Source organism: Pradoshia sp. Z3_51, assembly GCF_058215915.1.
Window position 1 is genome coordinate 57,672 of sequence record NZ_JBZAJC010000004.1, and the last position, 57,671, is coordinate 115,342.

Genomic DNA, 57,671 nt, shown 5'->3' on the forward strand with positions numbered 1-57,671 from the left:
TAAATATCATCAGTTGTAGTACCGATAGGAGTATCAATATATTTCAATGTACCTTCGTGATCCTTTTGAACAGCACGAACAATCGATTTATCAGGTTGTACAGACTCATCAACACTCCTTGTGGAGGATTGAGATTTGGATACTTCCCACTCACCTTTTACTTGCTTTAATGTCAAATCAATAATTCCAAGTGCAGCGCCACCATACCCTGCCTGAACAGCAGGCACGCCATTAATGGTTCCTTTAGTATTATCAACACCAGGAAGAGGATTTCCTGCAGAATCTTTGAATAAAGCATCTAATTCAGCATCGGTTTTAGCTGGGAATACTTTATGTGTGTGTGAAAAAGTGAGAGCATCAATACCAGGTACTTTGCTTAAAGCATATACGGTATCCTCCGTATTATCGAGATTCCCATTAAAACCGGAGTGAGCCATAGCAACAATCACATCCGCACCTTTTTTCTCTAGGACAGGAATGTATTTTTTAGCAGTTGCTACAACATCCTTTGTAATGACCTTTCCATCAAGATGGGCCTTGTCCCATTCGTTGATTTGTGGTGGAACAAAACCGATATAGCCAATCTTAATGATTTTGGTTTTTCCGGATTGGTCTTTAACTTTTTTATTGACGATTTTATAGGGCTGGAATTTATGAACATCATTGCGTGGATTGTTATCCTGATCATCAATGTATACGTTTGCATTAATGACAGGAAAATCAGCGTCATTATATACTTCGTTCAGATATTTCAACCCATAGTTAAACTCGTGGTTTCCAAGAGTCGCTATATCATAATCCATGATATTCATAGCCTTTATGGCTGGATGTGTTTCTCTTCTTTCTAACGGATCGATTTTAGCTTTATATGTGCCAAGAGGTGTCCCTTGAATTAAATCGCCATTATCAACTAATACAGAATTTTTTACTTCTGAACGTGCCTTTTTTACGAGAGTAGCTGTTTTAGCTAAACCAATGTTAGGGGCGGAGCTATCTTTATAATAATCATAGCTTAAAAGATTAGTATGAATATCTGTCGTTTCCATAATACGGAGTTCTACTTGTGATTGTCCCTTAGGCTTGTGATGCTTGTGCTTGGTGGCTTCTGCTTCACTTGTCATAAAAGAGGTTGCTACCAAGCTGATTGCCATTGTACTTGTTAAAAAGATCCGACCTTTAATACTACTCCATAGTTTCATACGAGGCACCTATCCTTTGTATTTTTATTGAGAGTTTTAGGCTCCGCTTACAAATATATCAAATTTAAAGTGGTATATGGATAGATATCTAAGATAACAGTTAAATACTACTATTAATTATATTGGTTCAGGTTAAAAAACTAGTTATCATTACTCAGTTCATAATTAAATATAGGTATTATGGATGTCAAAGTAATCGGTTATTTTGGAGAAGACATGAGAAATTGATTTGGTATTTCATAAAATAGAATAGGCAGAGACTATCAAAAGGGATAAGAGGATTATAATGACTAAAAAAGAGGCTGGGACACTAACTTATAAACAATGCTGAAAGACGAAGATATCTAAATTAATTCTAGTAGACTTTGTTGCATGATAAGGAGTTAAGTTGGAGAAAAAAGTCCGTTCCATTGCGCTACAGCCACTCGCTTTCCGCGGGGAGGAAGGCTTAGCCTCCTCGGCTGCGCCTTGCTCAGGTCTCAGCCTTTCCTCTACTTCCCGCAGGAGTCGAGAGGTTTCCGCTCCATTCCACTAGATATGAATAAGGGTATGCAGCATGAACCTATCTATGAAAACAAATAAAACTCACACTAGCCGGCGAATATCCAATTAAAATATCACCTAAATAGTTCGGATTTATCATTAACTGAAATACTTATGTCCCAGCCTCTTTTATTATTTGTAACGTTAGGAACTACACTAAAGTCTATCAGATCTGGCATAGGTTCCTAACGGCACACAAATGAGTGTCAGAGGCCTCCGAGGTGAGGGTTCTAAAGGTCTTTTGAAGGTCTATAAACCGTGGTGTTTTAGTCTTCATTCCTTACTTAGAGGCCCTTCAGCACTCTGGTGTAGTCCTGCTTCAACGGCTAGAAGCTCGGGACATAAGCATGACCTCTGCGGGAGGGAGGGGCGCTTCCCTCCGAGCTCCTGTCTTATGCTCCTAGCGGGCCTACAGGATGTAGGTCATGAAGACGTTGCCACAGGACGTGGCGTTTTTAGTCTTCGTTCCTTTATTCGAGCCGTTTCAGCACTATATATAGTCCGGCTTCAGGGCCTAGGAGCTCGAGTCATAAGCAAATACTCTACGGGAGAAGGACCCTCCCTCCGAGTATTCGTCTTATGCTTTTCGCGGGCCTACAGGATGTAGGTCATGAAGACGTTGCCACAGGAAGTGGCGCCTTTAGTCTTCGTTCCTTAATTAAAGGCCCTTCAGCACTCTTGCAATATTCTCACAGGTTCTTTCTATGTTTTTAGGGCCGTTTTTTAGGGTTTGGTCTAGGGGTGCGAGTTCTGGGATGATTCCGAAGATGGCATCGATTCCTTTGTCGTAAAGTGCTTCAATACCTTCCCCAATGTATCCGGCAACTGCTATTACTTTTTTGTCCAGTTCTTTTGCAGCTTGTGCGACCCCATAAGGTGTTTTGCCAAATTGAGTTTGATAGTCAATGCCGCCCTCGCCTGTGAACACATAGTCAGCGTTCTTAAGTTTTTCTCGTAACCCACTGAATTCGATTACAATGTCAATCCCTTTTTGAAGAGTGGCATTTGTAAACAGGAGTAAGCCAGCACCCAGGCCACCAGCAGCTCCAGCGCCTGGAGTGTTCCGAACCGCTTGTCCTAATTGCTGTTCTACCATGTCAGCATAATGCGCTAGATTCTGATCTAGCTGTTTAACCATTTCAGGTGTGGCGCCTTTTTGAGGCCCGAAAACATGAGATGCTCCAGTTTCGCCGCATAAAGGGTTCGTTACATCACAGGCAACTATCATGGTTACATCAGCTAGACGTGTATCTATTTTAGACGTATCAATTGTATGCAATTGATTTAAGTAGCCACCTCCTCTAGGGATATGGTTTCCTTCTTTATCAAGAAACTGAACACCCAGCGCCTCAGCCATACCTGTTCCTCCGTCATTAGTAGCACTGCCGCCAATTCCAATGATGATTTTCTTAATCCCTTTATCTAAACAGGCGCGAATCAATTCACCTGTACCATATGTAGTAGTAATGAGTGGATTTTTTGTTTCTTGGGTGACATAGTGAATACCGCTGGCTTCTGCCATTTCAATAACTGCGGTTTCATGATCCCCCATAATTCCATATCGAGCAGTTACGGGGTTGCCGAGTGGACCTGTAACGTCTAATGAATAGAGAGTGCCGCCTGTTGCATCAATGAGTGACTGGACAGTACCTTCTCCGCCATCTGCCATCGGAACATGGATAAAATCTGCATCTGGATAGACCTTTTTAATACCTGCTTCCATTGCAATGCATACCTCTTTTGCTGTCATGCTTTCCTTAAAAGAATCTGGTGCAAGTACAAACGTTTTGCTCATTGTAACCCCTCCTGTTATAAAATAAATCCGAATAAAATGGTGGCTACAATCGTCATGGTTGCACCGACAATTGCTTCGTAGCCGACTACGGACATCCTTTGTTTAATGGACATGTTCATGCTTTGCGCTGTAACATGAAAATAATTTCCGTGCGGTAATGAATCAATTACTGTTGCACCTGAGTGAACCATAACTGAAGCGGCAAGTGGTGCAACTCCCATGTCTAAAATAGCTTCGCTGAATGATCCTGTGGCAATAATAACGCCAGTAGATGTAGAGGCAGTGGCTGCTGCCATTAAAATACCTGCTATAGGTGCCAGGAATGTACCAGAGATACCGGTAGCTTCAATTAATGAAACAACCTGTGCGGATAGATTGGATTGAGAAATTAATCCTCCGATGGCACCTGCACCAATTAGAATTAACACAGTTACTGTCATTCTATCCAAGCCTGATGCTGTATATTTCAATAAATTTTTTGATTTCCCCATAGCTATTGTTCCAATGATACCTGCAAGGGGGAGAATGTACATAGCATCTACTTTAAAGCTGGATAAGGCCTCTATATTTAAAATTGAACCGATTGGATTAATCATTAATAAGATAATGGCTACTAATGGAGCTACGATTGCTTTATTCAGTGGAGGATAGTTAGCTGAACCATGATCAAGATCCACAACCTCATTATCTGAAACTTTTTTGCCTTTATTTTTGATTAAAGTGGCGATGAGAACAGTTGCGATTAAGCCGAAAATTGCTGGGATAAGACCTGCAATCATTACATCGCTAAGTTCTAAATCAAACCCTCGGGCTGCTGCAATTGTATTCGGGTTTGGCGAGATGATGTTACCCGCTTTTCCTCCTCCGGATAGTGCTAATAATAGAGCAATTTTTGAAATGCCCATTTTATTACCAATTGATAAAGCGATAGGCGCTACAATCAGGACAGCTACAGGGATAAATACCCCAACCGCTGTAATAATCATGGTGGCAAGAGCTAATGCAATGAGAGCCTTCTTTTCCCCTAATTTAGAAACAATAGATTGGGCGATTGTTTCTGCAGCCCCGGATTCCATCATGACACCAGCCAAAACTCCAGCGGCAAGAACACGAATAACAGTCCCCATAACACTTTGAGTGCCGCCAACAAGTATATTGATTGTTTCCTCAAGGTTAGCTCCACCTATTAAACATCCGAGTATGGCTCCTAAAAATAGAGCATACAGCGGGTTCAGCTTTTTTAAGATTAAGATAATGGCTATTGCCAGACCAGCTAAAGCCCCAATCCAACTAATCATAATCCCGTCCATCTTGTAACCTCCTAAGTAGTGTGGAATACGTCTTATTATAGTTTGGTAGCGGTTACAATTCTATTGATGGATAGATGATTTTCTTTGTGCAAACGCACAAAGAAAGTGATGAGAGGTTTGTTAGTTTATAATGGAAATATAGGAGAAGATTTACGGATCATAAGATAAGGAGGTACAGAAATAAAGAAAGGTTTTGTTCACCATGTATCAGTTAACTAATAAACAGGCGCAACATATTGTCGATAAAATGATGGCGGATATTCCATATAATATCAATATTATGAACGAAAAGGGCATCATTATCGGCAGCGGGAGTAAGGACAGAATCGGAACCTTTCATACTGGAGCAGTCCAAGCCCTACGTTTAGGCAGGATGATTACAATAACAGAGGATAATAGGTACGAAAAAAAGGGTACAAATGAACCGATTGTCATTAATCAAAAGATGGTAGGTGTTATTGGGATTAGTGGCGAGCCGGATGAGGTAATCCCTTTTTGCAAACTAGTCAAAACCACAGTCTCTCTGTTAATTGAACAAGAAATCGCGTTGAAGAGTATGGAGGAGATTAGTAAAAAGAAGTCCGCGTTTCTTAAGTTACTAATAGAAACGAAGTACCCATATTCAGATGAAATAAAAAGGGAAGCTCTGAATTACCAGCTTGATCTGACAAGAAAAACATCTGTCCTGATTGCAAAGCCAAAGCCAAGTCCTATAAGAATCAATTATCCTGTTTTTGAGGAAGATGAGCATTCCATCATCCTGCTACAGGATAATAGCGGAGTCAAACCCTTGGCTGACCTGTTAACTAATGAAAATTCGACTATAAAGATCAGTGTTGGAAGTCATGTAGACACTATTTCTGAGAGCTATCATCAAGCAATCAGTGCTATGCAAATTAGTGAAAAATTAAATCTTCAAAAGAGAGTTATTCATTATATGGATGTATCCTTTTTATCCAGAATCAGCGAGATAGGTATAGATTCGTTTATTAATCACTCCTATATTAAAGGTTCTCTTATCTCTTCGCCGGAATTGCTGGAGACCTTGCAGATCTATATTAATAAGAATGGCAATATGACATTAACATCAAAAGAGTTACATATTCATAGAAATACGCTGCAATATCGTCTGGATAAAATTAAGGAGATAACAAGTAAAGATCCTAAACAAATATTCGAGTTGTTCGAGTTGATCTTTATTATGTTAAAGGATTAAATTCCTCATTCATTTAAACCTAACATTCGGTTAGGTTTTTTTATTGAAAATTGAAGGTCGAATTAATTGGGTGCAGACAGACAAAAGTTTGTGAATAAAATCTAGAAAAAAATTATCAAGATAACAAAACTGTTATAGTCTATATTTTTATAGAGTAATACAGTTTGTGAAATAAATCACATGATTTTGGAAGTGTTTTCATTGCTTTCACAATCATATTTCTCTATGAATACTTGTATACAACTATGTATACCAATAGATTAAACGGTGTGCTTAACAAAATATAAGTGAATAATTTCACAAACTTTTTTTGAAAATTTCACTGGACTGTTATAGTCATTTTGGACTATACTGTATCTGTAAGGTTGAGAAATCAACTTGAAAGATCACTTATTTTTGAAAAGGAGATTGTGAAATTGAAAAGTGTAGTATCAACTTTTGCGCTTAAAGCGGGATCATTATTGTTAGTCTATACAGCAATGCAAATTTTTATGTAATAGGACAATATGTAATTAAAAAGATAGGAGGAGAAGGAATGAAACCATTAGCGATTGTATTTGGATTTAAAGCTGTAACAATGGCGTTAATGTTATTTATGTAATGAACATTGTATGTAGTAATATTTGCTCTTTGTAGGAATGCAAACGTAAAGAAAAAAAGATAGGAGGAAAGGCAGAATGAAAGGATTAGGAATTGTATTTGGACTTAAATTTGTAACAATGGCTCTTGTATTATTTGTTTAATGTAATTAATCATATGCGATATTGGGCTAATATTGAAACAAGGGAGGATCTAATATGAAAGCAATTGTGATAACATTTGTCTCTAAAGTTGCTACTTTAGGAATGGTGTATACTTCATTAAATGCCTTTATCTAAAATGAATAGACAAAGGCAATTAGAGTATGCACCATAAATTTAAATTCCCATCATTAAAACACGCTATTTATAGAATTTTCCTCGAATTATTTTCTTCAAAATGAAAAGAAGGCTCCCGCTATTTAAAGCAAGAGCTCCATAAATAATTTTATAACGATTCTTTTATGATTTTCTTATAATATGAAACAGATAATACTCCAAATATAGAATAGAATACTGTATACAACACCATTACTAGTAACATCGGTGTCCAAATCTCTATTCCAAATAGGAACCAACCTGACTTAACTGCAAAATAGCTATGACAAAGACCTAATATGAGTGGTATTCCAAAATTAAATAATTGTTTTAGCTTAACACCCTTCAAAAGATCCTGTTGGGTAAATCCAAGTTTTCTTAAGATAGAGAAGTTTAACTTTTCGTCCTCACTTTCACCCATTTGTTTAAAGTAAAGAATGCAGCCCGATGTAATAAGGAATGTTAAACCGAGAAATCCGACAATAAACATCGTTAATCCCATTCTTTTTTTGTTATCTTGGATCATGTTAATACGAGATTCATGTGTATCATCCTGAGTAGCTAATTGGTTGAATAGACTATTTGCTTCTGGAAGCTGTTCATTATCTGTGATATCAATCCCAATATAGAGTGAGTCAGCATCCTGTATAGCTGGATCTATATCATCCTTTAATCTTTGAAAAGTAGATTCATCCACAACTACAGCAGGTATACCGCTGATGGTAAAGTTCCAGGAAATCACATAATCCCTATTTAGGCCTGTATATTTTTGGTCAATCGTTATGTTGTTACCTGTTATTTGGATGTTACCTGTGTCTTTAAAATCCAACGTATTTTTCAGCATGTCGCTATACCCGGTGAAATAAGCCTCATGGGCAGATAACTCAACATCGTCAATTGCCTTTTCACTGATAACAGGCATTGGCATAGAATTCAGTCGAAGATCAAGTACATTAAGGCTGGTTTCTATAATTTGCTCAATATTAACTCTCGATTGAATAACGTCAACTTTCTTCTCCTTAAAAGCAATGCCATTTTCACGAAGGACACTTGTAAAATGATCAGCATCTTTTTCATTCATAAAGGAGAAGTTAGCTGGAACATCATTCTTCGCTGTTTTCTCTACTGAATAGAAGGAAATATAGCTTAAGGAGAGTAAACCGATTGCAAGTGCTGAAACAGTTGTGATGATTGTTAATAACATAGCATTCGATTTCAAGCGAAACATGATAGATGAGAGAGAGAGAACCTCATACACATTTAAATAACCATCTTTCTTTTTACGAATACTATTTAAAATAAAGGTCACAGAGCCTTTATAAAACAAATAGGTCCCAACTATCACAGCCCCAAGAATATATAACATTGCTGCTATTAACTCATCGCCAGTAGATAAATCTTCACCGAAAAGTTTAGTTGAAATATAGTATCCAGATCCTATTAAAAAAAGACCAAGTATACCAATTGTGATTTCAAATTTAGATATTTTTTTGACTTTTACTTCAGTGGAAGAAGTTACTCTAAATAATGATAATATAGTTTGTCTTTTAATGAAGAGATAATTTGATAACATGATTAGTAGATAGATCACACTGAACACAATAATAGTTTGGATTAGCGCTTCTCCTGAAAAACGTAGAGCAGCTATATCCTCGACACCAGTTAATTTAATTAGTATAAGCATAATAAGCTTTGAAATGGAGAATCCAATAAAAATACCTACCACCAATGAACCAAAGTAGAGAATCGCATTCTCCATATTTAAAATACGGAATATTTTCGATTTCGTCATACCGATTAACTGGAATAGACCAATTTCTTTGCCCCGCCTTTTAATAAAAATACTATTGGCAAAGAGCAGGAATACAAGTACGATGCTAATGAGCAAAATAGATCCTACTTGAAGTGCAGCCCCTCCTTTTATCGAACCTTTAGCAGCATCCATTGCGGGGTCATACTGCAGAGTAACAAATGAAAAGTAAAGGGCAACGCTGAAAACTAAAGCAAATACATAGAGATAATAGTTGTTTATATTTTTTTTGAGGTTTCTCCATATGAGTGTTTTAACGCTCATCCATAACACCACCCAAGATTCCTTGTGTTTTAATAATTCCTCTGAAAAAGGATTCACGATCTTCTTGGCCCTTAGTTAGCTGTGTATAGATTTGTCCATCCTTAATAAAAATAACGCGATTGCAATAACTGGCTGCTATAGGGTCATGTGTAACCAATACAATCGTTGCATTCCTCTTTTGGTTTAATTCACTTAGTTTATTTAACAGATCGGATGCTGATTTAGAATCAAGGGCACCTGTAGGTTCATCGGCAAAAATAATACTTGGTTCATGGATAAACGCTCTTGCTGCAGATGTTCGCTGCTTTTGACCGCCTGAGAGTTCATTTGGGTATTTATCCTTCAGGTCCAGGATGCTAAGATCCTTAGCTACCTCATCAAACTTCTTTATAGCTTCTTTTTTGGATAAGCCGCTAATAGATAATGGTAAAAGTATATTTTCCTTAACAGTTAAGGTATCTAATAAATTGTACTCCTGAAAGATGAAGCCAAGATGATGCTTGCGGAATTCAGCTAATTGCTTTTCCTTCATTGCTGTCATCTCTGTATTATTAATCATGATGGTCCCTGTGCTGACTTTATCAATCGAAGATAATACATTAAGTAAAGTCGTTTTTCCTGAACCGGAGGCGCCCATTATTCCAACAAATTCTCCTGTTTTAATAGTAATATCAATGCCTTTTAGAACCTCTTGCTGATTAAATTTGCTACCAAATGATTTATGGATTTTATGTGCCTCTAATATATTCATATGGAATCGTCTCCCTTTAATTGATACCTTCATTATATAGAGGACGTTCTATTCAAATCCTTCTATTCTCCGAACAAAATAGAAAAGCATGTGACATTCCTGTCACATGCTAATGACCTCAACAAAATCATTCTTCTTTGGAAAGGTAAGCGTAAATCGGGTGCCTTCGTCTAGTTTTGAATCTACTCCAATATCAATCATAAGAGGATTTGCTGCTTTTTTAGCTAGATATAAGCCCATACCTGTCGCAGCATTATCGGTATGTTCCACAGCAGAAGTGTAGCCTTTATCAAAGATACGCGGCAAATCCCTCTGATCAATGCCGCGGCCAAAATCCTGTATGGTTAAAATGATATGTTCATTTGGCAGGGGGCGGCTTGAAATAATAATATCTGAGTCATGACTATATTTGACTGCATTCGTTAATAATTGTCTAATAATAAAGCTCAACCACTTGGCATCACTTACAACCTCGGTAATATCCAGCTGGAGGTCAAAGCCGATTCTTTTCTGGATACACCAACTCTGCAATTCTCTTATTTCTTTATAGACAATTTTACGTAAATCTAAATTCTCTATTAAAAGGTCGTTTTCAATAAATTGAAGTCGCTTTTGGAAAAGTTGAGAATCAAGAAGATGTTGAATTCTCATCCATTCATAGGTTAGCTCAGATTTTGTTCGTTCATCCTCAAGGCGATCAATGATTAAATTCATGGCTGTTAGCGGAGTTTTAACCTCGTGAATCCAGGAGAGTAAGTCATCTTTTTCTTGTTCAATTAAGGTTTGGCTATGTGCAGTTGCATGTTTCAGCTGCTCTGTTTGATTCAGGATACTATTTAGAACAATTCGTTCAATAGGGCTCCTTGCATCCGGCAAAGTGGAGATGTCTAAATCAGTTTCCCGCTTATCTAAACTTCTATAAAATTGCGTTTCAGTTTTATAGCGTATGATAATGAAGATGGTAAATAAAATTACAGATAAAAAGACGATATAAGCAATTGATTGAAAAGGGATAGACTGGTCAATATAAGCCACAAAGAGTATAAATAGATGAATTGATAGGAATAAGATAATCCAGCTTCGTCTTTCAATTAAATAGCTCTTTATCATAAAGAATCAGCCGTCTCTTTTGCCATGTAACCTTGACCTACTTTTGTTTCTATAAAATGTCCGAGTCCAAGTTCATCCAGCCTTTTTCGCAACCGATTCACATTGACCGTTAATGTATTATCGCTGACAAACCGCTCATCATCCCATAAACTGCGAATTAAAGTATCTCTGCTGATAATCTTATTCTTATGATCGATTAACTGCTTTAAAATGTAAATTTCATTCCTTGAAAGCTCTATTGATCCAAGTTCATTTTCAACCGTATTTTTTTCGTAATTAATGGTCGCTCCGCACCAGATTTTCAGCTGTGTTTGATCAGCATTATAATTATAAACTCTTCGTAAAATGGCTTGAATCTTTGCAACTAAAACATCAAAGTTAAAGGGCTTCTGTATAAAATCATCAGCACCAAGTTGCATAGACATCACCATGTCAGTAGGGTGGTCTCTCGATGATAAAAATAAAATGGGTACATTGGAGTGCGTCCGTATCAGCCGGCACCAATGGAAACCGTCAAATTTAGGCAACTGAATATCAATAAGGACTAAGTCAGGCTGAATATCCGTAAATTCATTAAGTACCTCTCCGAAATCTTGAACGCCATATACTTCATAAGACCATTGGGTTAACCTCTCTTTAATTTCTTTAAAAAGGCTGGTGTCATCTTCAATTAATAAAATTTTAAACATAACCATCACCCGTTCTTTATTTATTAGGATTACGAATAGTGGTAAAGTAGCTCGAACTATTTTAGGGTATTAGTTGTTTTGTCATGTAAAGCTCAAAATGTATAGTATATATAAATATAGTGTACTATAAAAACGACTCGCAAATATAAAAAGGAGAACAAGCACCAATGCTTGTTCTCCTTTTTATAAGTTAACCGAAGATAATAACGAGGATTCCTACGATAAAACAGTAAATAGAAAAATAACCTAATTTCCCTTTTTTCATAATATCCATAAACCAACGCAGTGAAAAATAGGAGGCGATGAGGGAAGCTATAAATGCCAATGCATACGGAATCAGCAGTCTTCCTAAATCAGGATCGTTCACCATATCGGATACTGAAAATACCATGCCGCCAAGACTGATTGGGATATATAGAAAAAACGAGAATTTCAACGCAGTTTCACGGTTCATTCCCATAGCCATAGAGGATACGATCGTTGCACCGGAACGGCTGATTCCAGGTATTAAAGCAACAGCCTGTGATAATCCCACAATAATGGCATCCTTAAATGTTAGTTCTCCCTCAGCTTTCCTGCCCTCTAAATTACGGATAAGCCATAAAGCAATACCTGTGATAATCAGCGCAAAGCCAATGACACGTACACCCTTAAAAATAGATGCGATTTGATCCTCAAAGAAAAGACCGATAAATGCAGCTGGAATTGTAGCAACAATTAAGTAAAGAATAAAATAAAAATCCTTTTTCGTGGCGGTAGATTTATCAGAACCTGTTAAATAGGAAAATCCATTTTTAATCAACTTCATTAAATCTGCTCGATAAATAAAGATAACGGCCAGTAGGGACGCAAAGTTTACAAACAACTCAAAGCTTAATCCCGGAATGTTAAGTCCGAAAAAATGCTGAAAGATGACCAAGTGGCCACTTGAAGATACAGGGATAGGTTCAGTAAGACCTTGCAGTAATCCTAAAAAAACAAATTGTATTATTTCAATAAAGCTAATTGAATCCATTTTAACACTCCTATTTTATAGCTTTTACTTTTATTTATTATACTAAAATAATAATATCATTTGGAGAGAACGGTTCGAAACTGGAAAATTCAGAAAGTAAGGGAACTGGATTAATACTAAAGCTTATTTTGCGCGTAATAAAGGTTTTTATGAAAATATTGGAGTGTTTGCATGAAGGGTTGCATGTAACCAGGAAATAGAAGTTTATATCAGAGTAAAGGCAGGATTCATATATATCAGGCCTTTTAGTAACTGCATATATGGATAGTCATTACATCAGCAAGAAGGAGGTTATCAAAATAGAAATACTAAAGGGCACAGTGCTTAAGCACTGTGCCCTAACTTATCCTTATAAAACTTTATCAAGAAAATCCTTAGTTCGTTCATTTTGCGGATTGGAGAAGATTTCTTCAGGTGTTCCTCTTTCCACAACATAACCGCCATCCATAAAGATGACCTGATCAGCTACTTCACGGGCAAAGCCCATTTCATGAGTCACAATTACCATGGTCATACCCTCTTGTGCAAGCTGTTTAATAACATTCAGAACCTCACCGACCATTTCGGGATCAAGTGCACTCGTAGGCTCATCAAACAACATAATGTCAGGGTTCATGGCAAGAGCTCGTGCAATCGCCACACGTTGTTTTTGTCCGCCGGACAGTTGAGCTGGCATGGCATTGGCCTTATCTTCAAGACCCACACGAGCCAATAGCTTTAAGCCGATTTTTTTTGCTTCTTCTTTTGTAGCTTTATTCAGCTCAACAGGAGCCAAAGTAATATTATCTAGTACTGTCATATGCGGGAAGAGATTGAAATGCTGGAATACCATTCCGATATTTTCCCTAACTTTATTAATGTCTGTGTTTTTATCAGTTAAATGTTTATCATCAACTGTTACGTCACCTTCATTTACTTCTTCAAGTAAATTGAGGCAGCGCAGAAGTGTACTTTTACCGGATCCAGAAGGGCCGATTAAGCAGACAACTTCGCCTTCTTTAACCTCAAGACTGATATCCTTTAGTACTTCCAGCTTCCCGTATGATTTTTTTAATCCTTTTACTTTAAGCTTTCCCATTTTGGATCTTCCTTTCCATACGGTTTGATACCTTAGTTAAAATCATAATAATGATAAAGTATATAAACCCTACAATCAGCCACATTTGGAAGGACTCAAGGTTTCTGGCAATAATGATTTTTCCGCTTTGAGTCAATTCATTAATACCAATGATGGATAGGATAGAGGTATCTTTTAATGTAATGATAAATTGGTTAATGATAGATGGAATCATCAGACGGATTGCCTGTGGAAGGATAACCTTTGCCATTGCCTTTTTATATGGAAGACCAAGGCTTCGGGCAGCTTCCATTTGTCCCTTATCAACGGATTCGATACCACCGCGTACAATTTCAGCCATATATGCACCAGCATTTAAGCTTAATGTTATGATACCGGCAGCAACTGCAGATATACGGAAGTCAAGTGCTGCTGGAATACCGAAATAGATAAAGAAAGCTTGAACAATCAGTGGAGTTCCTCTAAAGATATCTACGTAAATGACGCCGATTGCCCTTAAGATTTTGAGATGGGACACACGCATCAGACCAAATATAATACCTAGGATACATGCTATAACGAGAGATACGACAGTCAATATCAGGGTCATTTGAAGACCTTTTAACAGACTTGGCATACTTGATTCTAATAAGCCGAAGAAACCGTTATTAGTATCGGTGCTTTTTTCTGCCTTCAAGTACTTATCCATAATATCCTGATATTCACCGGATTCTTTTAGATTGGCTAGACCTGTATTGAACTGCTCAATCAATTCCGCATTTTGCCCTTTAGCGACAGCAAATCCATAGGAGCCGCCTTTTTCTTTTTCAGTAACGATTTCTAATCCGTTGCCTTGCGTAATCCCATATGCCAGAACTGGGTAATCATCAAAAACAGCTGCAGAGTTACCTGTTTTAACATCGTCATACATATTGGCGGAATCATCAAAGGTTACCGTTTTAAAGCCATATTTATCTTTTATGCTTTCTGCAAAGCTGGCACCTTCTGTACCTGTTTTAATGGCTACCTTTTTTCCTTTTAAATCTTCATAGGATTTAATCTCTTCATTTCCCTCGGCAACCGCCATTACGACACCAGATTCAAAATAGGGATCGGAGAAATCAAATTTCAGTTGTCTTTCATCTGTTATACTCATTCCGGCAATAACGCCGTCTACTTGATTGGACTCTAGTGCTTGTACGGCTGCATTAAATCCAAGCGGCTTAATTTCTACTTCAAACCCTTGATTTTCAGCTATAGCATTGAGTAAATCGATATCTATACCTACAAATTCGCCATTCGTTTCCTGGAATTCAAATGGGGCAAATGTAATATCTGTTGCAATCTCATATTTTTTTCCTTCTGCTTTCGTGTTTAAAGCCGGGAATATAAATGAAGCAATCATGACAATAGCCATTGCTATTAGGAATGTGAATTTTGAAAATTTCTTCATTGTGAACCTCCTTCATATAAGTAACGTTTAAAAACCCTCTATATCCAATTGGGGCGGGTTAAAAGGGATGTTTTAATCTTATAACAGAATGTATGTATCTCTATGAGTATATATAAAGATACGGTTTTTTGGCAATCAATACTTACCAAATAATATTAGATTACTATAAGATTTCCATTTATTTGTTGTGAAGAAAAAGATGTAATAAAGGGTGGAGAAATAAAAAAAGAGCAGTATTATACGTATTTAATCTAATAAAATATATAGAGATTTGTAAATGGAAAGTACTTCCTAAATGTTATGTGAAAATAATCTAACTCACATATTAATACTGATTATGTATGGAAAACAGCTGAGAATGCTTTAACCATGTAAGTGTATCTTAAGCAAATTTTAGTTCTGAAGAATGAATTCTAAAGTATATTTCCATTTGTGCTCTAATTCTTTTGGAACTACATCCAGTATGGGTATTGATCTATAGAATTTAACTCCAAAGCCCTCCTCTTAATAATGTAAACACTACCTATTATGAGTATTTATGACTAATTTTATTTACCCTATTCAACACGATTCTAACTATATATTTAACAATAATTTAAATATGGGTAATAAAATTAGTCCAGTTGTTAAAAAATAGATCAATCCTCGAGTGAGGATGATCTATTTTCTTCAGTATATATTATTGTAAATTCTTAATTGTAATACCGTTAACAGGTAAAAAGTTTTCCCCGGTATCCAGGTACGTTACAGATACCTCATCGTTTTCCTGCAGATATATGATCAAAGGATCCTTTTCAGAGGACATATTGTAGCTTTGTCCATTATCCAGAAGGAACGAAACGACGGTATATTCACCTGATTTTTCTTTATAGACTCTGATAACTTTCCCATCGATTTTCTTCTCAACACTTGTGGAGGTGCCGTTAACCGTTCCGCCGCCTTTTTGAAGTGCTGTTTTGTATAGCTTTAAGGCTTCATTTGGCGTTGACCCATATGCTGTTATTTCAGGATTGGCAGCAGATACAATGAAATAATTTTGTAGGAATCCATTTGAATCCAGGACTCCTGTTAACCAACTGGCTTCACCGTAAAAATTATAGATGATGGGCATTTCTCCTTCCCATTTCTTTTCTATAAACTTCTTCTCGATAATTTGCAGGGCACCCTGTGAATCCATGTAGGATTCCTCCATATTACCTGTATAATAGACAGCTTTACCTGTCCTGGAATTTGTGAGCGCATAGCCGAGCATAGAATCGACGCCTTCTTTAGGACTCGTGAAATCAGTGAAATAATACATATCTCCATTTTCATCAAAGATCGGACTTACATTCGCTTCGGTACCCTCATCAGAAGGCAGTTTAACATCTGATTTTCCAAATAGGCTGTTCCAATAGCCATGAATATAATTTCCGAAGTAGCTGTTTTGTGTACTGACGACTTCTGGTGCAACGGCACCATCAATAAATTCGGGCGCTTCAGAAAGGGAATAAGAGTTGGACTTCCCAGTTTTGGCATCCATCACCACAACACCTTTTACCTTAAAGCCATTTCTGGCAGAGACAAAATCACCATAAGAGCGAATATAAAATGGCGTGCCATTATCATCTACTTCAAGCTGTGAATCCCCATAGAATATGTAGGATGGATACTGTAGACGAATACGGCGCTCTGTTTCTTTATTGAAGAATGCAGAAGGAGTGTAGATCATTTCTGCATCAACAAATTTTGGGTTGGCTGATGAATCTGTAGCACTCAATATAAAGTAACCAGGAGTTTCTTTCCCTTTCAGCCATTTGAAGAATCCTGAAAATTCGACTGGAGCAATATAAACATACTCACCATCTACTTTTTGGATTTGTAAATTCCCTAATTCGTAGTAGCTCGTATTTGGTACCTGGCCAAATGCTTTTTTCATTTTATTGCGCGCGTATTGAGGAGGCACGCTGGCCGGCTTTTTATTTTCATCAAATGTTTGAATTTCTTCTTTGATGTCCATTTTAGCTATAGTATACTTTTCATCGGCATTGAACAGAAATGCCGTTAAAAAATAGAGACCGACAAGCAAACTACCTGCAAATAAAATACCCTTAATGGTTCTCTCCATACCCGTAGCAAGCATTGAACCCAGCAAGGTTAGTATGATGACAAAAATCCAAAGAGAAGAGATAGTTTGATCCAATAGGGTGAAGTAATAAAATAAAAATGCTTTAATCGTGATTAATGCAGCTAAGCTGACAAAAACAAGCAGTTTTGTTTTCCCCTTCATATGGATACGTAATTTTTCATTATTTTTGAATGGCACAAGAATAAGTGCCGATATAATCCCAATGATAATGGAATAGATGAAGATATTTCCCACAAAGTACCCCTCCTTATTTTTTCTATAATTTACCTTAATATCCTATACGAATAACTGGCCAAAATGATTCATGAATTGGAAATATTCATGAATTTTAGTTGCTGTAACTTGATTTAGGATATTCTTTATTATAAATCAAAAATATTTTAAATATTATAAATTATTATTGACATTGCTAAACAAGATAGGATATAGTTGGAAACATCAAATTTAATTGAATAGCAAGCGATTCTTATCGAGAGAAGTGGAGGGATTTGGCCCTATGATACTTCGGCAGCGGATTTTTACTATGGTAAAAATACTGTGCTAATTCCAACAAACATCTGTTTGAGAGATAAGAGGAAGCTTTAAGCGAACATATTTCTACTTGTCTTTTTATGTATATGTTCATACAAAGCCTCTTCTGTCTAATGACAGAAGGGGCTTTTTGCATTTCGAATTTTTTAGGCCTGGAGGAGAGAACATGATTGAGTTTCGAAACATAAAAAAGTCATATCAAGCAAATGGTCAAAGCGTAGATGCTCTGAGAGGCGTTCATTTAACGGTTGAAAAAGGGGATATTTTTGGAGTGGTAGGATACAGCGGGGCCGGGAAAAGTACACTTTTGCGTTTAGTTAATATGCTTGAACGGCCTACTGAGGGGGAGGTCCTTTTGAATGGTAAATCGTTTGCCAGTCTCAAAGCAAAGGAATTAAGGGCAGAGAAAAAGAAAATCGGGATGATCTTTCAACATTTCAATTTACTTCAATCTAAGACGGTATTTGATAATGTAGCGATTCCATTGATACTATCCGGCGTTCGTAAAGAAACGATTCAAAATAGAGTTCGAGAATTACTGGAGTTCGTGGGGTTATCAGCTAAGGGTCGAAGTTACCCGGATGAATTGTCAGGGGGACAGAAGCAGAGGGTTGGAATTGCGAGAGCTCTGGCCACGAATCCATCTATCCTGCTATGTGACGAAGCTACATCGGCATTGGATCCGCAGACGACCAGGGATGTTTTAGAGCTATTGAAAAAAATAAACCGAGAATACAATATAACAATTTTGCTTATTACACATGAAATGTCGGTGATTAAAGAGATATGCAATAAGGTCGCTGTCATGGAAAATGGGAGGGTTGTTGAGCAGGGTCCTGTTCTTGATATTTTTTCCAAGCCAACCACTGAGGTTGCCAAGCGGTTTGTTAGAACAGTCATTCACGACGAGATTCCGCAGAGCTTTTTGAAATCCTTAAAGGAGAATAAACCAGCAGTTTGGAAACTTAATTTTTTGGGATCTTCGTCTGGCAAGCATCTACTTTCAACAGTGGCGAAAAGTTTTGATGTCCATTTAAGTGTTCTTTCTGCCAATATTTCTGAAATACAGGAAACCCCTTTTGGGAATTTAATCGTTGAGGTCATCGGTGAAACAGAAGAAATAAAGAAGGCGATCCAATACATAGAGAGTGAGGATGTGCTCTTGCAGGAGGTTAAGCTATCATGAATGAACAGTTTTTAGGAATGGAAATTACACTTGAACAGTTACTGATTGGATTCAGTGACACACTCTATATGGTTTTCTTCTCCTTACTATTCGCGGCCGTGATTGGATTGCCTTTAGGGATTTTACTCGTCATAACGAGAAAGGGTCACATTCTGGAGAATAAGTGGGTGTTTAATATATTGAACCCAATCATTAATATTTTACGCTCGGTTCCCTTCATTATTTTATTGGTGGCTTTGATTCCATTTACACGATTGGTTGTTGGATCGGCGATTGGAACGAATGCCGCCATTGTACCGCTTGTATTTTATGCAGGTCCTTATATTGCCAGATTGGTTGAAAATTCATTATTGGAAGTTGATAAGGGAATTATTGAAGCAGCTCAGTCAATGGGCGCGACTGAATGGCAGATCATTTTTCGGTTTTTAATACCAGAGGGACTTAGCTCTCTTGTTTTAACCTTTACAACAGCAACTATTGGGCTGGTTGGAGCCTCAGCAATGGCAGGGGCAGTAGGAGCTGGAGGAGTTGGAGATCTTGCCCTCACCTATGGTTATCAGAGGTTTGACACTAACACCATGATTGTAACCGTTGCGGCACTGGTAATCATTGTACAGCTTTTACAATCCATAGGTAATACGCTGGCTAGAAAAATAAGAAGACGATAAAGAAGGAGATGGAAAAAATGAAAAAACTTTTTCTTACTATTTTAATAATTGCATGTACTGTCGTAACAGCAGCATGTGGAAGCGATTCGAAAGGCAGTGCAAAAGAGGGCAGCTCTACCATTAAGGTTGGAGTGAGCAGCGGAGACACAAGAATATGGGATTATATTGCTGGTCTCGCTAAGGAGAAGGGGCTCAATATAGAGCTTGTAAAGTTCAGTGATTATATTTTGCCGAATACAGCTCTAAATGATGGTGAAGTGGACGCTAATGCATTCCAAACAATCTCTTATTTTGAAGAACAAGTGGCGGAAAGAAAATTAGATCTTGAGCCACTAAGCTCTACTGTTATTGCACCAATGGGAATCTACTCAAATAAGCATAAGGATTTAAAGGAATTGCCTGATGGGGCTAAAATTGCTGTCCCTAATGAAGGTACAAATCTTGGCCGGGCGCTACTTCTTTTGCAGGAGGCTGGCTTCATTACACTAACAGATAATTTTGATGGAATAGGCTCTTTAGAAAAAATTAAATCAAATCAAAAAAATATTAAACTCGAACTGGTAGCTGCCGGGAATACACCGCGTTTTCTTGAAGATGTAGATGCATCTATTATAAACAATAACTTTGCGGTTGAGGCAGGATTGACATTAAAGGATGCCTTGTTCCATGAAAGTGCAACGGCCAAACCATACATTAATATTATCGCTATAAAAAAAGGGGATAAAGACCGCGCTGAGCTAAAAAAACTGGCAGACATCTATCATTCCGAGGAAGTGGAGGATTTTATCCTTAAAACATTTAAAGGAAATACCATTCCGGCTTTTGTTTCAATAGAAGAATTGGTTAATTATCAGGATGCCTGGACCAGCCCGGCAGTCGATCAATGAATTACTTCGGATACTAACATAGGTATAAGATTATTAGAGAGATTGGAGGCAGAGCAATGATTAAAAACGAAGGTCGCATTTTTCATAAAGATATTATCAATGAATATATAGATCAGCAGAAAAACAAATATATAAATATAAGCCACCAAATTCATGAAAATCCAGAAATAGGGAATGAAGAATTCTTTGCATCTGAAACACTGACCAAGGTATTAATCGATGCTGGCTTTGAGGTAACAAATGATATTGCTGGCCATAAAACTGGATTTTTAGCGAGGAAATCATCCTCAAAGCCGGGGCCTACGATAGCTTTTCTTGCCGAGTATGATGCGCTTCCTGGCCTTGGCCATGCATGCGGCCATAATATCATTGGCATCACCAGCGTAGCGGCTGGAATTTCGCTTGGTTTAGTACTCGAGGAAATAGGGGGAACGGTACTTGTTTACGGTACCCCGGCAGAAGAAGGGGGTCAAAATGGAAGTGCGAAGGGCAGTTATGTAAAGCATCAATTGTTTGACGGTGTGGATGCAGCTATTATCATTCATCCTTCTGGTCAAACGAGAACAACTCAGCCTTTCTTGGCTGTTAATCCCCTTGACTTTCATTTTTATGGGAAACCGGCGCATGCTGCGGCAGCACCAGAGGAAGGGATTAATGCACTTGATGCGGTCATCCAGTTATTTAATGGGATTGGCGCATTGAGACAGCAGCTGCCGACAGATATAAGGGTTCATGGCATTATTCCAAATGGAGGAGATGCACCTAATATCATTCCTGATTATGCCTCTGCAAGATTCTATATTAGAGCTTCAACTTGGAAAAGTTGTGAGGAAATATCGGAAAGGATTATTCAGATTGCCAAAGGTGCGGCGTTGGCAACCGGAGCCGATGTAAAAATAGAAAGATTTCAAAATGAAGTTCATGATTTCGTTCTGAACACGGCTCTTGATGAGGTACTTCGAGAAGAACTGGAAGCTCTAGGTGAGGAGGTTGTACAGGGTACGCGGAATGCATCCGGTTCAACAGATGCAGGAAATGTAAGCCATGTTGTTCCGACAGCGCATCCTTATATCAAAATTGGTCCGAATGATCTAATCGCCCACACAAAAGAATTTAGAGAGTGTGCTATATCAGAACTTGGAGACCAAGCCGTCATTACTGGTGCAAAAGCCTTGGCCAATACAGGTTATCGCCTTCTGACAAATCAGTCGTTACTGCAGAGGATTAAGGATGAATTCCTTAAAGCTAAAACAAGTGATATTTAAACAAGCCTAAATATCGACTTGCGACAATATAAATTGAGTATCCACTGCCCTGTTCTTCTTTTAGTATTTTTAACTCATAAAGAAATTAAGTACCACATAATTCTAAATAAGGTAAAATTAGTGTATGTGTATTTCTATTTACCAATCGTGAGAAACAGGGGAGTGGATCATGGATGGCGATACTCATTACAGGTGGTGCTGGTTATATAGGCAGCCATGCGGCAGTTGAATTCTTAAAAGCGAATTATGATATTGTGGTGCTGGATAATTTCTCTAACAGTCATGTGGAAGCAATTGAAAGAGTGAAAGAGTTAGCTGGTAGGAACTTTCCTTTCTATAATATAGATTTAGTAGATAAGGAAGCTGTTGACCAATTGTTTGCAAAATATGATTTTGATTCAGTTGTCCATTTTGCCGGTTTAAAAGCAGTTGGTGAGTCCATTTCGATGCCTCTGAAATATTATGAAAATAATGTGACGGGTACCATCAGACTATGTGAAGTTATGGCGAAGCATCAGGTGAAGAAGCTGGTATTCAGCTCTTCTGCCACTGTATATGGTATGCCGGATCGGGTACCGATTGATGAGTCCTTTCCATTATCAGCAACCAATCCATATGGCCGTTCAAAATTAATGATAGAGGAAATCCTGTGTGACTTGCATGTTTCCGATCCAGAATGGAGTATCGCCTTGCTGAGGTACTTCAATCCTATAGGAGCTCATGAATCAGGAAGAATCAGTGAGAATCCAAGTGGTATTCCCAATAATTTAATGCCATATATCACACAGGTTGCCATTGGAAAAAGAGATAAATTATCCGTTTTTGGCAGCGATTATGAAACTCATGATGGTACCGGTGTTCGCGACTATATCCATGTAGTCGATTTAGTGAAGGGCCATTTGAAGGCATTGGAATATCTGCAGGGTAGATCTGGAGTAGAAGCATTTAATCTTGGAACAGGAAACGGATATAGTGTCCTGGACCTGGTGTATGCTTTCGCAAGTGTTAGCGGAAGGAAAATCCCTTACGAATTAGTGGAACGGAGGCCCGGTGATGTGGCTGTTAGTTACGCTGATTCCGTAAAGGCCGCAAAGGTACTGGTCTGGAAAGCAGAAAAGAGTCTGAAGGATATGTGCGCAGATTCATGGAAATGGCAAAGGCAAAATCCGAATGGTTATGATCAGACAATTATAAATTCTTAGTGGAGAATTGGATGATGGAGTTGATGATTAAGCCCGATTCCATTTTCATTTACATATTGGGTAAACAGATAGCATCAAAGTTGCTATCAGCCATGTATTGAAATAACCTATTTAATAGAAGAGAGAGGGGGAAGCCACCTGAAAATCGCCTGTGTACAAATGGATATCGAGTATGGAAAGCCAAATGAAAATTTTAAGCATGTAACAGAGTCTATATCTGAGGCGGCCCAGAATGGTGCGGATTGTATTGTGCTACCTGAAATGTGGAATACAGGCTATGCACTGCAACAGCTGGGGGATCTTGCTGATCTTGAAGGAAAGGAAACGATTAAGCTACTTTCCTCACTGGCCTTAAAGTACAATGTCAATATTGTTGGCGGCTCTGTTTCTGTGAAAACCTCAAAAGGGTATTTTAATAGAATGTATGTATTCAATCGCTTTGGAGAGGTCATATCTGAGTATGATAAAGCTCATCTTTTTAACGTAATGGATGAACATCAATATCTTATAGCGGGACAAAAAGAGAATTTATTTAAGATAGATGGGAACATGAGCGGAGGCCTGATTTGCTATGATATCCGCTTTCCCGAATGGGTAAGAAAACATGCTTTGGCGGGAGCAAAGCTTATATTCGTAGTGGCAGAATGGCCGGAAGCAAGAGTGGATCATTGGGTAACGCTCTTGAAGGCACGAGCCATAGAAAACCAGCTATTTATTATAGCTGTCAACCGAGTCGGAAAAGATCCTAATAACACATTCGGCGGGTTTTCCATGGTTATCAATCCATGGGGCGATACAATTGCAATTGGTTCTACAGCAGAATCTATCCTTTATGCTGACTTAAACATACAGGAAGTCGATCAGGTACGAACTCGCATCTCCGTTTTTGAGGACCGAAGAGAGGATTTATATAATAGAAAAAAGTAAGCTTCAGACATACAATAAAAAGGAGACTCTTAAAAAAGAGCCTCCTTTGTTTATTATTTAGTTAAGGAATCTAGTACCAAATCGATTGTTTTAGCATTGGCCGTTTTAGCATTGGTTGTCCAGTTGCTGGAATCTTCAAATGTATAAACATTTCCTTTTTGGACAGCCGGAATGGATCTATAAATAGAGCTGTTTTCCAATGTTTCCATTCCTGGTTCGCCGCTCGCTGCAGCAATAAAGAGGTGGTCTGCATCCAAATCCGCTAATGCCTCAAGTGAAGTGCCCTGCCATGTTGCCTGTGCTTCACCAAGTTTACTAATATAAGTTGGCATCTTAATTCCTAAATCATTATAGAGTACATTTGAAGCGTAACGATCACCCTCGAAAACAAAGTACTGACCGCCTGTTACCCAAATCAGAGCGGCAGACTCATCTCCGATTTTCTCTTTAACTGCTGTTTTAGCTTCCGCAGCTTTATCCTCATAGTCTTGAATTGCTTTTTTTGCCTGATCTTCTTTACCGAACAACTCGCCCATTTTTGTCAGTAAAGTTCTCCAGTCAGCAGCATCTTCTTCCTTAAATACATAGGTTGGAGCTACTTTTTTGTATTCCTCATACTGGCCTTCCTGAATAGCAGCTTCAGATTCGAACATAATTAAGTCTGGTTCCGCTTCGATCACATCTTCTATCGGCATATCCCATGAAATCAAAGGAACATCCTTAAGTTCATCCTGTAAATAATTATGAACAGTTGTACCGATTGACCATTGAGCAGCAGGTTTAATGCCCAAAGTGACTAAATAATCCTCTAAATTTGGTGCCAGTATTCTTTTAGGGTCTTTAGGGAAGCTCATTTCACCGATTGCATCTGTAACCTTCTTGTCAGACTGCTCCTTGTTAGAAGTATCATTGTCATCATTTGAGCCACAGGCTGCAAGCAATAATACTGCACACAGCATGAATACCAGAAGACGTGTGTATTTATTATTTATTACCATTGCTATATCCTCCTTTAGTATGTAAAATAAATTCGTTACTATTAATGATAATCATTCTCATTTGAAGGGTCAAAGGAAATTCATACCTATTCATTTTAAGGTAACACTAGAAAGGTGGATTCCTTTGGACTACATATTATAATTTTGAAGGACTGAACGTACGTGCAGAAGAACGAGGATAGAAATATTCCATCTCGCAGGGAACGGATTGGCATTGTTCTCCCGCTGTCTTTTTTACTACTACTAGTTATTTTTATTACTTCATTAATAATTGGAACAAAAATGATAGACCTTTCAACAGTATGGGAGGCTTTGCTCCATAGAAATCCTGATAATGTGACACATCAGATTATTTGGGAAATCAGATTGCCGCGGGCACTGATGGCAGGCCTTGTTGGGGCATACTTAGCCATTTCTGGTGCTGTTATGCAGGCATTGACTAGAAATCCACTTGCTGAACCATCTCTTTTGGGAGTATCCAATGGGGCTGCATTTGCTTTAGTTTTATCATTAACGGTTTTCTCTGGATTATCCATAATGGGTTCTATTAGTGCATCCATGATTGGAGCAGGATTGGCTGTCCTATTGGTATTTTCTTTATCTGCCTTATCCAGAGGAGGGGTAACACCAGTTAAATTGGCTTTGGCGGGTATGGCAACTGGGATGTTTTTAAGTTCTTTGACAACCAGCATGGCTTTATATTTTGATGTCACGAAAAATATTAGCTTCTGGTATGCAGGTGAATTGGCGAATAGTCATTGGGTTGAGGTAAAAATAATTACAGCGGTTGGCTTAATAGGATTGCCTATTTTACTTAGTATTGCACATTCGCTTACGTTATTATCGCTTGGTACGGATGTAACGAAGGGGCTTGGGGTTAACATCAAGCTAGTCCGAGCTTTAGGAATTATCGTTATTTTATTACTGACTGGCAGCTCGGTTGCGGTCTCTGGGACGATTGGTTTTATCGGTCTTGTCATTCCTCATATAACCAGGATGTTGATTGGAACGGACTATAGAAAGTTACTGCCTCTCGCAGCTGTTCTCGGAAGTGCCTTGTTATTGTTGGCCGATGTTGCCTCAAGAGTGATTAATCCCCCATATGAAACTCCGGTTGGTGTTATGACAGCACTTATTGGAGTTCCTTTCTTCCTGTACCTTGTTCGCAGTGAAGGGAGGCAATTGTTTTGAAGAAGATTGCTAATTTGCCAAGAGTATGGATTGCTTTGTTCATACTAATTATTACGGTCAGTTTAATCAGTCTGAATATAGGAAAGGTCAGTATTTCACCAGCAGAGGTGTGGCAGACGATTGTGGGAAATGGAACAGCTAAGCAGGAGCTTGTTTTATTTGAGATCCGGTTGCCGGCTATCTTACTGGCTATTTTGGTAGGAGCAGGAATGGCTATATCGGGAGCAGTATTGCAAACAGTTGCTCAGAATGAATTAGCGGAGCCTGGGATATTAGGGATTAATGCAGGTGCTGGTCTTGCTGTATTAATTTATATTACTGTATTTCAATCTACGCTTGGCAGTCAGAGCCAGATAGGTACATTTATTATGCCTTTCTTTGCATTTGCCGGAGCCATGCTTACAGCCGTATTGATATTGGCATTATCATGGAAGAAAGGGCTGCACACGATTCGCCTTCTTTTAGTTGGAATCGGTATTAATGCTGGATTTTCAGCTGTCTTAACTGCCATGCAGCTCAGATTGAATCCGCATGATTTCATGAAAGCGATAGTTTGGTTATCCGGAGATCTTTGGGCTACACAGTGGAAATATGTGTGGGCCTTGCTGCCGTGGTTTTTAATCTTAATTCCATTTATTTTATATAAATCACACACACTAAATGTATTAAATCTTGGGAGTCTTGTATCGTCAGGACTGGGAATTCGTACAGAAAAAGAGCGCTTAGTTTTAATTGGTGCCGCAGTTGCATTGGCTGGGTTAGGTGTGACAGTTGGCGGGGGGATTGCTTTTCTTGGACTAATAGCACCCCATATTGCAAGGAAGCTTGTTGGTCCTAAACATGGGGCATTTTTACCAGCTTCAGCTATGATTGGAGCCCTTATTTTGCTGTTGGCAGATATGCTGGGTAAAAATATGTTCCGTGTCGATATTCCTTCAGGGGTAATCGTCTCTATTATCAGTGCTCCATATTTTATTTATCTCTTAATGAAATCAAAGTAGAGGAGGGGTAAACCTTTTGGAATTGTCAGCTCGGAATTTAAAAATAGGCTACGACGGAAATGTAATTGTTCCTTCACTGAATTTAGATATAAAAAAAGGAGCGATTACAGCCATTATTGGTCCAAATGGCTGTGGAAAATCGACTATTTTGAAGACAATGGCAAGATTACATCCAGCTATGTATGGATCAGTTATTTTAGATGGAAAAGATATTAAGAATACACCTACAAAGGAGATTGCCAGAAAAATGGCTATCCTGCCCCAGTCACCGGAAGCTCCTGCCGGTCTTTCTGTAACCGACTTGGTCTCTTATGGAAGAACTCCATATCAGGGCGGTTTCTCACGCTTAAATGAACATGACAGAGAAATGGTCGATTGGTCGATTCGTGTTACTGGATTAAGTGATTTTAAAGATCATGCAGTGGACTCCTTATCCGGCGGGCAACGTCAGCGTGCATGGATTGCAATGGCAATTGCCCAGGAGACGGGGTTATTGTTACTGGATGAACCAACCACGTATTTGGATATGGCTCACCAGCTGGAGGTTCTTGAGCTTTTAAAAAAACTGAATCACGAGGATGGCCGAACCATTGTGATGGTGATCCATGATTTGAATCATGCTAGCCGGTTTGCAGATGAATTGGTTGCGATTAAAATGGGTCAGTTAATTTTACAGGGGAGTTCTAATGAAGTTATGAGTTCGGAAGTATTAAAAGAAGTATTCCAGATTGATGCTTCTATTGTAGAGGATCCCAGAACCGGTAAACCGGCAATCATTTCGTATGATTTAGTGAAATGATGAAAAATATGAGGGGGCTATGAGTGATGAAACACTGCAGTAAACAGTGTTTCATCACTCAAAAGCCCCCTGTTTATATAAATTCTGGATGCTACTCTAGCTTAAGCTTTTTAATCTTCTGGGTCAGGCTTGGTCCACACAGAAACACTGCCACCATTTACAGGGAATGTTGCCCAGCCTTCCTCGTCAATCTCAATCTTATCTGGTCGGTTGCTTGTACAATCAGTCCATATTTCTCCGGCACGTTCAGCTCCTACACACATTCTTTTTTCGCCCTCGTCACCGTTTGAAATAACAACAGCGCAGCCAGAGTTCTCCTTTTCTTCGGTTCCTAATCTTACCCACCCAATGGTATTTGGATGGTCAAAGTAATCGACCTGTCCTCCATAGGCTTTATGGACCCTTGCATAAAGAAGCGGATCAATCAGTTTGTTTTTTCTCCCAACTGGGTTTTCGCCGCCAACTCCATAATAATCCCCGTAAAAAACACACGGGTAACCGTCATGGCGAAGTAAGATGAGTGCATAAGCAGATGGTTTAAACCAATCTTCGATCCATGATTCCAGAGATTCTTCCGGCTGTGAGTCATGGTTGTCTACGAAGGTTACCGCATTTAAAGGATTAGATTCTACTAGAGTATTATGAAAAATGGTTGTAAGGTCAAAATCTCGTCCCATTTGAGAAGCTTGATGTAATTTATAGTGGAGAGGCACATCAAATAAATCAAGTGTATGATCAACTTTTTCTAAATACTCCTGGCAAGCCTGTAAATCGGGATTCCAGTACTCTCCCACCATATAAAAGTCATCACCATGAGCTTCTCTCATTTCAATGGCAAATTCTTTAATAAAGGTATAATCAATATGCTTAATGGCATCTAAGCGATACCCCTCACATTTAATGGTTTCAGCGAGCCATCTTCCCCAATTTTTCATTTCATTTCGTACATCTGGAAGGCGATAATCAATATTGGCAAACATTAAATAGTCATAGTTTCCAAACTCTTTATCAACATGTTCATTCCAGCCTTTATTTTCACCGAGAATTTTAAATACACCTGTTCGAATGGTTCCTTCATCATAATCAGTTCCATTGAAATGCTCCATATTCCATTTGAAATCAGAATACGTATTACCGCGCCCGGGAAACGTGAACTTCGTCCAGCCATCGATATCAAATGGTTCCGATATCTCTTGTGTACGGTCATTCTGATCAACTTCTACAACCTTAAATCTCTCTGTTTCATCCGCACCTGCTTTATGGTTCATAACGATGTCTGCATACACACAAATATCATTTTCTTTGCATGCTTCAACTGCTTCTATCAACTCATCCTTCGTACCATATTTCGTGCGTACAGAACCATTTTGATCAAATTCCCCTAAATCATATAAATCATATATACCATAACCTGTATCTTCAGGTGTTTGTCCTTTCGTTGGGGGTGGGATCCAAACAGAATCTATTCCGCAGTTTTTTAATACTGGTGCTAATTCCTTCAACCGTTTCCAATGAGTACCATCAGGTAAAATATGCCACTCAAAAAATTGCATCATTGTATGGTTATGCCCCATTTGTACCACCTCGCATCTCTCTATTAGCAGCTTCAACTATAAAACAATATTTACCTATTTACCCGCTAAGCATACCTTTAGAAACATGAAATGAAAATATAATTAATAAATCGTATTTGTTGCGAGAAGTACGTCTCTTAAGATGGGAAAACAAATAGTCAAAATGAATAAGAATCAACATTCACACGGTGAATAAGAACGTTGGTGAATAAAATTATAATGCTGGCAAATCAACGATTATAAAGGCTTGATGAGGAAGTGCTACATTTTGCTCTTTTACCGAAACAATTAAATTATTAGTATAAAAATATTTCAGCAGGTAGGATGGAATATTTGTGATAAAATGTAAGGAATGTAAGCGGATAAATACATATCTGTGCAGATCAGGATGGTGAGGGAATGGAAACGATCGCTGAAAAGCATGTAAATCTGTATAAAGAGAGTCAGCGAGATAAAGGGCGCCTGCTAATTAGCTGTCCGGACAAAAAAGGAATTGTGGCAGCAGTATCTGATGTCTTGTTTAAACAAGGCGCTAACATCCTGGAATCAAATCAATATTCAACAGACAGTAATGGCGGTACGTTTTTTATGAGGATCGAATTCGAATGCCCTGATTTGGCTAAAAACGAGAAGAAACTAAAAGAAGAATTCCTTTCAATAGCGAATAAGTTTAAGATGAAGTGGGATATAATTTTTAACTATCACATAAAGAAAACGGCTATATTTGTTTCAAAGGAGCTCCATTGTTTAAGAGAGCTGCTATGGGAGTGGCAATCAGGAGATTTAATGACAGAGATTCCGATCGTAATCAGTAATCATCTGGCTGCTAAAGAGCTGGTAGAATCGCTGCACATCCCTTTTTACTATATACCTGTGTCGAAGGAAACAAAGGAAGATGCGGAGTTAAGGCAGAAGGAGCTGCTCGATAAACATCAAATCGATCTAATCGTGTTAGCGCGCTACATGCAAATTCTTTCGCCAAGCTTTGTTGAAATGTATGAGAATAAAATCATTAATATTCATCACTCCTTTTTGCCGGCGTTTATGGGAGCACGACCGTATGAAAGAGCGTTTGCACGTGGGGTTAAATTAATTGGAGCAACCAGTCATTATGTAACAGATGATTTAGATGAAGGGCCCATCATTGAACAGGATATTATGCGGGTTAATCATCAGGATAATATTCAGCAATTGAAGAAAATAGGACAATCCATTGAAAGAAATGTGCTGAGCAAAGCTGTGAAATGGCACTTACAGGACAGGATTATTGTTCAGGGGAATAAGACAATTGTTTTTTAGGTCAATAAAATAAAAGAGTGAAAATTAGTGGAAAACTAGGGGACCAAAATGGAAGCGGATAAAAAAAGTAAAGTGATAGAAGCTGCTAAACTTTATTATTTACTGGATTATACACAGAATGAAATTGCAAAAAAACTCGGTGTTTCAAGGCCTACGGTGTCACGTATGCTGCAAACGGCTAAAAGAGAAGGGATTGTCCAAATTAAAATAGATGATATGGAAGAAAATTCGGAGAATCTTGAGGTTAAACTTGAAGAAAAATATAAGTTAAAAAAGGCAGTAGTAACACCTGTACCACAATATGAGGATCACACTATCAAAACTTCTATTGGATTAAAGGCTGCAGAATATCTTGATACAATTGTTAAGGATGATGACATTATAGGAGTGACATGGGGAACGACTCTCTATCATGTGGCAGTGGAGTTGAAGAAAAAGGCAGTAAATAATGTGAAGATTGTGCAGCTTAAAGGTGGAATCAGCCATTCCGAGACGCATACCTATGTATCAGAAATTCTATATTTATTCGGGAAGGCTTTCCGTACTACTCCATTGCATTTACCTTTACCGGCGATTGTCGACCAGGTAGTTGTTAAACAAGCAATGATGGCAGACAGACATATTAAAGGAATTATTGAAACTGGAAAAGAAGCTAATATTGCATTATTCACATGTGGGCCGGTTAAACCAGAATCTCTGCTCTTTAAGCTTGGTTATTTTACGGAAGAAGACTTGGAGATGCTTTATTCTAAGGCTGTGGGTGATATTTGTTCACGCTTTTTCGATTCAAAGGGAAATATATGTAACAACTCATTGAACGAACGTACTTTGGGAATTGACCTTGAAGAGCTGAAGGAAAAAGAATATTCGATATTGGTTGCCGGCGGTACTCAAAAGGTAGATTCCATTCACGCGGCTCTAAAGGGACAATTCGCCAATGTATTAATCACCGATCAATATACGGCAAGGTTTATTTTGGATAAATAAATATATCACCTATATATGAATATGGTTCTAACCTCCTGTTTATCCTAATAGGAGGTTTTTAGTGTTAAAAAATGGATAAAGGGGTCAATAAGGATACACCTACAAAATGTTTTACATTTGTTCACACTTTAATGTTACTTTTGTTCAATTAATATGGTATAGTTAGTTTTGTAAGTGCTACCAATATTTTCACTTACATGGTTATTCCAAGTAATGGTGGCTATTTTACGATAATTCATAAATGAGGTGTAAAATCATGAGAATGGTTGACGTTATTGAAAAGAAACGTAACGGTCATGAGTTGAATAAAAGTGAAATCCAGTTTGTTATTGAAGGATTTACGAATGGAAGTATACCCGATTATCAAATGTCAGCATTTGCTATGGCGATTTATTTTCAAGGTATGACTCAGGAAGAAAGAGTTAACCTAACTGAGCTAATGGTTGAATCAGGAGATCAAATTGATCTTTCACAAATAAAGGGCGTAAAAGTAGACAAGCATAGTACTGGTGGTGTTGGTGACACAACTACACTTGTGTTGGCACCTTTAGTAGCAGCACTTGGAGTACCGGTTGCAAAAATGTCCGGACGTGGTCTAGGTCATACAGGCGGAACCATTGATAAGCTGGAAGCTGTTCCAGGATTTCATGTAGAAATTTCAAATGAGGATTTTATTAATCTTGTAAATAAAAATAAAATTGCTGTTATTGGACAAAGCGGTGACTTAACACCAGCTGATAAAAAACTATACGCATTACGTGATGTAACAGCAACAGTTGATTCTATTCCTCTAATTGCAAGCTCCATCATGAGCAAGAAAATTGCAGCTGGAGCAGATGCTATTGTCCTGGATGTTAAAACAGGCGATGGGGCATTCATGAAAAACCTTGATGATGCAAAAGAATTAGCAAGAGCAATGGTTGATATCGGGAATGGAGTTGGCAGAAATACAAAAGCTATCATTTCAGATATGAGTCAGCCACTTGGATTTGCAGTTGGTAATGCATTGGAAATTAAAGAAGCTATCGACACATTAGTAGGTAAAGGTCCGGCTGATTTACATGAACTATGCTTAACTTTGGGAAGCCATATGGTCATACTAGCTGGTAAAGCTGAAACAACTGAAGAGGCACGTGGCATGCTTGAGGAAGTTATGCATAATGGAAAAGCGCTTGAAGTATTCAAAACATTCCTTGCTTCACAGGGCGGGGATGCATCTGTGATAGATGATCCATCCAAACTTCCAACGGCTAAATACCTTATTGAAGTCCCTGCAAAGTCTTCTGGATATGTTGCTGGTATTCAGGCGGAGGAAATTGGTGTTGCTGCCATGATGCTTGGAGCAGGCCGTGCTACGAAAGAATCTGTAATTGACTTGGCTGTTGGAATTGTTTTGAATAAAAAAGTTGGCGATGAAGTTGCGGAAGGCGAATCACTTGTAACTGTACATTCCAACTCAGAAGAAATTGCCAATGTATTGGAAAAAATTTACGGAGCATACAACATCAGTACTGAAAAAGTACAGGCTCCAACATTAATTTACACAGAAATTCATTAATATAAGCTTTTGGAAGGCAGGAATTAAGACATGACTACAAAATTAACATCTTTAATCGACCATACGTTATTAAAAGCGGATGCTAGAGAAGAACAAGTAAAGACAATTGTTGAAGAGGCAAAGGAATATAAATTTGCATCTGTATGTGTGAATCCAACATGGGTAAAAAAATGTGCAGAAATGCTAAAAGATACACCCGAAGTAAAAGTATGTACAGTCATTGGTTTCCCTCTTGGAGCGAATACTCCTGAAGTAAAAGCATTTGAAACTACTAATGCAATCGAAAATGGTGCAGACGAAGTCGATATGGTAATCAATATCGGTGCTATGAAGGATGGCCGTTATGATGAGGTTGAAGCTGATATTAAAGCAGTAGTTGATGCAGCAAAAGGTAAAGCATTAGTAAAAGTGATCATCGAAACATGCCTATTAACAAAAGAAGAAATTGAGAAAGCATGTCAGCTGGCTGTTTCTGCTGGTACAGACTTTGTTAAAACATCAACTGGATTCTCTACAGGCGGAGCAACAGTGGAAGACATCGCTCTAATGAGAAAAACAGTTGGAGCAGAAATCGGCGTTAAAGCTTCCGGCGGCGTTAGAAGTCTTGAGGATGCAAAAGCGATGACAGAAGCTGGTGCTACACGTATTGGTGCAAGCTCTGGAGTCTCTATTGCAAAAGGCGAAACAGCAAATTCAGACTATTAATTAATTGAAGAAGTTTGTGGGAGGCCCCCTAATGGATAAAAACAGTTTAATTCAAGAAGCAATCGAAGCACGTAAACAGGCATATACACCTTATTCTAAATTTAAGGTGGGAGCAGCTGTCTTAACTACAAGTGGACATGTTTTCCGTGGATGTAATATCGAAAATGCATCATACGGCCTGACAAATTGCGCTGAACGCACAGCCATATTTAAAGCTGTTTCAGAAGGTGAACCAAAAGTAGAGGCAATTGCTATTGTTGCCGATACGGAAGGTCCGGTTTCACCATGTGGAGCTTGCCGACAAGTAATAGCTGAGTTTAGTGATAACAATACAAAAGTCTATCTATCCAACTTGAAGGGTGATCTGTTGGAAACTTCAATTGCAGAATTACTGCCAGGATTTTTTAAATCGACGGACATGGGGAAATAAAGTGAAACTAATGCTTCGGTGGGGTACCGCCGGCCAATAGTTGAACGGGATAATTTAAATCATTAACCAAGAGCGTTTCCGGCTCCAATCTCTAAACAGGTAGTATTGGAGCCGGATTCTGTAAAGTAGAATGGGTTTTTTAGTTAAGGTGTACACGTAAAATAATCTAAACATCTTAGTGGAGGAATTATGAAATATTTAATTTCAATCATCGGGTTACTTGCAGTGGTAGGGTTGGCTTTGTTAGTGAGTTCAAACAGGAAACAAATCAAGTATAAATATATTGGGATAATGGTTGTTATTCAAATTGCGTTAGCAGCTTTATTATTAAATACTAAATTCGGCTTTGTTTTAATCCAAGGGATTGCCACCGTATTTGGATATTTACTGAAATTTGCAGAAGCAGGGGTATCATTTGTGTTTGGCGGAATGGCAAATGAAGGAGAAGCACCATTTTTCCTTACAGTACTATTGCCAATTGTTTTTATATCGGTATTAATCGGAATATTACAGCACTTTAAAATACTTCCTTTTATTATGAAGGGAATTGGCCTTCTGTTAAGTAAAGTGAACGGAATGGGTAAACTTGAATCATACAATGCAGTTGCCTCAGCTATGGTCGGACAATCAGAGGTATTCATAACGGTGAAAAAACAATTGGGGCAATTACCGCCTCACCGTTTATATACTTTATGTGCATCGGCTATGTCTACAGTTTCAATGTCGATTGTCGGCGCATATATGACAATGATCGATCCTAAATATGTCGTAACCGCTTTAGTGGTCAATCTATTTGGTGGATTTATTATTGCTTCACTGATCAATCCTTATGAAGTTGATGATAAAGAAGATATTCTCGTTGTAGCAGAAGAGGAAGAAAAACAAACCTTTTTCGAGATGATTGGTGAATATATCATGGATGGCTTTAAAGTCGCAGTTACCGTAGGAGCCATGCTAATTGGTTTCGTGGCGTTAATGGCGTGTATAGATGCCTTGTTTGATATGACTATTGGTGTATCCTTCCAACAAATACTTGGATATATCTTTGCACCATTTGCCTTCATAATGGGTGTACCATGGTCGGAAGCAGTATCCGCAGGTGGAATTATGGCTACTAAACTAGTAACTAATGAGTTTGTTGCGATGATTAGCCTGACAGAAATAGCAGATACATTTAGTGAACGTACACTGGGAATTATCTCTGTATTCCTTGTTTCCTTTGCAAACTTCTCCTCAATCGGAATTATATCCGGTGCAGTGAAAGGTCTACATGAAAAGCAAGGAAATGTGGTAGCGCGTTTTGGCTTAAAATTACTCTTTGGAGCTACGCTTGTAAGTGTATTATCCGGTATTATTGTAGGCTTGGTTCTCTAGTTATATAAATATAAATTAGAAAAAAGCAGATTCGTGCGAATCTGCTTTTTTTAATAGGTTTGAAAGTTACAGTATTGCGCAGAAATTATCCCCTTAACGGCTTTATACGTAAAGGAGTGGTCAGACCAGATGTCTTGCTAATACTGGAGGCTATTGTGTATTGAGCAGCATAATAAGTTGACATGATTAAAAAATGCGAGTATGGAACATCAGATATAAACATATTCCATGATAATATAGTGTCAGAAATGACGAAGAGCAAGCTGCCGATTATCGCATATAAATTCCCCGTCATGAAGGCTGCCCATGCCATAAAAGAAATAGCGCCAATATAGATAACAACAGGAATAATTAATCCATCATTTCCCGTCTCTTGAAGGGTATTTATAAGTTTATTGCCTATGATCAGGTCAAATGCAAGGAGCGGAAAAATGGATAAAAGGCGAATTTTAGAGAAATTCCATCTCCTTAGAAAGCCTGCGATATAAATGATATGTCCGATCAGAAAGAAGCTTAGCCCAATTATAAACCAGTGAAGCAGCCCATCACCGAGCATACAAAAAAACAGTCCGGTAAGGATGAGTCCTTTATTTTTGTGTCCTTCAGCAGGTTTTTGAAGATAGGCAAAGTAGATAATTAACCACATTGGAATGAGCTTGAATAGCAATTTGATTCCAAACGGCTCAGCTGGAATGAAAAAAATATAGATAATACTCATTACTAAAATGAGAAGAGTAAGTAATTTAACCTTCATGTAATTCCCTCCTTCCTGTGAATGTAACATAAAGTATTTGATGGAGATAGCGGAAAATCCTTCATTTTACTTAGTATTAGTTTTGAGAGGAAGGCAGTTTTCGATATACTGTAAGTAGAAAAGATTAAAAGAGAGTATGTGAAATATAGATGAGTTCAAGTAATAAGGAAATAATTTGTGAAGTAAAACCAAGAGATAGCAAAAAATTAAGAAATGGATTTCCGCTTATTTTAAAGGAGGCTATTGTGTCTCCTCAAAAACTGCAGGAGGAAGGTCAAATTCTTAAGCTTGTTGATGATTCAGGTCGCTTTATTGCCAAAGGATATTTTGGAAAGCAGAATAAAGGATATGGCTGGGTATTAACAAGACAGGAAAATGAATCTATTAACCAAGCGTTCTTTGATGAAAAAATTCGAAAGGCTCTGGATAAGCGAGCGCACTATTTCCAACAAGAAGATACAACAGCTTTCCGTGTGTTCAATAGTGAGGGTGACGGAATTGGCGGTCTCATTATTGATTTTTATGATGGATATTTTGTCATTCAATGGTATAGCCAAGGGATCTACTCATTTAAAAGATATGTTTTAGAGTCTTTACGCAGATTAACAGATTTTAAAGGAATCTATGAAAAAAAACGTTTCGATACAAAAGGAAAATACATTGAAGATGATGATTTTGTTGAAGGGCAAGAAGGTGAGTTTCCAATCATCGTAAAGGAAAATGGCGTGCATTTTGCAGTCAATCTGAATGATGGTGCTATGGTAGGTGTTTTCTTAGATCAGCGTGATGTACGCAAAACAATCCGGGACCACTATGCTAAAGGAAAGACAGTTGTAAATATGTTTTCTTATACGGGAGCATTTTCTGTGTTTGCGTCATTAGGTGGAGCGAAAAAGACGACCAGTGTGGATCTTGCCAATAGAAGCCGGGCGAAAACGATTGAACAGTTCAGTGTAAATGGAATTGATTATGAAGCACAGGATATCATCGTAGAGGATGTATTTAAGTATTTTAAATATGCACGCAGAAAAGAGCTAAAGTTTGATATGGTTATTCTCGACCCGCCAAGCTTTGCAAAGTCCAAGAAATTCACCTTCAGTGCAGCAAAGGATTATACAAATCTGCTGAAGGAATCAATCGCAATCACTGAAAAAGGTGGTCTGATTGTTGCTTCAACAAATTGCAGCCTGTTTGGAATGGATAAATTCAAATCTTTTATCGACAGTGCATGTAAGGAAATGCATCAGAAATATAAAATTGTTGAAGAATTTTCATTACCGGATGATTTTAGAACGATCAATGAATACCCAGAAGGTAATTACTTAAAAGTAGTGTTTATCCAATTAGCAAGATAATAAAAATGGCCTCGTAATGAATATACGAGGCCTTCTTTTTTAGAAAAATAAAGCTCCTAGAGCAAAGCCGGTAATAAGGCCAAGTCCAACCGGATAGCCCCAGCCTCCTCCGCCCCAGCCCCAATAGCCATAGCCATTCTGTCCGCCATGTGGCTTAATCCATACATGGCTTCTAGTGACTCTTGTGATTGTCCCGGCATGAACACGATTATGACGGTCAGTTATGCGCACATTTCGACCAATATGTTTATTGCATAGGTTGTAATAGTTCATTTACCTGATGCCCCTTTCAAATAATGTCTTCTTTGTATTGTATTGATAGATGGACAACTTGACTGTTTGTTTACCTAAAATTCCAATATAAAATCCAATGCTAAGCCAAGAACCAAAAAAAAGAAGAGGCATACAATGTGTAAAACACTGACAGAGGTGGATGATGACCACATTTACGTATATGGATTTATTATCTAAGCTTGGAATTGGAGGAGCTCATCCGGGAGGGCTAAGGGCAACAGAAATTATGCTGAAGGATGAGCCTATTAATCAAGACACCGTCATTCTTGATGCGGGCTGTGGTACGGGACAAACCAGTGCTTATTTATATAATGCCTATCATGCAAACATTATAGCGCTCGATGCCCACCCACTCATGATTCAGAAAGCAAAGAACAGGTTTTTGCAATTGCAATTACCTATACAGACAGTAGAAGCCTCGTTGGAAGCTATTCCAATGAAGAATCAATCCACTCATTATGTTCTGGCTGAATCCGTTCTATCCTTTGTTGAAATAGAGCCTGTTCTTAGAGAAATGCTAAGAGTATTAAAGCCTGGTGGTGTTTTGTATGCCATTGAACTGACCATGCAAGGACCGCTTTCTGAAATAGAACAAAAACAGATTGGACAGTTTTATGGATTTCAACAGATGTGGAACGAAGATAGATGGAGAGACGCTATGAAAAAGGCCGGGTTTGCGGACGTGCAAATTAGAACGTTGCCATCCTTTTATGATGATCATGAGCCTTTGACAGAGTTTCATCCATCAGAGGAGGTTCCTGAAGCAATATTTGATTTAATGGAACAGCATGAAACGTTTGTGCTTCAATATCGTGACGCGATGAGTTACCGAATTGTACGTGCGCAAAAATAGCAATACAGTGCGGCCGTAGAATGAATCAAAATCTATTCATCCGCAAGGAAAAGCCCTTTAGTTAATATTTATTAAGGGGTTTTATTCTTACTTGTTAGGTTGATGATACAATCATTAGATTCATTCTTGAACACCGAGGGGTTTACAGAAATTTTATCAATCTAAGGTTATAAAGTATTAACTTCTTCTTCAAAGTTGATCTCTACTAAGAGTGGTAATCTATTTAACATTTCCTCGGAAATTTCATGAAAATAAATCTACATAATCACCCCAGCTTAATTTTGCGTACAAGGGATTGTTTAAATACCGAATTGACATACGTTCAATCAATTTTGTCGTTCGGCAATATGAAAGTCATTAAATGAAATAACTACAAAATGAATGTATCTACTCAAAAATGGATTGCATATGGATCTTTTTCTGTTCTATGTTTAAGTATCTTTTTTACTACGTATTGTCGCAATATACCAAAGCTTAACGTTAGTACTAGCAACCCGTTTTCTTTAAGCAGATTATCATTAAGCTCCTCCACTGTAAGGCTTGGTGCTTGCTTTGAAAATTTTGTAAAAACATGCAGTTAAACACTTTATTGATTGTGTAATATGGACGTCCCTTTAAGTAGAGCCGATATCATTTTATTAGTCAGTTTAGCAGTGAAAACCACATATTTAATTTTTAAATTAAAAAATATTTTAAATTAATATAAAAACAATACTTTAGAACTAAGCATATAGAGCTATATTACTATGGATTGAAAAAATACCTACACTATAATTGATTCTTTTATCCTGTCTTTTTAGCAGATTTGACCTATTTTTAAAAAAAAGTGATGTCGAATGGTAGTATATTATGTCTTTTCGCACATTGACTTTAGGTAACAAGAATCATTATCATGGAACCTAAGCTTGTCAGAAAATTACTATATTTTTATAATTATGTAATTCGAACTACACACCTGCTTTTTCCCCTCGAGTAAGAAACAATGTCCTATTTAGATGAAATTCACTAAAAAGATAATCTTACACAGTTATAGAAACAGGAATAGCTCAAATTAGCTATAAGGGTTATGGCATCTCATCTAAAATGAGTACCTATGTGTAACAAGCCTTTAGAAGACAAGGCTTTTTACTTTCAATAGGTACTTTTATTTTTAAGATAATAGTTTTAGATGAGCTTTTATCATACATATCTATTGATAAGGAGGATTTAAATGGATTTAACAATTGGACTAATTTTTACACTTATTTTGTATGTTATCTTTTTTGCATTCCAAATTCTCTATATCATTGTCCCTCTTTTTAGTGTAAATAGGGAACGGAGTAGAATAGTGCGTGAACCGGAAGATGGTATATCCATCCTTATACCTGCTTACAATGAGGAAACGGTTATCAAGAATTGTATTCAGGCAATCCTGCATGTCGATTACAAAAAATATGAGGCATTTATCATTAATGATGGTTCGACGGATCATACTATGGAATTGCTTATTTCCATGCTGGACTTAAAGAGGGTTGAAAAGGAGAAAGCCGCACAGATTTCTCATAAACCTATCAAAGGAATTTACCAGTCTACATTATATCCGTCCATCTTTATCATTGATAAAGAAAATGGCGGTAAAGCTGATTCTTTAAATGCTGGAATTGAGTTTGCTGGATATGAAACAATCATTACCTTGGATGCTGACAGCGGACTGGATGTAAAATCATTGCAGATCATTAATTCTGCATTTAAGGATAATAGTGTTATTGCAGCAGGCGGAATGGTTCATATTGGACAAGCTTTCTATGGCGATTATACAAATCCAAAGCCGAAATTTAATATATCCCACCTACTACGATTTCAATTCTTGCAATACTTAGTTAATTTTTATCTTTATAAAATTACACAGACAAAATTCAAAGCTTTAGCCATTATTTCAGGAGCGTTTGGTGTCTTTAAGCGAGACGCATTATTTGAAGTGGGAGGATATCGCATTACTGTTGGAGAAGACATGGACATTACGATGAGGATACAACGTCTGATTAAGACAAATTATCCTTATAAAAAAATCCTTTTCATACCTGAAGCTGTATGTTTCACAGAAGGTCCCGAGACATTCAGAGACTTATTCAAACAACGGATTCGTTGGCAAAAAGCATTTATCGACTGCATCATTACATACGGACCTTCGCTGCTTACAAAATTCGGTCCAGGCATCTCACTGTTTTTGATTGTGGATGCATTAATGCTTGGAACATTAACAGCATTCCCGACCTTAATTATTCCTTTCGTAATGCTGATTATGGGTGAGGGGGCTATATTAGCGCTTATGTTATTTGCTTTTTCTTTCAGCCTCGGGGTTTTCCAAAGTTTAGTGGCCATGATTATTACCAATCGATTTGGATATGCATTCTCAAGGATTGACAAAATACGGATTGTATTCTTTGTTCCATTCGAAATTGTCACATACCGTTTTTTAGGCGTTTTATTCAATACTTTTGGTACTGTCGGTTATTTTATAAACAAGAACAGTTGGAATAAGGTGAAGCGGGTAGGCGGCCAACATCAAACCTATGATGAAGATATACAGGATAACGGAAAAGTAATTGATCTGAATGAACATAAAAAGAGTGCGGGCTGAGGAGGATTGTTTCAGTTTTGAAGAAAAATGTAAATCTTATATTCCTAATTGTTTTTATAGGGCACTTCACATTATTAGCCGGCTATTTTACAAATAATTTCGATACAATTGCCCATGCTAAATTCAGTTTAAGGGTGGATAGACCATTAGATATTGAAAACACCGTTAATGTAAGGGATTTTAAAGTTAAAGAAAACGATAAGGCAGAAAAAATTACTGTCTTGATGTACCACAGAGTCATCGATAATAAGGATCTTGTTAAAAATCACTATGATGAAGATGGAAATCTTCATGGTACAATCGTCACTTTATATGATTTCGAAGCGCAAATGCAATATTTGAAAGATAAGGGATTCAAAACGCTGACATTGCCCGAATTCCAGGCCTATATGAAAGAAGACATTGCGATACCAACTAAAAGTGTCCTGATTACTTTTGATGATGGCTTTAAGGATAATTATATTAATGCGTATCCTGTCTTAAAGAAACATAATTTCAACGCATCAATCTTCCTGATCACAGGAGGAATAGACCGAAATCCTCGTGATTATGATCCTGCTGACGCGCAATTTTTAAGCGTTAAAGATATTAATAAAAGCTTAGATGTTTTTAGTTATCACGGGCACGCCGATGAATTCCATAAACTCGATGACAATGGGGTATCATATTTGATTTCAAAGGAATATGAAGATGTAAAGGCTGACATTCAGTCTGGCTATGAAACCATCGGCGATTCTAGTGCATTTGCTTACCCATATGGGGAATATAACAAATCCACTTTAGAAATCCTGAAAGAACTGGATACTGATATGGCCTTCACTATAAAAGATGGCATGGCTTCTCCAGGTGATAATATGTTGGAGATACCAAGAAGAGGTGTTTATCCAGGGACAACTCTGGATATATTCGATAAACTAATAACTTACGAATGATAATACTAACCATTATTGTGAGGCTGCAAGATTCATCAGCAGCCTCACATTTTAGTTATGTATGGAAACACCTTTTTTAGATGTGGATGTTGGAAGAGCCAAGATTAATTCATTCAGCAAAATATGGTTTGTAAAATGGGAATAGAATTGTAACATATCCTTTAGCTCTGGGTAAAGAAGATCCGCGTTCTCAGCAGTTTGCTCCATCTCTTTAAAAAAGGCGTTCATCAAAATTAACTTTTGGGTATTGATTTCATATTCAAGTTTAGCCAGTAAAAAATCCTTGTGGCTTGCATTCAAATTTGAGGTTTCCAATTCGTGATATTCTTTATTTTTACTATGTATACCAAAATATAGTTCCAGCATCTTCTTTGACATATACTGTTCATTTCCCTCTAACTGTTTCATTATTTCATCGGCTAGGCAAATGGAATCTGTCACTTTATTTGATTGCTTTATACGATGTTCCCTTATTACATAGGGTTGATTTTCAAAGAAACCATATGTTTTTTTTATATGCTGGGCCTTAATGATAATAGGTGAATAAACAGTTGAAAAAATTTCCTTATAGAAAATATTATGTTGTTTACGTTTCGTGAAAAAATATTTTAACAGGATGCCAAAGAAAATGGTAACAATAATTCCAGTCAAGATGATTGTAAGCATCTAATTCCTCCTACCCCAAGCGGATACCTATCTATATCTATTATCGGCATATATTCCCTAATGTTTATAGTTCAAACCTCTTTTTCGTCATTTTTTTGCTTTTATATATGTATAGTATTAAAAGTAAATGTTATAGGCTGTATGAAATCTATATTTAAAGCTTCATAAAAACAATGTTACTTATGGCCCCAGCCCATTTTTTCTACAGGCAACCGGTCATATTTCCTTGTTTTATTCCTCGCTTGTCCTTGCTGTGCTGGCTTCTCCTGTAGTAGTCTCACGAAATTTCAACGATTCTTTTCCTTTTTAGTAACCAACAGTGACCTACAGAACCATATTCCTTAAAAGTCGTATATGACATTGCTTATCAATCAGAAAGCAGCAGATAGTAGCCTTATTATACAAAAAACTGCAGACAAAATTCCAAACGGAATTTTATCTGCAGTCTGAATTGATCCTTATAGGGAAAAAAACGAATAATATGTTCTATGCTTTAGCTGTTTTACTAAGTGAGTTTTGCAGCCAATTTTTACCCTCAACCAGGCGAGCTACAAGCATTGCACATACTGTGTTTCCGGTTGAGTTCAATAAGGTTGCAGGAATATCAATAATAGTGCTGATTACAGCGATAATTGGCAGCACCTCTGGTGAGAAACCAAATACAGAAAGAATGAGCATTTCTCCTATCATACCGCCGCCAGGTATAGCTCCCATGACAGCTCCGACAAGGAAGGAAACAGCAAGAATACTTAAAATGCTTGATACACTTGTCATGTCTTTGCCGAAGAGGCTGAATAGAAAGACAATCTTCAAAACTCCTCCAAAGACAGATCCATCTTTATGTGTATTGGCACCAAGAGGGATGACAGTCTCAGCAATATCGTCTGGAACTCCGATTCTTTTAGTAGCTTCCAGGTTGATAGGTATACAAGCAGCACTTGAGCATGTTGCTATAGCAGTTACGGATGGAGGAAGGGCATTCTTCCAAAATACATTGATACCATTTTTGCCTGCTGCTATATAAGCATATAAAGTAAAGAAACCAAAGAAGTAGATGATACTTAAAATCATATACAGAGCAAATGAACGGGCATATCCTTCAAGAATTTGCGGCCCAAGCTCTCCAATAATTGTGGCAAAATAACAGCCTAATCCGATAGGGGCATAGTACATGATAATTTTGACAACCTTCATTAATACTTCAGTTGCTGAGCTCATCAATTGTGCAACAGGCCGACCTTTTTCCCCAGCCATAGCTGTAGCCAATCCAACTAATACGGAAAATACGATTAATTGTAATATATGATTTTTGGATAAGAGCTCTGAGAAATCACTTACTGTAAAAGTGTTAACTAACTGGCCCAGGAAAGAAATTTCTTCTGTTTCAACCACTTCAGTGTTTGACATTAATTCTTTAATGGATGATACATCGGAATCCCCAATTGGATTCATAAAAGTTGTACCGATAAAGCCGAGTACCGCCGCAATAAGAGCGGTTGTGAAGAACACGATGACAATACTGCCCATGATTTTTCCGAGACGCTTCATCTCGCTCATATTTGCAATAGCGGAGGTGATACTGAAAAATACAAGCGGAACGATAATCATGAATAATAAGTTCAGAAATAAATCCCCGAATGGCTTAATAACTGCTATATCGGGACCGATCAGATAACCGGCTACCCCACCAATCGCGATTGCCAGCAGTAAGATGATGGAACCTTTATAATTTAAAAAGATTTGTTTCACTATTTTCACTGCCTCTCAATAATTAGTACTATAAGCATACTTGACTATTTTACCACATTCTATGAAAATATTGCTTAAAACATGGTAAAAAGTGCTCTTAAACAGGAGGAATATCATGCATGAATTCAATAGATGGCAATCAGAGAGAAGGGGAATCCTAAATCAGGAAATAAAAGTCTTTCACATTAAAGACCAAATAGTGAATGAATTCGAATATCATTATCATGATTTTAATAAAATCATCATCTTTATTAAAGGAAACGTCACTTATATGATAGAAGGAAAGGCTTATAAACTGAAGCCGTGGGATTTGCTCATCATAGGGCATGGACAAATCCATAAGCCTATTATTGATCCAACGGAAGAATATGAGCGTTTTATCATTTGGTTCGACCCAGCTATGGTTTCCAAACATAGCAGAGAAAATAGCAATTTATTGATGTGTTTTGATTTGGCTGCCCGTCGTGAAATTAATCTAATACGGATTACAGATAAGCCACTTGAAAAAATCAAAAGCATTGTTCAGGAATTAATAGAGACTGAACGGGAGGCTGCTTTTGGAGATGATATTTTAAAATCGGCTCTGTTAATGCAATTGCTGATTATTATTAATCGTATTTTTATTCATGATGAAGCAGCAGCGCATTCACAGGATATCCTTTTTGATAAAAATATAACAGAAGTCTTAACGTATATTAATCAACATTTAAATGAGGATCTTTCTATACAGGTATTAGCATCAAAATGTTTTTTGAGTAAGTATCATTTAATGAGAAAGTTTAAATCCTATACAGGGTACACGCTGCATCAGTATATCCTGCAGAAGAGATTATATCTAGCAAAATCGATGCTCTCGAAGGGGGAATCCATGACACATATTTCCCAAAGTGCAGGTTTTAATGATTATTCAACCTTTGTAAGGGCCTTTAAAAAGGAGTTTGGGCTGTCACCGAGGGAGTATTTAAAAGCAAGTAATTATGAATAAAAACCGATTCCATTTCAAATCAACATGACAAAGGACCGTGTATGACCACGGTCCTTCAGTGTTTATAGCCTTAGATTTTAAAGGAACTCTTCAGAGATACAATTAAGTTGAAGATTAAATGTTCAGCTGTTGTATCCTTAGGGTCAACATTAAAGTACCCATGACGGAAGAATTGGAATTTCTCATTAGGTTGAACATCTTTCATATTTGGCTCAACAAAGCCGTTTTCAATAATTAATGAGTTCGGGTTTACATGATCAAGAAAGCTTCCGTCTTCCTCTGCTTCTTCGTCAAGAATAAGCGGCTCATATAAGCGGAATTCAGCTGGAACAGCTTGTGTAGCTTCAACCCAGTGAATAGTTCCCTTTACTTTACGTCCAGTGAAACCAGATCCACTCTTTGTTTCAGGGTCATAGGTACAACGAAGCTCTATCACATTGCCTTCCTCATCTTTAATAACTTCTTCACATTTGATGAAGTAAGCATGCTTCAGACGCACTTCATTTCCAGGGAATAGTCGGAAATATTTTTTTGGAGGATTCTCCATGAAGTCCTCTTGCTCAATATAGATTTCTCTTGAGAATGGAATTTGGCGAGTTCCCATCTCAGGATTTTCTGGATTGATTTCTGCATCAAGCATTTCAACTTGTCCTTCCGGATAGTTGGTGATAACCACTTTTAATGGTTTTAAGACTCCCATCGTTCTTGGTGCTTTCAATTTCAAATCTTCTCTTACGAAGTGCTCGAGCATTTTCTCATCCACAATTCCGCTTGTTTTAGCGACACCAATTTCTCGGCAGAAATTACGAATTGCTTCTGGAGTATAGCCTCTTCTTCGCAGACCGGAAATAGTAGGCATTCTTGGGTCGTCCCAGCCATCTACAAGGCCTTCCTCAACCAATTGTTTTAGCTTACGTTTACTCATAACGGTATTTGTTAAATTTAAACGGCCAAACTCATACTGTCTTGGTGTGCTTTCCATCTCACATTCTTTAATAACCCAGTCGTAAAGCGGACGCTGGTCTTCAAACTCCAACGTACAAATGGAGTGAGTGACGCCCTCAATAGCATCCTCAATTGGATGGGCGAAAGCATACATAGGATAGATACACCATTTATCACCAGTATTATGGTGAGTTGCATGAGCGATTCGGTAAATAACCGGGTCGCGCAAATTAATGTTTGGTGAACTCATATCAATTTTGGCACGAAGTACCTTTTCTCCATTGCCGAATTCTCCATTACGCATACGCTTAAATAGCTCTATATTTTCTTCTACAGAGCGGTTACGGTAGGGACTCTCTTTACCTGGTTCAGTTAAAGAACCACGATATTCGCGGATTTCGTCTGCGCTTAAATCGTCCACATAAGCCAATCCTTTTTCAATTAAAAGAATTGCGCGATTATACATTTCTTCAAAGTAATCAGAGGCAAAGAAGAGGTTGTCCCAATCAAATCCAAGCCATTTGACATCTTCTTTAATAGATTCTACATACTCCATATCTTCTTTCAACGGATTTGTATCATCAAAACGTAGATTTGTTTTTCCTTTAAATTCATCAGCAAGTTCAAAATTTAAAACGATAGATTTTGCATGTCCAATATGCAAATAACCATTTGGTTCAGGAGGGAAACGAGTAATAATTTGATCTGTTTTACCTGATTTTATATCATCAATAACGATGTTACGAATAAAATTTGACGTATTGTGCTCCACCATCTTCAACCTCTTTCGCATAAACTAGTAGTTTCATTCTAATGGAAATAATCACATGTCGCAAGAAGCCTAAAAATAATTACATTTCACTATTTGTGCGTTCTTCTAATATAGTAATTTTATTGTTTATATGTAGTATAACTGTATTTCCTCCTGCCAATACATCATAATGCTTAAAAATATAGCCCGGAACAAGTCATCCGGACTATAATAATTCATTTTACTTATTGTTTATGTGGCAACATCTTTAACGGCAGTTGGAATAAAGTTGACAATTCCTAAACAATCGGGCTACCGGCCAAAATAGACACCTTGCAGGCACGGTAATGACTACACCACCGGCACCAGTGGAGCCTGGTGTGTAGGTATATATTCCATTAAATAAAAAATGGCTTTACACGGAGAGACCTCTTTATTATGGGAGGAACCTCTCCTTTATTGATAATCATCGTTTGGCATATGTATAATAAGAATCATACAAGTATGTGTTTAGTTAGGAGAAATTAATGAATACAAATGATTCAATAGTCAATGAGTTAATAAATGGATTAAAAAAACAATGGGAATTATCCGGATTCAAAGAAGCAACTACAGTTCAGAAGGAGACCTTTGGTCCTATATATGAAGGAAAAGATGTTTTGGCAGAATCGCCGACAGGAACAGGAAAGACACTTGCTTATGTCCTGCCAATCTTAAATAAAATAAAAGCAGACGAACAAAAAGTACAGGCTGTTATTCTTGCTCCTTCAAGAGAGCTTGTTATGCAAATTTTTGAAGTTGTACAAGCATGGTCAAAAGAAACAGGTATTACGGCTGCTTCGTTTATCGGCGGTGCTAATCCGAAGCGTCAATTGGAAAAGCTGAAAAAGCATCCGCATGTTGTCATCGGAACACCAGGCAGACTAGAAGAACTGATTAAGCAGAAAAAGCTAAAGATGCATGAAGTGAAAACAATTGTGCTGGATGAAGGGGACCAACTAATGATCCCTGAGCATTTGCCAACTATTGGGACAATTATTAAAAGTACTATGAGAGACCGTCAGATAGTTTTGTTTTCAGCTACTTTGCCGGCTGGGTTAGAGGAAGAAGCCGAGCAATGGATGAATGACCCTGTTAAAGTACGGGTTAAAAAGGAAGATACCGTTCAATCAAAGGTGGATCATATTTATTTTGTCACTGAGGCGCGTGATAAAATAAATATTCTTGAAAAATTAGTTAAAATGCCTGAAATGCGTGCATTGGTTTTTGGAAAGGACATCGGAAATTTGGATGTGATGGCTTCAAAGCTTCGTTTCAAGGGAGTAGATTTAGGAGTTATTCATGGCGATTCCAAGAAAATAGAAAGAGAAGCGGCTATACGTGAGTTTCGTAGGCAGGAGTCAACTATATTACTTGCTACAGATGTGGCAGCAAGGGGCTTGGACATTAAAGGGCTGCCATTTGTAATCCATGTGGATTTCCCTGAAACGATTGCTCAATATGTGCATCGTTCAGGTAGGACTGGACGCCAGGGAGAAAGTGGAACGGTTATTTCAATTGTAACGGCTCGTGAAGAACGTGAATTAAAGAAATACGCTCGGGAACTGCATATTGAAGTTCAGAAAAAGGAACTGTTTAAAGGTAAAATTGTAGATCAGAGACCTGTATATAATCAAAATTCAAAGTCTATAAAGAAGAAACCGAATCCTAAAAGGTATAAAAAATAAAGAATGAAATGGGCTGGCTCTAATTAGAGTTCAGCCTTTTTTATTATAGGAAAACAGCATGCATAAATAATTAAAGTTGGTAAAAACTAGGGGCAGAAAATAAAGAAGGAGTGAAAATACTAATGAAAAAAATGTCTCTCTTGTTGATAATGGCATGTGTTTTGAGCTTTACCTCAATTGGTATATCCAATACCGTCGTACATGCGGCAGAAAATGGCGATAATCAAACAAAGCAAACAAGGCCAACTTTAACGGAACAACAGAAAGCAGAGCTTGCTGCGATGCATAAAGAAGTGATGGAAAAGGAAAAGGCTATTGTTGAAAAGTATGTTGAATTCGGTGTGATGTCTAAGCAGAATGCTGATATGTTAAAGAATCATATGGATAAAAGATTTGAAAGAATACAGGCAAACGGATATATTCCTCCACATCCTTTTGGAGGTACCCACCCTGGTAAGCCGCCGCATGAAAACAGTCCTGGGACTGAATCTAACGAATAATAAAGCATGAATAACCTCTAAGGAATAGAATTCTTTAGAGGTATTTTTATTTTTGAGTAATTATAGAAGAAAAGATAGTAGGGCATTAAAAAAGGCTTTTTATCCTACTATTCAAATTCACGTAGATGTAATAAATTTTAGATAAATTTTAGAATTTTTAATTTTATGCTTTCATAAGTTAATGAATCGGTTATAATGAGAATGTACTTTTATGCAACCGATTGCACAAACAGTAGAAGCCTATATATATTCTATTAAATAAATAATTGAGGGAAGATGGAAAGGGGTATTATATGAAAAGACTGTTCTCAATAGATCCGTGGAAAATTATTGAAGAAGAGTTACATAAAGAGGATTTTAGACTTGCTGAAAGTATGACAAGTCTTGGAAACGGGCATATGGGGTTAAGAGGTAATTTTGAAGAAACCTATACAGGTGATAGTCATAGAGGGACATATGTGGCAGGCGTTTGGTTTCCGGATAAAACCAGGGTTGGATGGTGGAAAAACGGTTATCCCGATTACTTTGGTAAAGTGATCAATACCATTAATTTTATCGGAATTCGTGTTTTTATTGGTGAGGAGGAAATTGACCTTAATAAAGTGGAAATGAGTAATTACCGCCGTGAACTCGATATGAAAAATGGTGTTCTTACGAGAAGCTTTACGGTCTCACAAGCTGGTAAAGAAACAGCTGTTGAGGTAGTACGCTATTTATCAATTGCAGAGAAGCAACTAGCGGTGATCAAGTATGCGGTTACACCAATTAACCATGATAGTGTGATTACCTTTATTCCTTATTTAGATGGTGAAGTTCGCAATGAAGATTCCAACTATGAAGAAGACTTCTGGAATTATATTTCCTCCAGCTCATCTGAGCTCATGGGTAATTTGGTTATGCAAACAAATGAAAACCCTTTCGGAACAGACAGATTTACAGTCTCTGCGACGATGGGTCTTGAAATCAATGGCAACACGGCCGATATCAAACCGTTCCAACACGAAGAATATGTAGATAATAAAATTGAAATTCCAACTGAAGAAGGTAAGACTGTTACGTTAACTAAATATGTGGGCATTACAACAGACCGTGATCATGCTTCAGAATTTTTAAGTGAAAAGGGTCTGGAAATTGTTAATACAGCTATGCAACAAGGCTATGAAGCTTGCTTAAAGGCACATTGCGATCGATGGGCAGAGCGCTGGGAGTTAGCAGACGTCCAAATTGATGGAGATATTGAAGCACAACAGGGAATCCGTTTTAATTTATTTCAGCTGTTTTCAACCTATTATGGAGAAGATGCCCGATTAAACATCGGACCTAAGGGATTCACAGGCGAGAAATATGGTGGTGCAACGTATTGGGATACTGAAGCATATGCGATTCCATTATATTTGGCAGCAGCTCAGCCTGAAGTGGCTCGCAATCTCTTAATCTATCGTCATAACCAGCTCGAAGGAGCCTATCTCAATGCTGAGAGACAAGGATTAAAAGGAGCATTATATCCAATGGTCACTTTCACAGGAGTGGAGTGCCATAATGAGTGGGAAATTACCTTTGAAGAAATCCACCGTAATGCAGCTATTGCCTATGCTATTTATAATTATGTGAATTATACAGGAGATAAGAGTTACCTTAACGAATATGGCATAGATGTGCTGGTCGGGATTTCGCGCTTTTGGGCAGACCGCGTCCATTATAATAAAATGAAAGATCAATATATGATTCATGGAGTAACCGGTCCAAATGAATACGAAAATAACGTCAATAATAACTGGTATACGAATACAATGGCAGCCTGGACTTTACGTTACACCCTTGAAGTTATTGGATATTTAAAAGAGAACGGGCATGAAGCGAGATTTTCAGATTTATATATGACAGACGATGAATTAAATAAATGGCAGGATATCATTGATAAAATGTACTATCCATTTGATGAGGAGAATCAAGTGTTTATTCAGCATGATACATTTATGGATAAGGATTTAATGCCTGCTTCGCAATTAAAGCCAGAAGACCGCCCGCTAAATCAAAAATGGTCCTGGGATAAAATTCTGCGCAGCTGCTTTATCAAGCAGGCGGATGTCCTGCAAGGGATTTATTTCCTGAATAATGAATATACACGTGAGGAAAAACGCCGAAACTTTGAATTCTATGAGCCAATGACCGTACATGAATCCTCTCTGTCTCCATGCATTCATGCGATACTTGCTGCTGAACTTGGACTGGAAGATAAAGCATATGAGATGTATACCAGAACAGCAAGGCTGGATCTGGATAACTATAACAATGACACGGAGGATGGCCTTCATATTACAAGTATGACAGGCTCCTGGTTAGGGATTGTACAAGGTTTTGCTGGCATGAAAACATTTAATGAGGAGCTGTCGTTTGCACCATTTATTCCGGCAGCATGGGACCGTTATAGCTTTAATATCAATTATAGAGATCATCATTTAACTATTGAAGTGAATAAAAACGAAGTGAGTATTTCACAAACTGGCCCGGTAATGAAACTCAAGGTTTACGACAGTGAATTTGAGTTGCCTGCTGATGGTGTTGTAAAAATACCGCTAATGAAGGAGGACACGGTCGCGTGAGTAAGGAATTAAAAGCGTTTATCTTTGATTTGGATGGTGTTATTACGGATACAGCAGAATATCATTATCTTGCCTGGAAACAGCTTGCCAGTGAATTGGGAATTGAGTTTACCAGAGCGGATAATGAAAGATTAAAGGGAATTTCTCGAATGGAATCCCTTGAAATCATTCTGGAAATTGGGAATAAGCAATCTTCCTATACGGTTGAAGAAAAAGAAAAACTGGCTGCGCAGAAAAATGAGCATTATATGGAGCTAATCAAGCAAATTACACCAAATGATAGTTTACCTGGCATTAAACAGCTATTGCTTGATATAAAAGCTGCCGGCTATAAGCTGGGTCTTGCTTCTGTTAGCAAAAACGCGCCGGCTGTGATGAACTCCTTACAGCTCAGTGACCAGTTTGATTATATGGTTGATGCGCGTACAATTAAGAGGGGTAAACCGGATCCGGAAATTTTCTTAAAAGCCGCTGAAAAGCTTGGTGTCCCTGCTGATGAATGCATTGGGATTGAGGACGCAGAAGCAGGAGTTGAAGCCATTAAGAGTGCTGGCATGTTTGCGGTCGGAATAGGCTCTAAAGAACAACTGGCTAAAGCGGATCTCCTATACAGCAATACATCTTACCTATCGCTGGATGAATTAATAAAGGAATATCAAAACTAAGCAATTTAAGTGCGTCCCAATTTTGGGGCGCTTTTTTTACTCTTTTTATTCCTAAGTAGCAATTAAATACTTCCTCGTTAGCCTGTATTCTAAAAGATGGATATTACTACATAACATTGCTAATGAAATCCAGGGAGTGCTCCTGCAGGCCACTGCCAGAACCGCGAAAAGGGAGTAAATGGAGCTGCCTTACTTTAATAAAGCCTCTTTATAAAGCGTTTTAGATTAAAAAATCAAACAAGTCACTATATTTGTAATGTTACTTAATTTTTGATAATATCATAATTAAGTAACATTATAGTTAGGGGGTATTTCCTTGGAATACGTTGATCCCATAAAGGATATCCGCAAGATTACCGCAATAAAAAGGATTCTTAAAAAGCAATCCTTGCGTGATCTACTATTATTTGTTTTTGGAATTAATACTGGTCTCCGTGTCAGTGAACTGCTCTCTTTACGGGTGGGTGATATCTGGGAAGGCGGGAAGTTCAAGGAGTTCCTTTATATAAAAGATGCAAAGACTTCGGAAGAGAGGGCTTTTTACCTCAATCAAAATGTGAGAGAAGCTGCGAAACATTATTTAGAAACCTTTGATTTCTCTACGGATGATTATTTATTCAAATCCAAAAAAAATCAGCAGCCTATCTCAAGGCAACAGGCATACAGGATTATTAATTGTGCGGCTAAGGAAGTGGGGATACCGGGAAAAATCGGAACCCATACGTTACGGAAGACATTCGGTTATCATGCCTATCGAAAAGGGATTGCTATTTCAATCCTGATGAACATTTATCATCATCATAGTCCTGGTGAAACATTACGGTATTTGGGAATCGACAAAAATGAAAAACTTCCTGTCAAAGTTGATGTGAATCTATAGGTATAACAGACTCCAGTTTCCTTAGAAAAGAAAAAACCCCCACATTTTTTTGTGGAGGTGTCACATCATAAAGTTTCTTTGACATAGTTATCAGTCACGGTTACTTGCAGTGTTTTTTGGTTTTTCATAAATTTAAAGATACCAGTATTGAAATCAGTACCGATTTCTTTAAAGAAGATACCCTCAAATTCACTTTTCTTTGTATGTTCAAAGCTCAGCCGATAATGATTGTCTTCTTTTTCGAGATAGGCACGTACGCCTTTTTCGTAAAGGCCGTCTGGATCATCTCTCAATGCCCGGGCGACGGATATTATATGAATGTCAACAAATGGAATATCTCGCAACAAAGTATTTATAATCGAACCTTTAGCAATCTGTTCCCAACGGCTTTGTGCTGTTTGACCAAGGATGATCTGTGAAATTTGTTTTTCACGTGCGACATCCGCTATTACTTTTGCAAACGGTCGTTTCTCATTATCTTTCAAAATGAATTCCTCTGCTTCCAATTCCTCGGCGAGCTGACGCCATCTCTCAATACTTTCGGATTTCTCAGCGTCTAGTTCATCAAAAGGACTTGGGTCCACTGTCAAGATATATAGGGGACAATCCAACATGTTGGCGATTTTACTGCCACGCTGGATCAAGCGATCACCATTGGGGCCGTAATAGACACACACAAGGATGCTTTCGTCCATTCGGCTTTTGCATTTTTTCATTAAAAGTTCACCTCTAAATAGATGGTAGTTCATTGGACTATTACGAATATAGCCCATGCCAGATTTTCAGTCAATTATTATTACACAAAATAGAGTAAATATTTCTAATATAAAAAGGGTCCGTTGGATATATCGTCACTTTTGTGTGTGCGTACAGTATTCTATGATGAAGGGAGCGCGAGGACATGATTAATTTAATGATTTTATTACCGTTTTTCTTTGCGGTTCTGATACCTTTCCTCTATAGTATGTTCAATAAAAAATTACATATAGGCTGGTTTGTTCTTTTTTTGCCGGTCATCATCTTTATCTCCTTATTACAGTATATCCCAATTACAACGACTGGGAATACATTGACCAGTGAATTTAAATGGCTGCCATCATTCGGGATTAATTTCACAGCTTATGTCGACGGATTGTCCCTCTTATTCGGTTTGTTAATCACAGGTGTCGGATCGCTTGTCATTTTGTACTCGATTTTCTATATGTCCAGGGCTCGGGAGGAGCTGCATAACTTTTATGTATATCTGATGTTGTTTATGGGGGCCATGCTTGGAGTCGTTTTCTCGGATAATGTTGTCGTCCTTTACGTGTTCTGGGAACTGACCAGTATTTCATCTTTCTTGTTGATTGCTTATTGGTACCAACGGAAAAAATCGAGAGAAGGAGCACGGAAGTCGATGCTAATCACCATTTTCGGTGGATTATCTATGTTGGCCGGGTTGTTGCTCCTTTCCATCATTACCGATACATATAGCATCCGTGAAATGATCTCCCAAGCTAAATCATTGCCGGAGAATGTCCTCTTTTTACCTGCGATGATTTTAATTTTACTGGGAGCTTTCACTAAATCAGCTCAGTTTCCGTTTAGTCTTTGGCTACCTGATGCGATGGAGGCACCGACACCAATCAGTGCTTACCTCCATTCGGCTACAATGGTCAAAGCCGGCATCTATTTGGTGGCTAGGTTAACCCCTTTGTTTGGCGGTGATGTAGTTTGGTTCTGGACGGTATCCTTGGTCGGAATTGTAACTTTATTATACGGATCCTGGAATGCAGTTCGTCAGAAAGATCTAAAGGCCTTGCTCGCTTATTCGACAATTAGTCAGCTCGGTTTGATCATGAGTCTACTAGGATTGGGGTCTGCTGCCATTTATTTTGGCTATGGCGATGAATCGAAAGTATATGCAATCGCTATTATGGCGGCTGTATTCCATTTGGTTAACCATTCAACCTTTAAGGGAAGTCTGTTCATGGTTGTCGGAATCATTGACCATGAGACAGGAACCCGGAATCTGCAAAGGCTGGGTGGGTTAATGAGCCTCATGCCGATTTCTTTCACGATCACTATGATTGGAAGTTTCTCTATGGCAGGATTACCGCCATTCAATGGCTTTTTGAGTAAAGAAATGTTTTTTACCGGCGTGGTGAATGCTTCAGGGATGGATATTTTCGGGATGGAAAAGTTCGGCATGATATTCCCTGTTGTTGCTTGGATAGCAAGTATCCTAACGTTCGTCTACTGTATGATTATGGTCTTTAAGACGTTCACTGGAGAACATAAACCTGAGATGCTGTCAAAGGCTGCTCATGAACCGCCCGTCGGTATGCTGATTCCGCCTGCTATATTGGCGATGTTTGTAGTCCTGATATTCTTCTTCCCCAACATTTTGGCAAAATACATTTTAGATCCTGCCCTTATATCAATCTTGCCGGATTATGAGGCAGCAGGAGGGTTGGGTAAGGAGATTAGTGCTTGGCATGGTTTTAATACAGAATTATTGATGACAATCGGTGTCGTATTAGTTGGCCTATTGCTATACAAGCTGCTGCCTAAGTGGATCAGGGTATTCAGCTGGTATCCGCAAAGCCTGACGTTTAACAATATATACAATGAGTCTTTGCTGCTTATGGAATCGATATCTGCTTATGCAACGAAGAAGTACATGACTGGATATACACGTGATTATCTAGTTTATATTTTTGCGTTTTTTATTTTCATTGTTGGTGGTTCTCTGTGGCTGTTCAACGGTTTTGCTTTCGATATGTCTAAGGATTCACCGGTGAGCATTTATGAAGCTGTGATGGTCATTGGTATGGTGGTGACCGCTTTAATCGCACTGTTTTCCCAGTATCGACTGACATCGATTATTGCTGTTGGTGCCCTTGGATATCTAGTGTCTATTCTTTTCGTTATTTTTCAGGCACCGGATCTGGCGCTGACGCAATTGGTTGTGGAAACAGTGACAGTCGCTTTATTCCTGCTGTGCTTCTATCATTTGCCAGAGTTTCGAAAAGAAGTAAGTAAAGTTCGTTTCAAATTCACCAATATGTTGATTTCAGTTGGAGTGGGGTTGACGGTAACACTATTGGCCCTTTCCGCCAATGGAACCCGTTTGTTTGAAACGATTTCTGGGTATTTCGAAGATTCCTATACGCTTGCCGGAGCTAAAAATATAGTGAACGCGACCTTGGTTGACTTCAGGGGACTTGATACGATGGTCGAAGTGGCGGTCCTGTGTATTGCGGGATTGGCTGTCTTTACATTAATCAAGGTCAATGTTACAGGGAGGGATAAAAAATGAAGCCTAATGATATTTTATTGACGGCCGTAACAAAAGTTGCAGTATTGATTATCCTCACCTTTTCCATTGATTTGTTCTTCTCGGGGCATCACAACCCTGGAGGAGGATTTATCGGAGGGTTGGGAATTGCCAGTGCACTTGTACTCATGTATTTGACGCTTGGGACGGAAGCGGTCAATAAGATTATTCCTGTGGATTTTAAAACAGTGGCAGCGATCGGTGTACTGATTGCAATTCTTACGGGTGTCGGTTCATTTCTGTTCGGTGTTCCCT

Annotated in this window: 47 protein-coding genes and 1 riboswitch (2 of these 48 cut by a window edge); of the genes, 28 read left to right on the forward strand and 19 right to left on the reverse strand. The window is 38.0% G+C overall.

What is annotated here, in order from left to right:
• From AC4BHA_RS09675 to AC4BHA_RS09685, 3 genes are all read right to left on the reverse strand, one after another.
• Nucleotides 1-1,199: the 5' portion of a bifunctional 2',3'-cyclic-nucleotide 2'-phosphodiesterase/3'-nucleotidase gene (locus AC4BHA_RS09675; RefSeq protein WP_139892040.1), read on the reverse strand. The gene continues 2,317 nt to the left of window position 1, outside the view; the window shows 1,199 of its 3,516 coding nt (coding positions 1-1,199); it begins with the start codon at nt 1,197-1,199; its stop codon lies beyond the left edge, outside the window.
• Between the two features lie 1,201 nt (nt 1,200-2,400).
• Nucleotides 2,401-3,537, reverse strand: a complete 1,137-nt coding sequence (locus AC4BHA_RS09680; protein WP_490558493.1) for a glycerate kinase — start codon at nt 3,535-3,537, stop codon at nt 2,401-2,403.
• Between the two features lie 14 nt (nt 3,538-3,551).
• Nucleotides 3,552-4,847 (reverse strand): GntP family permease, encoded by a 1,296-nt coding sequence (locus tag AC4BHA_RS09685; protein WP_490558494.1) that lies wholly within the window; start codon nt 4,845-4,847, stop codon nt 3,552-3,554.
• A 202-nt stretch (nt 4,848-5,049) separates the two neighbouring features.
• Between AC4BHA_RS09685 and AC4BHA_RS09690 the strand changes: the two genes are divergently transcribed.
• Nucleotides 5,050-6,063 carry a CdaR family transcriptional regulator gene (locus AC4BHA_RS09690; RefSeq protein ID WP_490558495.1) on the forward strand — a complete coding sequence of 338 codons (1,014 nt, stop codon included), beginning with the start codon at nt 5,050-5,052 and terminating at the stop codon, nt 6,061-6,063.
• Between the two features lie 1,026 nt (nt 6,064-7,089).
• Here the strand turns inward: AC4BHA_RS09690 and AC4BHA_RS09695 are convergent.
• The 8 genes from AC4BHA_RS09695 to AC4BHA_RS09730 form a co-directional block, all read right to left on the reverse strand.
• Nucleotides 7,090-9,033 carry an ABC transporter permease gene (locus AC4BHA_RS09695; RefSeq protein WP_066109599.1) on the reverse strand — a complete coding sequence of 648 codons (1,944 nt, stop codon included), beginning with the start codon at nt 9,031-9,033 and terminating at the stop codon, nt 7,090-7,092.
• Nucleotides 9,023-9,784, reverse strand: coding sequence for an ABC transporter ATP-binding protein (locus tag AC4BHA_RS09700; protein ID WP_148630348.1), 762 nt, complete (start codon nt 9,782-9,784; stop codon nt 9,023-9,025). Before AC4BHA_RS09700 ends, AC4BHA_RS09695 begins: the two co-directional genes overlap by 11 nt.
• A 102-nt stretch (nt 9,785-9,886) precedes the next feature.
• A complete protein-coding gene (locus AC4BHA_RS09705; RefSeq protein WP_066109593.1) occupies nt 9,887-10,894 on the reverse strand; it encodes a sensor histidine kinase in 1,008 nt (335 codons plus the stop codon).
• Complete coding sequence (locus AC4BHA_RS09710; RefSeq protein ID WP_066109590.1) at nt 10,891-11,583, reverse strand: response regulator transcription factor; 693 nt, start codon at nt 11,581-11,583, stop codon at nt 10,891-10,893. Before AC4BHA_RS09710 ends, AC4BHA_RS09705 begins: the two co-directional genes overlap by 4 nt.
• Nucleotides 11,584-11,773: 190 nt before the next feature.
• Entirely contained in the window at nt 11,774-12,598 is an 825-nt protein-coding gene (locus tag AC4BHA_RS09715) for an undecaprenyl-diphosphate phosphatase (RefSeq protein ID WP_066109587.1), read from the reverse strand.
• A gap of 349 nt (nt 12,599-12,947) precedes the next feature.
• Complete coding sequence (locus tag AC4BHA_RS09720) at nt 12,948-13,676, reverse strand: amino acid ABC transporter ATP-binding protein (protein WP_066109585.1); 729 nt, start codon at nt 13,674-13,676, stop codon at nt 12,948-12,950.
• The gene (locus AC4BHA_RS09725; RefSeq protein WP_066109582.1) at nt 13,663-15,108 is read right to left on the reverse strand and encodes an amino acid ABC transporter substrate-binding protein/permease; all 1,446 of its coding nucleotides are present in this window, start codon (nt 15,106-15,108) and stop codon (nt 13,663-13,665) included. The genes AC4BHA_RS09720 and AC4BHA_RS09725 overlap by 14 nt, the downstream gene beginning before the upstream one ends.
• A 679-nt stretch (nt 15,109-15,787) precedes the next feature.
• Nucleotides 15,788-17,470, reverse strand: coding sequence for a YrzE family protein (locus tag AC4BHA_RS09730; RefSeq protein ID WP_490558496.1), 1,683 nt, complete (start codon nt 17,468-17,470; stop codon nt 15,788-15,790).
• A gap of 229 nt (nt 17,471-17,699) precedes the next feature.
• Nucleotides 17,700-17,811: riboswitch (SAM riboswitch) on the forward strand.
• 122 nt (nt 17,812-17,933) lie between these two features.
• Between AC4BHA_RS09730 and AC4BHA_RS09735 the strand changes: the two genes are divergently transcribed.
• The 6 genes from AC4BHA_RS09735 to AC4BHA_RS09760 all read left to right on the forward strand — a co-directional run bounded on the left by AC4BHA_RS09735 (nt 17,934) and on the right by AC4BHA_RS09760 (nt 23,902).
• Nucleotides 17,934-18,953: a methionine ABC transporter ATP-binding protein gene (locus tag AC4BHA_RS09735; RefSeq protein WP_490558497.1), complete on the forward strand. Its 1,020-nt coding sequence runs from the start codon at nt 17,934-17,936 to the stop codon at nt 18,951-18,953.
• A 17-nt stretch (nt 18,954-18,970) separates the two neighbouring features.
• Entirely contained in the window at nt 18,971-19,621 is a 651-nt protein-coding gene (locus tag AC4BHA_RS09740; RefSeq protein ID WP_066109774.1) for a methionine ABC transporter permease, read from the forward strand.
• Nucleotides 19,622-19,638: 17 nt separating this feature from the next.
• The gene (locus tag AC4BHA_RS09745; RefSeq protein WP_490558498.1) at nt 19,639-20,508 is read left to right on the forward strand and encodes a MetQ/NlpA family ABC transporter substrate-binding protein; all 870 of its coding nucleotides are present in this window, start codon (nt 19,639-19,641) and stop codon (nt 20,506-20,508) included.
• Nucleotides 20,509-20,564: 56 nt separating this feature from the next.
• Nucleotides 20,565-21,773, forward strand: coding sequence for a M20 family metallopeptidase (locus tag AC4BHA_RS09750; protein WP_490558499.1), 1,209 nt, complete (start codon nt 20,565-20,567; stop codon nt 21,771-21,773).
• A 173-nt stretch (nt 21,774-21,946) separates the two neighbouring features.
• Nucleotides 21,947-22,975, forward strand: a complete 1,029-nt coding sequence (galE, locus tag AC4BHA_RS09755) for a UDP-glucose 4-epimerase GalE (RefSeq protein ID WP_490558500.1) — start codon at nt 21,947-21,949, stop codon at nt 22,973-22,975.
• A gap of 138 nt (nt 22,976-23,113) precedes the next feature.
• Complete coding sequence (locus AC4BHA_RS09760; RefSeq protein WP_139892045.1) at nt 23,114-23,902, forward strand: carbon-nitrogen family hydrolase; 789 nt, start codon at nt 23,114-23,116, stop codon at nt 23,900-23,902.
• Nucleotides 23,903-23,955: 53 nt separating this feature from the next.
• Here AC4BHA_RS09760 and AC4BHA_RS09765 read toward each other — a convergent pair whose 3' ends face one another.
• Complete coding sequence (locus AC4BHA_RS09765) at nt 23,956-24,900, reverse strand: ABC transporter substrate-binding protein (RefSeq protein ID WP_066109564.1); 945 nt, start codon at nt 24,898-24,900, stop codon at nt 23,956-23,958.
• A gap of 162 nt (nt 24,901-25,062) precedes the next feature.
• Here AC4BHA_RS09765 and AC4BHA_RS09770 point away from each other — a divergent pair, with 162 nt between their 5' ends.
• The 3 genes from AC4BHA_RS09770 to AC4BHA_RS09780 are packed head-to-tail and all read left to right on the forward strand — an operon-like array spanning nt 25,063 to nt 27,891.
• Nucleotides 25,063-26,091, forward strand: a complete 1,029-nt coding sequence (locus AC4BHA_RS09770) for a FecCD family ABC transporter permease (protein ID WP_066109560.1) — start codon at nt 25,063-25,065, stop codon at nt 26,089-26,091.
• Nucleotides 26,088-27,092, forward strand: coding sequence for a FecCD family ABC transporter permease (locus AC4BHA_RS09775; RefSeq protein WP_066109556.1), 1,005 nt, complete (start codon nt 26,088-26,090; stop codon nt 27,090-27,092). The genes AC4BHA_RS09770 and AC4BHA_RS09775 overlap by 4 nt, the downstream gene beginning before the upstream one ends.
• Before the next feature lie 16 nt (nt 27,093-27,108).
• Nucleotides 27,109-27,891: an ABC transporter ATP-binding protein gene (locus AC4BHA_RS09780; protein ID WP_148630352.1), complete on the forward strand. Its 783-nt coding sequence runs from the start codon at nt 27,109-27,111 to the stop codon at nt 27,889-27,891.
• Between the two features lie 110 nt (nt 27,892-28,001).
• Here the strand turns inward: AC4BHA_RS09780 and AC4BHA_RS09785 are convergent, their stop codons facing one another.
• Nucleotides 28,002-29,465 (reverse strand): alpha-amylase, encoded by a 1,464-nt coding sequence (locus AC4BHA_RS09785; RefSeq protein ID WP_490558501.1) that lies wholly within the window; start codon nt 29,463-29,465, stop codon nt 28,002-28,004.
• 399 nt (nt 29,466-29,864) lie between these two features.
• On the opposite strand from AC4BHA_RS09785, the gene purU reads away from it, so the two are divergent.
• The 6 genes from purU to AC4BHA_RS09815 all read left to right on the forward strand — a co-directional run bounded on the left by purU (nt 29,865) and on the right by AC4BHA_RS09815 (nt 35,818).
• A complete protein-coding gene (purU, locus tag AC4BHA_RS09790; RefSeq protein WP_139892049.1) occupies nt 29,865-30,764 on the forward strand; it encodes a formyltetrahydrofolate deformylase in 900 nt (299 codons plus the stop codon).
• A 48-nt stretch (nt 30,765-30,812) separates the two neighbouring features.
• The gene (gene deoR / locus AC4BHA_RS09795; RefSeq protein WP_490558502.1) at nt 30,813-31,751 is read left to right on the forward strand and encodes a DNA-binding transcriptional repressor DeoR; all 939 of its coding nucleotides are present in this window, start codon (nt 30,813-30,815) and stop codon (nt 31,749-31,751) included.
• Between the two features lie 256 nt (nt 31,752-32,007).
• Nucleotides 32,008-33,309 carry a pyrimidine-nucleoside phosphorylase gene (locus AC4BHA_RS09800; RefSeq protein WP_139892051.1) on the forward strand — a complete coding sequence of 434 codons (1,302 nt, stop codon included), beginning with the start codon at nt 32,008-32,010 and terminating at the stop codon, nt 33,307-33,309.
• A gap of 30 nt (nt 33,310-33,339) precedes the next feature.
• On the forward strand, nt 33,340-34,014 hold the full coding sequence (gene deoC / locus AC4BHA_RS09805; RefSeq protein ID WP_139892052.1) for a deoxyribose-phosphate aldolase: 675 nt from the start codon (nt 33,340-33,342) through the stop codon (nt 34,012-34,014).
• A 31-nt stretch (nt 34,015-34,045) separates the two neighbouring features.
• On the forward strand, nt 34,046-34,444 hold the full coding sequence (locus AC4BHA_RS09810) for a cytidine deaminase (RefSeq protein ID WP_066109535.1): 399 nt from the start codon (nt 34,046-34,048) through the stop codon (nt 34,442-34,444).
• A gap of 189 nt (nt 34,445-34,633) precedes the next feature.
• Nucleotides 34,634-35,818: a NupC/NupG family nucleoside CNT transporter gene (locus tag AC4BHA_RS09815; protein WP_139892053.1), complete on the forward strand. Its 1,185-nt coding sequence runs from the start codon at nt 34,634-34,636 to the stop codon at nt 35,816-35,818.
• An 85-nt stretch (nt 35,819-35,903) separates the two neighbouring features.
• Here the strand turns inward: AC4BHA_RS09815 and AC4BHA_RS09820 are convergent, their stop codons facing one another.
• Nucleotides 35,904-36,572, reverse strand: coding sequence for a lysoplasmalogenase (locus tag AC4BHA_RS09820; protein ID WP_490558503.1), 669 nt, complete (start codon nt 36,570-36,572; stop codon nt 35,904-35,906).
• A gap of 149 nt (nt 36,573-36,721) precedes the next feature.
• On the opposite strand from AC4BHA_RS09820, the gene AC4BHA_RS09825 reads away from it, so the two are divergent.
• On the forward strand, nt 36,722-37,927 hold the full coding sequence (locus AC4BHA_RS09825; RefSeq protein WP_148630359.1) for a class I SAM-dependent rRNA methyltransferase: 1,206 nt from the start codon (nt 36,722-36,724) through the stop codon (nt 37,925-37,927).
• Nucleotides 37,928-37,966: 39 nt separating this feature from the next.
• On the opposite strand, the gene AC4BHA_RS09830 is transcribed toward AC4BHA_RS09825, so the two are convergent.
• Entirely contained in the window at nt 37,967-38,200 is a 234-nt protein-coding gene (locus AC4BHA_RS09830) for a hypothetical protein (RefSeq protein ID WP_066109526.1), read from the reverse strand.
• Nucleotides 38,201-38,360: 160 nt separating this feature from the next.
• Here AC4BHA_RS09830 and AC4BHA_RS09835 point away from each other — a divergent pair, with 160 nt between their 5' ends.
• The 3 genes from AC4BHA_RS09835 to AC4BHA_RS09845 all read left to right on the forward strand — a co-directional run bounded on the left by AC4BHA_RS09835 (nt 38,361) and on the right by AC4BHA_RS09845 (nt 42,626).
• Nucleotides 38,361-39,074 carry a class I SAM-dependent methyltransferase gene (locus tag AC4BHA_RS09835; protein ID WP_148630361.1) on the forward strand — a complete coding sequence of 238 codons (714 nt, stop codon included), beginning with the start codon at nt 38,361-38,363 and terminating at the stop codon, nt 39,072-39,074.
• Between the two features lie 1,210 nt (nt 39,075-40,284).
• Complete coding sequence (locus AC4BHA_RS09840; protein WP_066109521.1) at nt 40,285-41,694, forward strand: glycosyltransferase family 2 protein; 1,410 nt, start codon at nt 40,285-40,287, stop codon at nt 41,692-41,694.
• Nucleotides 41,695-41,711: 17 nt separating this feature from the next.
• A complete protein-coding gene (locus AC4BHA_RS09845; protein WP_066109516.1) occupies nt 41,712-42,626 on the forward strand; it encodes a polysaccharide deacetylase family protein in 915 nt (304 codons plus the stop codon).
• 51 nt (nt 42,627-42,677) lie between these two features.
• On the opposite strand, the gene AC4BHA_RS09850 is transcribed toward AC4BHA_RS09845, so the two are convergent.
• Complete coding sequence (locus AC4BHA_RS09850) at nt 42,678-43,292, reverse strand: hypothetical protein (RefSeq protein ID WP_066109515.1); 615 nt, start codon at nt 43,290-43,292, stop codon at nt 42,678-42,680.
• Nucleotides 43,293-43,778: 486 nt separating this feature from the next.
• Complete coding sequence (locus AC4BHA_RS09855; protein ID WP_373925486.1) at nt 43,779-45,044, reverse strand: dicarboxylate/amino acid:cation symporter; 1,266 nt, start codon at nt 45,042-45,044, stop codon at nt 43,779-43,781.
• Nucleotides 45,045-45,156: 112 nt separating this feature from the next.
• On the opposite strand from AC4BHA_RS09855, the gene AC4BHA_RS09860 reads away from it, so the two are divergent.
• Nucleotides 45,157-46,026, forward strand: a complete 870-nt coding sequence (locus AC4BHA_RS09860) for an AraC family transcriptional regulator (protein WP_139892056.1) — start codon at nt 45,157-45,159, stop codon at nt 46,024-46,026.
• A 70-nt stretch (nt 46,027-46,096) separates the two neighbouring features.
• Here AC4BHA_RS09860 and AC4BHA_RS09865 read toward each other — a convergent pair whose 3' ends face one another.
• Entirely contained in the window at nt 46,097-47,746 is a 1,650-nt protein-coding gene (locus AC4BHA_RS09865) for a glutamine--tRNA ligase/YqeY domain fusion protein (RefSeq protein WP_490558504.1), read from the reverse strand.
• A 503-nt stretch (nt 47,747-48,249) separates the two neighbouring features.
• On the opposite strand from AC4BHA_RS09865, the gene AC4BHA_RS09870 reads away from it, so the two are divergent.
• From AC4BHA_RS09870 to AC4BHA_RS09890, 5 genes are all read left to right on the forward strand, one after another.
• A complete protein-coding gene (locus tag AC4BHA_RS09870; RefSeq protein ID WP_066109507.1) occupies nt 48,250-49,449 on the forward strand; it encodes a DEAD/DEAH box helicase in 1,200 nt (399 codons plus the stop codon).
• A gap of 122 nt (nt 49,450-49,571) precedes the next feature.
• Nucleotides 49,572-49,949, forward strand: a complete 378-nt coding sequence (locus AC4BHA_RS09875; RefSeq protein WP_066109504.1) for a YckD family protein — start codon at nt 49,572-49,574, stop codon at nt 49,947-49,949.
• A 293-nt stretch (nt 49,950-50,242) separates the two neighbouring features.
• Nucleotides 50,243-52,552 (forward strand): glycoside hydrolase family 65 protein, encoded by a 2,310-nt coding sequence (locus AC4BHA_RS09880; RefSeq protein WP_066109503.1) that lies wholly within the window; start codon nt 50,243-50,245, stop codon nt 52,550-52,552.
• The gene (gene pgmB / locus AC4BHA_RS09885) at nt 52,549-53,217 is read left to right on the forward strand and encodes a beta-phosphoglucomutase (RefSeq protein ID WP_066109500.1); all 669 of its coding nucleotides are present in this window, start codon (nt 52,549-52,551) and stop codon (nt 53,215-53,217) included. The genes AC4BHA_RS09880 and pgmB overlap by 4 nt, the downstream gene beginning before the upstream one ends.
• Nucleotides 53,218-53,533: 316 nt before the next feature.
• Nucleotides 53,534-54,097, forward strand: coding sequence for a site-specific integrase (locus tag AC4BHA_RS09890; protein ID WP_066109497.1), 564 nt, complete (start codon nt 53,534-53,536; stop codon nt 54,095-54,097).
• A gap of 65 nt (nt 54,098-54,162) precedes the next feature.
• Here the strand turns inward: AC4BHA_RS09890 and AC4BHA_RS09895 are convergent, their stop codons facing one another.
• A complete protein-coding gene (locus tag AC4BHA_RS09895; RefSeq protein ID WP_066109492.1) occupies nt 54,163-54,813 on the reverse strand; it encodes a universal stress protein in 651 nt (216 codons plus the stop codon).
• Nucleotides 54,814-54,998: 185 nt separating this feature from the next.
• On the opposite strand from AC4BHA_RS09895, the gene AC4BHA_RS09900 reads away from it, so the two are divergent.
• The gene (locus tag AC4BHA_RS09900; RefSeq protein WP_490558505.1) at nt 54,999-57,398 is read left to right on the forward strand and encodes a Na+/H+ antiporter subunit A; all 2,400 of its coding nucleotides are present in this window, start codon (nt 54,999-55,001) and stop codon (nt 57,396-57,398) included.
• Nucleotides 57,395-57,671: the 5' portion of a Na(+)/H(+) antiporter subunit B gene (locus AC4BHA_RS09905; protein WP_066109486.1), read on the forward strand. It continues 146 nt past the right edge of the window; only the first 277 of its 423 coding nucleotides appear in the window; it begins with the start codon at nt 57,395-57,397; the stop codon falls past the right edge of the window. Before AC4BHA_RS09900 ends, AC4BHA_RS09905 begins: the two co-directional genes overlap by 4 nt.

Coding starts and splice junctions, on each gene's coding strand:
- AC4BHA_RS09680 (WP_490558493.1), bottom strand. CDS start 3,537: ATGAGCAAAACGTTTGTACTTGCACCAGATTCTTTTAAGGAAAGCATG.
- AC4BHA_RS09685 (WP_490558494.1), bottom strand. CDS start 4,847: ATGGACGGGATTATGATTAGTTGGATTGGGGCTTTAGCTGGTCTGGCA.
- AC4BHA_RS09690 (WP_490558495.1), top strand. CDS start 5,050: ATGTATCAGTTAACTAATAAACAGGCGCAACATATTGTCGATAAAATG.
- AC4BHA_RS09695 (WP_066109599.1), bottom strand. CDS start 9,033: ATGAGCGTTAAAACACTCATATGGAGAAACCTCAAAAAAAATATAAAC.
- AC4BHA_RS09700 (WP_148630348.1), bottom strand. CDS start 9,784: ATGAATATATTAGAGGCACATAAAATCCATAAATCATTTGGTAGCAAA.
- AC4BHA_RS09705 (WP_066109593.1), bottom strand. CDS start 10,894: ATGATAAAGAGCTATTTAATTGAAAGACGAAGCTGGATTATCTTATTC.
- AC4BHA_RS09710 (WP_066109590.1), bottom strand. CDS start 11,583: ATGTTTAAAATTTTATTAATTGAAGATGACACCAGCCTTTTTAAAGAA.
- AC4BHA_RS09715 (WP_066109587.1), bottom strand. CDS start 12,598: ATGGATTCAATTAGCTTTATTGAAATAATACAATTTGTTTTTTTAGGA.
- AC4BHA_RS09720 (WP_066109585.1), bottom strand. CDS start 13,676: ATGGGAAAGCTTAAAGTAAAAGGATTAAAAAAATCATACGGGAAGCTG.
- AC4BHA_RS09725 (WP_066109582.1), bottom strand. CDS start 15,108: ATGAAGAAATTTTCAAAATTCACATTCCTAATAGCAATGGCTATTGTC.
- AC4BHA_RS09735 (WP_490558497.1), top strand. CDS start 17,934: ATGATTGAGTTTCGAAACATAAAAAAGTCATATCAAGCAAATGGTCAA.
- AC4BHA_RS09740 (WP_066109774.1), top strand. CDS start 18,971: ATGGAAATTACACTTGAACAGTTACTGATTGGATTCAGTGACACACTC.
- AC4BHA_RS09745 (WP_490558498.1), top strand. CDS start 19,639: ATGAAAAAACTTTTTCTTACTATTTTAATAATTGCATGTACTGTCGTA.
- AC4BHA_RS09750 (WP_490558499.1), top strand. CDS start 20,565: ATGATTAAAAACGAAGGTCGCATTTTTCATAAAGATATTATCAATGAA.
- galE (WP_490558500.1), top strand. CDS start 21,947: ATGGCGATACTCATTACAGGTGGTGCTGGTTATATAGGCAGCCATGCG.
- AC4BHA_RS09765 (WP_066109564.1), bottom strand. CDS start 24,900: ATGGTAATAAATAATAAATACACACGTCTTCTGGTATTCATGCTGTGT.
- AC4BHA_RS09785 (WP_490558501.1), bottom strand. CDS start 29,465: ATGGGGCATAACCATACAATGATGCAATTTTTTGAGTGGCATATTTTA.
- purU (WP_139892049.1), top strand. CDS start 29,865: ATGGAAACGATCGCTGAAAAGCATGTAAATCTGTATAAAGAGAGTCAG.
- deoR (WP_490558502.1), top strand. CDS start 30,813: ATGGAAGCGGATAAAAAAAGTAAAGTGATAGAAGCTGCTAAACTTTAT.
- AC4BHA_RS09800 (WP_139892051.1), top strand. CDS start 32,008: ATGAGAATGGTTGACGTTATTGAAAAGAAACGTAACGGTCATGAGTTG.
- deoC (WP_139892052.1), top strand. CDS start 33,340: ATGACTACAAAATTAACATCTTTAATCGACCATACGTTATTAAAAGCG.
- AC4BHA_RS09810 (WP_066109535.1), top strand. CDS start 34,046: ATGGATAAAAACAGTTTAATTCAAGAAGCAATCGAAGCACGTAAACAG.
- AC4BHA_RS09815 (WP_139892053.1), top strand. CDS start 34,634: ATGAAATATTTAATTTCAATCATCGGGTTACTTGCAGTGGTAGGGTTG.
- AC4BHA_RS09820 (WP_490558503.1), bottom strand. CDS start 36,572: ATGAAGGTTAAATTACTTACTCTTCTCATTTTAGTAATGAGTATTATC.
- AC4BHA_RS09825 (WP_148630359.1), top strand. CDS start 36,722: ATGAGTTCAAGTAATAAGGAAATAATTTGTGAAGTAAAACCAAGAGAT.
- AC4BHA_RS09830 (WP_066109526.1), bottom strand. CDS start 38,200: ATGAACTATTACAACCTATGCAATAAACATATTGGTCGAAATGTGCGC.
- AC4BHA_RS09835 (WP_148630361.1), top strand. CDS start 38,361: ATGATGACCACATTTACGTATATGGATTTATTATCTAAGCTTGGAATT.
- AC4BHA_RS09840 (WP_066109521.1), top strand. CDS start 40,285: ATGGATTTAACAATTGGACTAATTTTTACACTTATTTTGTATGTTATC.
- AC4BHA_RS09850 (WP_066109515.1), bottom strand. CDS start 43,292: ATGCTTACAATCATCTTGACTGGAATTATTGTTACCATTTTCTTTGGC.
- AC4BHA_RS09860 (WP_139892056.1), top strand. CDS start 45,157: ATGCATGAATTCAATAGATGGCAATCAGAGAGAAGGGGAATCCTAAAT.
- AC4BHA_RS09865 (WP_490558504.1), bottom strand. CDS start 47,746: ATGGTGGAGCACAATACGTCAAATTTTATTCGTAACATCGTTATTGAT.
- AC4BHA_RS09870 (WP_066109507.1), top strand. CDS start 48,250: ATGAATACAAATGATTCAATAGTCAATGAGTTAATAAATGGATTAAAA.
- AC4BHA_RS09875 (WP_066109504.1), top strand. CDS start 49,572: ATGAAAAAAATGTCTCTCTTGTTGATAATGGCATGTGTTTTGAGCTTT.
- AC4BHA_RS09880 (WP_066109503.1), top strand. CDS start 50,243: ATGAAAAGACTGTTCTCAATAGATCCGTGGAAAATTATTGAAGAAGAG.
- AC4BHA_RS09895 (WP_066109492.1), bottom strand. CDS start 54,813: ATGAAAAAATGCAAAAGCCGAATGGACGAAAGCATCCTTGTGTGTGTC.
- AC4BHA_RS09900 (WP_490558505.1), top strand. CDS start 54,999: ATGATTAATTTAATGATTTTATTACCGTTTTTCTTTGCGGTTCTGATA.